Below are 57,671 nucleotides of genomic sequence, written 5' to 3' on the forward strand. Positions count from 1 at the left end.
TGAAATTCAATGCTACACTTATAAACACATCAAGAGGGGCGATTATTAATGAAAGAGAAATGATAAAGGTCTTAACAGATAGATCTGATATTTTTGCTGTTTTAGATGTCACATATCCAGAGCCACCCGAAGTGAACTCTCCACTCTTCCAATTAGAGAATGTTATTTTAACGCCTCATATTGCAGGGTCCTTGTTTGATGAATGTCAACGAATGGGAGAGTTTATGTTAGAGGAGTTAAAAAGGTATATAAATAACGAACCCTTGAAGTGGGAAATTACGAAAGATAAGGCTTCAATCATGGGCTAGAAAAAAACTAAAATGAAACGGGGAATGTTCATTGAGTAAGCAAATTGATCAGGCTGGAAGTGTTGATCGTCGCTATTGGATAGGCACAATGAAAAAAATAGCAGATCCAGTACTCCTTACACTCTCTCAGGATAAATTGAAAGAGGCAATGCCAGTTGAAGGGCAGACGGAAGATCGAAGAAATTATAGTCACTTAGAAGCATTTGCTAGATTGGTTTGTGGGATGGCACCTTGGCTTGAGCTCGGTGAGGCAGAGGATGAGGAAGGGCAACAAAGAAAGAAGTATGCTGATTTGGTCAGAAACTGCATACGGATTGCGACCGACCCAACAGCTAAAGATTATATGAATTTCACAGAAGGGCACCAACCAATTGTGGACACCGCTTTTCTAGCGCATGCTCTAGTTCGGGCACCAGGAGAATTAATAGATAAATTAGCTCCTAAAGTAAAACAAAATGTAATTAAGGCATTTAAGTCAACTAGAAATAGAAAACCTCCCTTTAATAATTGGTTGTTATTTGCAGCCATGATTGAAACGGCTTTATATTTACTAGGTGAAGAAGATTGGGATCGAATGAGAATCGACTTTGCCCTCAAACAGCATAGTCAATGGTATTTAGGTGATGGTGTCTATAGTGATGGGCCGGAATTTCATATGGATTACTATAATAGCTATGTCATTCAACCGATGCTTGTAGACATAATTGATCAAGTATGTGATCAGTCTTCCGATTGGGAGGAAATGAAAGACGAAATCTTTAAACGTGCAACAAGATATGCAGTCATCCAGGAAAGGAGTATCTCACCTGAAGGTACGTTTCCAATAGTAGGACGATCAATTGCTTACAGGTTTGGAGCATTTCAACATTTGGCCCAAATGGCACTCCAACACAAATTAGATAAAAATCTTAAGCCGGCTCAAGTAAGATGCGCATTAACATCCGTTATTCGTAAAACCATGAATGCCCAGGACAATTTTGATGAAAATGGTTGGTTAACAATTGGTCTTTATGGTCATCAGCCAGAGCTAGCAGAGAGTTATATCTCAACAGGCAGTTTGTATTTATGTGCAACCGTATTTTTACCGCTTGGATTGCCGGAAACTGACTTATTCTGGCAAGGCCAAGAAGATTGGACTGCAAGAAAGGTATGGAATGGAAGCAGAATATCAATTGATTCTGCCCTTTCTTAAACGCCTCTAATCCAAAAGAGCAACGACAGTTAATTAATCCCTATAAAAACGCAAGGAAGAACAAATGATTTATCTAGAAATCAATTATAATAAAACTATCTTAAGAGGAGGTTTACAAACTCTATGTGAGGCCATCGTAGTTCCTTAACATGAAGAAATGGTTAAAAAGAGCTATTAAGTTAGTGTTAGAAATGAAAGCGTTTACAAGTAATGGTGTCAGGTGCTTGTTGGTTTTTGGTTTTTGGTTGAAGCGTTAAGGCATTAACAACGTTGTTAATGCCTTAAAACAAAATTAAAAACAGTAAGTTAGTGTCAAAAATAACTGTATGGAAGGAGAATAATCATGAGTGACATCATGCCCAAAGTTAATACGAATGTTTCCTTGCCAGTTAAGAAAAAATCAAAAAATAATTATGTTTGGTATATCTTTTTACTTCCTACTTTCTTGGGGATAGCCTTATTTATGGCTTATCCTATCTTTGAATCTCTAAGGTTAAGCTTTTATAGGTCAAATGGAATGATTGAAACTTTTACAGGGCTTGATAATTTTCGAAGAGTACTAACTTCTGGTCCTTTTTGGAATTCAGTTTGGAATACTTTTTTCATTGGTATCTTTCAGATTCTTATCACAATTCCTCTTGGGTTTATTTTTGCATCGTTAATAAATACAGTATCTAGAGGGAAGAATTTCTTTAAGGTTATTTACTTCTTACCAAATGTAACTTCTATTGTGGCTGCGGCGATGATCTTCGCCTTCGTACTTCATCCTGATATGGGAATCATGAACTATTTCCTTGCAAAAATTGGATTGCCCACACCGATGTGGTTATCTGATCCATCAACTTCTAAATGGGCTGTAATACTTTTAGCTGTTTGGCACTGGATAGGGTTTGTCATTATTATTTTCCTAGCCAATTTACAATCAATATCAACAGAGATGTATGAGGCTGCGAGAATTGATGGAGCTTCAGGTTTTCAACAATGGCTTTATATTACCATCCCATGTATGAAAGGGACATTTGCTTTTCTATTAATTACTGGATGGATAGGTGCTTTGCAACGCTTTAATGAAGTTTATGTATTAGGTGGACCTAACGGTAGTCCAGCGAGATCTATTCAAACAATGGGCGCATTTATCTATGAGCGTGGATTTACTGGATTTGAATTCGGGATTGCTTCTGCAGCGACGTATATCATGTTTATGATTATATTGTTCTTCACGTTTATAAATCTGAAAATTTCGAAAATAAAGTTGTAGGTAGGAGGAGGTTTGAAATGAAGCAGACCATGACAACTAAACAATCCGAGCGCTTGATAAATGCTGTGAAATTCATAGTGTTATTAATTTTCGGAGTTTTATTAATGACGCCGTTTTTATGGATGATCAGTGTTGGCTTTGATAGAACTGCTAATATAGCAATGCCATTCCCTCCGAAACTAATTCCAGATAATTTATCTGCATTTAATTATGGGATTATCTTTGAGAATGGGAGAGTATTCAAAGCTTATTTAAACTCTGGAATTGTAACTACTAGTTCAGTAGCTATAAGTGTGTGTTCAGCTCTGCTTGGGGGTTATGCTTTTTCAAAAGGAAAGTTTAAAGGAAAAAGAATCTTGTTTTTTATGGTGCTATGTACGCTAATGATCCCTATGGAACCAAGGTTAATACCATTATATAAATTATTTAATAGTGTTGGACTTTTAAATACATTTTGGCCTTTAATTTTACCTTCACTTGTTAGTGGTTTCTTAGTTTTCCTTTGTAAACAATTTTTTGATCAGTTACCAGACACATTGCGCGAGGCAGCACAAATAGATGGGGCTAGCGAATTTAAAATTTTCTTTAGTATTTACTTACCGTTAGCAGGACCTATTGCAGCCACAATGGTAATATTATCATTTATCTGGAGCTGGAATGACTTTATGTGGCCATTAGTTGTCTTGAATAATCAAGAACTTCACACCATTCCACTTTATCTTGCTAGTTTCTCTTTAGAGAATGGTACTAGTTTAGGTGGGTTAACGATGGCACTGGCTACGGTTAGTATTTTACCTATAGTAATTGTGTATCTATTTTTACAAAGATACATTATTCAAAGTATCGCATTAAGCGGAGTAAAGGGGGAGTAATAGGTTAGTGTTGTTAGAAAAAAATAAACAAATTAATAGGGGGAATGTTCCATGTTTAAAAACAAGAGTTTAGTTTTAGCATTTAGCTTGTTTGTTTCTATTAATGATTGCTCTAGTTGGTTGTAGCTCAAGCTCAGAGAATACCTCTTCTGAAGGCGAATCTTCTAGTGAGGCACCAATTGCTGGTGGAGAGTTTGAAGGTCAAACTCTTAAAGTCCAATTAATTGGAGATTTCAACATGGATGATACAACTGATCCAATTACTGGTGAGCGCGTTAAGGGACTTAAGGTGGTCAAAGAGGAATTTGAAAACTTGTATGCAGGTACAAAGGTTGAATTCATTATTATGCCTTGGGAAGGTTATGTAGAAAAAACACAAGCGATGCTTACATCAGGTGAAGCAGATGTTTATCAAATGCCGGGAATTGTCGATTTTGCAGCACAAGGCGTATTAGAGCCATTACAACCCTACATTGACGGAGATAGTGAATTTAGTCTTGATAGATTTATTGACAATCAAGTCGATGGATGGTTGGCTTTAGGTCCGGATGATGAAGATTTAGAGATTTATGGGCTTCCATTTTTAGGAGATGCACGTTTTATCACATATGATAAACAATTATTTGATGAGTGGGGCGTAGAATATTTATCGGATTACCCTACGATGGAAGAAGTCAAGGAAAAAGCTAAACAAATGACGGGGACAAATCCTGTAACAGGTGAACAAAATTATGGTATTTGGTTTAGAGGAGATTGGTCATCAGCATTTACTCTTATTAACCTTGCTGAAGGTCAAAATGGCAAATGGGGAGAAGGTTTTGCTTGGGATGAAGTGAAATTTAACTTTGATTCGCCTGAAATGATTAATGGCTTAGAATGGTTACTAGAAATGCAAGAGTATGCACCAAGTGGACTTGTAAGTAATCAAGGGTCTGAGGCTTGGTTAACAGCGAACAACAATATTGGAATTATGCTAAACCAAGGTCCTGGTAACTTAACAAAACAAGTGTATGCTCAAGGTTTAGAAGACCGCATCGCTATTGCACAAGAATTCAAAAACGATGACGGTGTTGGTGGGTTATTTGCAGGTAGTCCAATTACAATTGCTAAAAATAGTAAAGTAAAAGATTTAGCATGGGAATGGATGAAGTTTGCTACAAGTGATTTCGTTCAACAATATATTTATGAAGAGCCTGGTGCAATGCCTTCTGTAAAATCAGCATTAGAGTGGGAAAGTGTTCAACAAACAGCTCACTTAATGGATCCAATTTTTGAAGCGATGTCTACTCCTTGGACTCCTCGTTATCCATGGGGATCTTCCCAGCCAAGATTTATTTTAACATCTGAAGTTGAAGCTGCGTTAACGGGTCAAAGAACGGCTGAGCAAGCATTAGAGCGAGCTCAAAAAGAAAGTACCGATTGGGTAGAAAGTAGGTAAGGAATAGAAGAAGGAGGCTAGTCCTCCTTTTTTTATTTTAGGAGAGAATGAGAACTTTTGTCGAATTATTCGAAAGTGAGAGTTGTTAATATATGATGAGTGTATAAAGGTTTTGAAAATTCACATATCTTATTTAAGTTGTTCCTTAGTAAAAAGGATAGGCATTAAATACTTATCGAGGTGAGATAAGATGGATGAAAATATTAAGGTGTTTTTTCGGAAGTCTGATAAACAGTGGTCACATGATGAATTCCCATACCATTCACACGACAAGTTTGAAATTTACTATTTTCACAGTGGTGACTGTAAGTATGTGATTGGAGATCGTATCTATCAATTACAGCCTGACGATATCATTATTATGAATGGGCTGACGTTACATTGTGCAAATCCAGAAATGACAGCTCCTTATGAGAGAAGTATTATCGAATTTTCGCAAGAATGGATAAAACCCTTAGTTAACGGTCTTCAGGTATCGGAATTATTAATCCCATTTTATAAATTAAGTAATTCTTTACTCCGAAATGTAGATAAAACGATTCTTTGTGAAATTGAGGAATTGATTAGGGCTTTATCTATACAAATGAGTGAACAACTACCTCAATCAAAAGATCTACGTCTGCATAATCGCTTGGTAAATGCAAAAGTATCAACATTGTTTGTTCAATTACTTTTTAAAATATATGAATTAAGTCAATCTAGATTAGCACAGGTGCCGTTATATGAATCCGAAAAGGATTATCATGTAGAGAGAGTTATCAATTGGATTGATGAATATTTCACTACTGACATTTCCTTAACAAATATTGCTGATAACTTAAATATCAGTAAGTATTATATGTCAAGGATTTTTAAAGAAATAACGGGATTTACAGTTATGCAGTATTTAATGAGTTGCCGTATGAATCGTGCTAAGTTTTTACTTGAAATGAACCCGGAAAAGTCAGTTTTAGATGTTGCTATTGAATCAGGATTTGAAAGTCCGTCTCACTTTAGTCGGTTTTTCAGGCAACAACTTAAGATGACTCCAACAGAATACCGAAAACGGCAAAACAGCGCAAGATTAGTCAAGTCAAATCGAAAATAAAGCAATCTTCCCTATGAATCAATTTATCAAAATGAGTAAACTTAAAAATGGAAGCGCTTCTATTTCCTTAAGGGAGAGTTGTCTATGGATAAAAAATTTGGAGCACAACTATACACACTACGAGAAGAATTAAAGAGGGATTATCCTGCAGTATTTAGAGAGTTAAAGAAAATGGGTTGGGCTGGGGTACAGTTGTCTGCGCTTCCAGAAGGCTATGATCCACATGAAATTTCTGCTTTACTGAGAGAGACAGGTCTTCGAACTGCTGGTATACATGTTAGTTTGGACCGTCTTACGAGAGAATTAGATAGTGTTCTAGAAGAGGTACATCTGTATAATACACGAGATATTATTTGTCCCAATCTTCCAAATGAATATAGATCTATTGAAGGTTACCGTTATATTCGTCAAGAGCTCAACGATATAGCTGATCGGGCAAAAGGCATCCGTATTAGTTACCATAATCATGCATTTGAGTTTGAAACAACGGTAAATGGCCAGTCAGCCTTGGAATATTTACTTGAACCAACATATGAAAATATGATACTAGCTGAAATAGACGTGTTCTGGGTTAAAAAAGGAGGGTATGATCCATTACAGTTCATACAGCGATATGCACATCGTATGCCAATCATCCATCTTAAAGATATGACGGCAGATGAGCATCAAACTTTCGCAGAAGTTGGTACAGGACTTATTGATTTTGAACCCATTCTTAAATGGGGAGAACGTTCAGGCGTTGAATGGTATGTGGTAGAGCAAGACCAATGTCAAGGAAACCCAATGGAGAGTTTGGAAATTAGTTTAAATAACTTAAATAGACTCTCTAAGCAATTAGCTTAAAGTCAATTAGGGGAAGTGAAAATATGAAAATTGGGTGTTGTGCAAATATTGATCAAGCAGATATTGTGCACGCAGCAGGCTATGACTTTATTGAATGTACTGTTGTTTCTCTCGTCCCTGAAAAAAGTGAAGAAGAATTCGCAGAGATTTTAGAGAAGTATCAACGAAGCCCGATACCAGTAGAAGTATGCAATGTTTTTCTGCCAGGTGATTTAAAAGTGGTGGGAGCGTCTGTTGATGCAAAGAGGATAGAAAGATATTTGAAAACGGCTTTAACACGTGTAAAGCAAATTGGAGCCGATACAATCGTGTTTGGTAGTGGTGGAGCAAGGTCAATTCCTGAGAATTTTCCAAGGGGAGAGGCAGAACAACAAATACTTACATTTCTTCATTTAGTTGCTAAATATGCTGAACCTCTCGGATTAACGATTGTAATTGAACCTTTAAATAGGAAAGAAAGTAATATCCTTAATAGCATTCCTGAAGCAGTTGAATTTGCTAAAAAAATAAATCATCATTCCATTCAAGTTTTGGCTGATTTTTACCATATGGATGAAGAGAATGAGCCGTTAGAAAATATTTATGAAATGAGAGAACATGTGAAACACATTCATGTTGCTGATACGGGGAGGTACTCTCCAGGTACAGGTCATTATCCGTATGAGACGTTTGTTCAATGTGTGAATAAAGCAAATTATCAAGGACGTATATCAATCGAATGTAGTTGGAATGAGATGGAGACTGAATTAGTCAAAGCTAGAAAATATTTAGAAAACTGTTTTGTGATCAAAGATCATAATTAGTTAATCAATATTGAACTGGAGGAAGATATATGTCAAAAGTTAGAATTGGGATTATTGGTGTAGGGACAATGGGGTCAGCTCATGCTGTTTATTTACAAGCGAATGAAATAAAGGGTGCTGAGTTAACAGCTGTACTCGAGATACAAGAGGAAAAAAAAGATTGGATAAAAGAAAATCTAAATGGAGTGATACTCTTTACAGATGAAGAATCTTTCTTTCAATCGGATGAAATAGATGCGGTTCTCATTGCAACACCACATTACGATCATCCAAGATTAGCTATTAAAGCTTTTAAATATGGTAAGCATGTGTTATGTGAGAAACCAGCAGGTGTGTATACAAAACAAGTCCGTGAAATGAATGAAGCGGCAAAAGAAAACGACCTCGTTTTTTCAATGATGTACAACCAAAGAACGAACCCTTTATATGCTAAATTACGTGATCTAATCCAGTCAGGTGAGCTTGGAGAAATCAAACGGATTAATTGGATTATTACAAACTGGTATCGCTCGCAAAGTTATTACGATTCAGGTGGTTGGAGAGCAACTTGGGAAGGGGAAGGTGGAGGTGTCCTAATTAATCAGTGCCCGCATCAATTAGATTTGTGGCAGTGGTTAACAGGAATGATGCCAACGCGAGTACGTGCTTTTTGTTATTTCGGTAAACATAGAAATATTGAAGTGGAAGATGATGTAACCGCATTTGCGGAATATGAAAACGGAGCTACAGGTGTGTTTATAACATCAACGGGTGAAGCACCAGGAACGAATCGTCTAGAGATCTCCGGTGATCGTGGAAAGATAGTCGTTGAGGATGGGAAAATGACCTTTTGGCGAAACCGCATTTCAGAGCCTGAATTTAATAAACAGTATAAAGGCGGATTTGGTAGTCCGGAATGTTGGAAATGTGAAATTCCAATTCAAGGCGAAGAAACGGGACATAAAGGAATTACGCAGAATTTTGTTGATGCTATCTTGACAGGTACATCTCTTTTAGCACCGGGTACAGAAGGGATTAATGGTTTACTTCTTTCTAATGCAATGCAATTGTCAACTTGGAGAGATGATTGGGTGAACTTCCCTCTAGATGAAGAACTTTACTTTCAAGAGTTACAAGATAGAATACAGAATTCTACAGTCAAAAAAGAGAATAAGAGTATTACATTAAATGTACAAGGGACTCATTAAAACATTTAAAGGTTGTTTAAGTTACATTAGTTACAAGAAAGAAGTGATATTAGTGTATGAGTCGAAATGATGGGATGAATTACGCACCGAAAGGGAAACCAAATAAAGTTGTCTCCGAAAATGAATTTACATTTGCAGCTATAGCTTTGGATCATGGACATATTTATGGAATGTGTAATGGTCTTGTTGAAGCCGGAGCGAGATTAAAGTGGGTATATGACCCGGATCCAAGTAAAGTAAAAAGCTTTGTGAAAGCGTTTCCGAATGTGCTAGTAGCTTCCTCAGAAGAACAAATCATGCAGGATGAAGAGGTTCGACTAATCGCAGCGGCTGCTATCCCTTCAAAACGTTGTGAACTTGGTTTAAGAGCAATGAACAACGGTAAGGATTACTTTACGGATAAAACTCCATTTACTACATTAGAGCAGCTAGAGATAGCGAGAGCCAAAACGAAGGAAACTGGGAAAAAATATATGGTTTACTATAGTGAACGTCTTCATGTGGAAAGCGCTGTTTTTGCAGGACAATTAATTGAGGAAGGTGCAATAGGAAGAGTCATTCAAGTGACAGGTTTTGGGCCTCATCGTTTATCTGCAGAGATTAGGCCAAAATGGTTTTTTGAAAAAAAATATTACGGTGGGATTCTTTGCGATATTGGCAGTCATCAAATTGAGCAGTTTTTATATTTTGCAGGTTGTAAGGATGGAAAAGTACTGCATAGTAAGGTGGCTAATTACAATGCCAAGGATTATCCAGAACTAGAAGACTACGGTGATGCAACATTAATTGGTGACAATGGTGCTACGAATTATTTTAGAGTTGACTGGCATACCCCAGATGGACTTAGTACATGGAGATGGTAGAACTTTTATTTTAGGAACGAAAGGATATATAGAGATAAGAAAATATGTAGATGTTGCCAAAGATAAAGGTGGTGACCATTTGTTTCTAGTTAATGAAGAAGGAGAACAACACTTCTCACTTAGTGGGAAGGTAGGCTATCCGTTTTTCGGAGAATTAATTCTTGATTGTCTTAATCGTACCGAGTATGCAATGACACAAGAACATGCCTTCAAAGCAGCAGAGCTATGTCTTTTAGCACAACGAGAGGCTGTAATAGTAGAGTGAAGTCAATAAAAAACAAACATAAAGAAAATTACTATGAAAGAAGTGATTGGAATGAAATTTTCCGTTTTTACTGTTATGGTACCGGAGCTCACTCCTAAGGATATTCTTATTACTTTAAAGGAACAAGGCTATGATGGGGTCGAATGGAGATGTAAGGAAACCTCAGGAGAATTGCGACAACAACCAGTGAGCTTCTGGGGAAATAATTTATGTACGATCTCTCCTAACAGCACAGAAGCTCAACTGGCAGAACTAAGATCACAAATTGAACAATTTAACATAGAAACTGTAAGTGTGAATCCTTATCTGGATTGTAGTAATTTAGACGATACTGAAAATGTATTAAAAATCGCCTCACAGCTAGGGGCGTCAATGATTCGAGTCGGTGTTCCGAGATATGACAGAAGCGTTAACTATCAAGACTTATTTAAACAAGCTAGAAATTATCTACATGAAGTAGAAGAAATGTGCAAGCAATATAAAATTAAGGGGTTAGTCGAAACGCATCATGTGACAATTGCCCCAAGCGCTTCGCTGGCGCATCGTTTAGTTGATCAATTAGATCCAAAATATATAGGGGTTTTATTTGATCCAGGTAATATGATATTTGAAGGCTATGAAAATCACAAAATGGGATTAGAGTTACTAGGCCCATATTTGGCTCATGTTCACATGAAGAATGCATCTTGGAAAACAAAAGGTCAGAGAGAGGATGGAAGTGCAATTTGGGAGCCAGCATGGGACTTAGTTGAAAATGGTGTTGTCAATTGGAAGCAAGTATTAAGCGATTTAAAATCTGTAGGTTATGATGGTTATATTGGTATGGAGGATTTCAGTGGTGTATTTACGAATGAGGAAGCATTAAGACACAATATTTCGTTCATCAAACACCTATTAGATGATTAAAAGAATAAACGATGAAAGAGCTGTGAGTTAGAATGCTCAACAGCTCTTTTTAATTTGGGTACTTATGTGTTTGCCGATACTGATTAGGAGACATGTTTAACGATTTTTTAAAAACTCTATAAAAAGTTGATAATGTCTCATAGCCAACTTCAAAACAAATTGTCACAATTTCTTTATCAGATTCGACTAGTAATTTTTGCGCGTGCTGAACTCGAACATCTGATAGATATTGCATAGGAGTAAGGTGATATTGCTCTTTAAAAATAGCATTTAAGTAACGACTGCTAAGCCCCATGCGAGAAGAGATGATGCTTAATGTTAATGGCTCATAATATTGCGTCTCAATGACCTGTTTTATCCGTTCAGCACGTATGCTATTGGTATCAATATACTGAGTGAATTCTTGTGATCTAGCTATTATAAGGAGAAGCTGTAGTAAATAAATTTTAAGAGCAGAACTTTTAATAATAGAATTATTAGATTGCTCGAAAAGCATCTTCCGTAGTAATTGTCTTAGTTCGCTGCTAACAATTGAGTTTGGTTTTAAAGAAGAGGATATTTGAAAGAAAGCATTTATTAAATCAAGCTGAATGGTTGTATCAAGAGACTTTTTGTCAAAGGCAAGCACGAGCATTGTTAAGCTAGAATTGGAAATAATAGAGTGCTTCGAAAAAGGAGCGATAATCATTGTATTATCTTGGGTTACAGAGTGAGAGATCCCATCGATGATGATGTGCCCTTGCCCTTCAATAATATAAAGAATTTGATGAATAGGATGATGATGTTCATGTACCACGTCCTTGTCTTTATGTTTACTTTCAAAAAGGTATGTACCGTATTTGGGTAAATCAATATTGCGGAGCACCATTAACAACCCTTCTCTCTTTTATATATTTACTTCGCTTTTGTAAAAAATCATAGCGGGTTTTAAAAGTCATTGCAACAGATAACTAGTTCCTAAATTGAGAATATATTTCCTAGAATAATAAGACAGACAAAAGCGAGTTTGATTAAAATGAAGTTAGAATTAGAAATCATCCAATCAGGAAGGGGTTTGAAAAATGGCAGTAAAGAAAATAGGCATTATCATGAATGGTGTAACTGGTCGCATGGGAACAAATCAACATCTTATTCGTTCTATTATCGCAATTCGAAATCAAGGAGGAATAACGCTACCTAACAATGATATTATCATGCCGGATCCGATACTTGTGGGACGAAATGAGAAAAAGCTTCAAGCACTCGCTGAACAACATGAACTTACCAATTGGAGTACGGATCTAGAAGCTTGTTTGGATGACTCTTATTACGAAATTTACTTTGACGCACAAACTACAGATAGAAGAGCGGAAAGTATAAAGAGAGCCATTCAAGCCGGGAAGCACATTTATTGTGAAAAACCTACTGCTACTAACTTAGAAGGTGCCTTAGAAATAGCTCTGTTGGCTAAAGAGGCAGGAGTGAAAAACGGAGTTGTTCAAGATAAGCTATTTCTTCCAGGTTTACTCAAGTTAAAACGAGTAATAGATTCAGGATTTTTCGGGAGAATTCTGTCTGTAAGAATGGAGTTCGGTTATTGGGTGTTTGAGGGGGATTGGCAACCTGGACAACGACCGTCTTGGAACTACCGTAAAGAAGATAGTGGCGGTATGATCGTTGATATGTTTGCTCACTGGCGCTATGTGTTGGATAACCTATTTGGAAATGTAAGCGCTGTTTCTTGTTTAGGAACAACTCATATTCCAGAGAGGGTAGATGAAGAAGGGAACACCTACAAATGTACAGCTGATGATGCTGCGTATGCAACCTTTGAGTTGGAGGGGGGATTATCGCTCAGTGTAACTCTTCTTGGGCGGTTCGAGTGAATAGAGAAGATTTACTCACCATTCAAGTTGATGGAACAGAAGGGAGTGCCGTGGCTGGATTACGTAATTGTAAAACACAACACCGAGTAAATACACCAAAGCCCACATGGAACCCTGATATTGAAAATCCATTCGTTTTCGAGGAACAGTGGGATAAAGTACCTGATAACCAAATTTTTGATAACGGTTTCAAAATTCAGTGGGAAGCGTTTCTAAAACATGTCGTTATTGATCAACCGTTCCCATGGGATTTACTTGAAGGGGCTAAAGGAACGCAGCTTTCAGATCTTGGATTACAGTCTTGGGAAGAACGTAGATGGGTTGATGTACCTAAATTAAACATATAGGGGGGCTTTATGGGACAGATATTAAATTTACCTCGACAAGATGGATCTTTATATCAATATCAGTTTCAGGATATGAATCCAATAGAGGTTCCAGTTGGCCAATTTCAAAGTAGGGTAGCGTTCGCCGCTGCTCATGTCGTCTGTGATCCTTTAGGAACCAATGATCCACTCAAAAACGCAACGATTGATTGGGAAAGTACACTAGCTTATCGACGGCATTTATGGTCACTTGGATTTTCCGTAGCTGAAGCAATGGATACGGCTCAGAGAGGCATGGGACTAAGTTGGCAACAAGCTAAGGAATTAATTAAACGATCAGTAAAAGAGGCAAGAGCTGTTGATGGTCAAATCGCATGTGGTGCTGGTACGGATCACCAAACCCCTAGAACAGATATCACTTTGGAGGAAGTGGAGGCTGCTTACGAAGAACAATGTGAGTTTGTAGAATCGCAAGGTGGGCAAATTATTTTAATGGCTAGTAGAGCACTAGCAGCTTGTGCTAAAGGACCAGAAGATTATAGAAGAGTTTATGGGAAAATTCTCAATCAAGTCTCACAGCCTGTTATATTACATTGGCTAGGTGACATGTTTGATCCTGCTTTAGAAGGTTACTGGGGTCATAAAGATGTAGATGAGGCAATGAATGTTTGTCTTAGTATTATTGCTGATAATGCTGATAAAATTGATGGAATTAAGATTTCTCTCCTTGATGCGGATAAGGAAATAAAAATGCGTAGACTCCTGCCGAATGGTGTAAAGATGTATACTGGTGATGATTATAATTATCCAACGTTAATTCAAGGAGACGAACAAGGGTATAGTCATGCGCTACTTGGGATTTTTGATGCGATAGCGCCAGCGGCTGCAGCTGCGCTTCATGCTCTTGATAAAGGGGAGATGAACCGTTATAACTCTCTGCTAGAGAAAACGGTTCCTTTATCGCGACACATCTTTCAAGAACCAACGTTTGCTTATAAAACAGGCATTGTTTTTATGGCTTATTTAAATGGTCACCAATCTCATTTTCGGATGATTGGAGGTACTGAATCAGCACGTTCCATCGTGCACTTATCTGAACTCTTCGTTATGGCAAACGAAGCAGGCTTGTTAGTGGATCCGGAAATGGCTATCAGACGTATGAAATTGGCATTGGAATTATCAGGGATAACCTCTTAATTTAACTCAGTAATTTGACCTTAATCATCAAGAGAGGAGTGTTTAAAATGAATCATTTCAACTCAATTGACCGCCTCAGTTTGAATCAAATTACTACGGAAAAGTGGAGTTTGAAAGAGGCAGTAGATGGCTGTTTACGGGCCGATGTTCCTTGGATGGCTCTATGGAGGCATAAAATTTCTGAAATTGGACTTAGAGAAAGTAAAAATATTATCAAAGGTTCTGGGATTAAAATTTCAAGCGTGTGTCGTGGTGGGATGTTTCCAGCAACAACTGCTAAGTTACGGCAAGTGGCTATAGATGATAACAAACGTGCTGTCGATGAAGCAGCAGAACTAGGCGCAGAAGTACTTGTTCTTGTATGTGGACCTTCAGCCGGGAAAGATATTAGCGAAGGCCGAAAAATGGTAGAAGAGGGTATTGAAGAACTTGTACCATATGCAGAGGAGAGAGGAATAAAATTAGGAATTGAGCCACTTCACCCTATGTATGCAGCTGAACGTTCTGTCATCGTATCTTTAAGTGAAGCTGTCACCTTGTCGGAAAAATTTCAGGCTAAACAAGTTGGTGTAGTGGTAGATGTTTTTCATGTATGGTGGGATCATGATTTATATAACCAGATTAATAGAGCTAAAGGCCGTATTTTAGGCTTTCATATTTCTGATTGGATTGTTCCGACACCAGACATGCTTATGGGTAGAGGAATGATGGGAGATGGAGTCATTGAGTTGCGTCGGATTCGACAAGCGGTTGAAAAAGCAGGCTATGGCGGTCCAATCGAAGTCGAGATCTTTAATCAAAAAATTTGGGATACACCTGGTGATGAAGTTCTTGCATTAATGAAAGAGCGTTATCTAGAACATGTTTAAGTCTATTTAGATTCTAAGAGGTGACGTCATGATTGATGTCGTTTTAGTGGGCATAGAAGGCTATGCTTCAAGCCATTTTGAAGCTTTTCTTAAAAGAGCAAAACAAGGAAAAGTAAGAATTGTTGGAGTAGTAAATCCGTATAGTCCAAAAAAAGAGACATTGAACAAATTGCAGGAGTTTAATATTCCTCACTTTAAAACGTTAGAATCGTTTTATCAAAATGGTAGAGCAGATTTAGTAAACATTGCTTCACCGATTCAATTCCATTGTGAACAAACATGCTTGGCCTTAAGTAATGGAAGTCATGTTCTATGTGAAAAGCCTTTGGCTGCTACAACGGTGGAAGTTATGGAAATGATGAATTACCGTGACAAGACTAATTTAAAAGTGGGCATTGGCTATCAATGGATTTATTCAAGTGCGTTTCAACAATTAAAAATGGATTTCGTAAATGGAAAATTTGGAAAACCAAAACGTCTAAAATCAATAGTGTTATGGCCTCGTCCTGAAAAGTATTTTCATCGAAGCTGGGCTGGTAAAATTAAAGATGACACAGGAAGATGGGTATTAGATAGTGTAACTGCTAATGCAACCGCTCATTTTTTACAAAACATGTTTTATATCATTGGAAAATCAATGAATGAAAGTCAACTTCCTCTTAAACTAGTAGCGGAATCATATAGGGCTAATCATATTGAGAACTATGATACTTCGGCTATTAGAACTATAACAGACGAAGGTGTTGAAATTCTATTCCTTGCTTCACATGCTATTCAAAAAAACGAAGTGTTTGGACCTGAATTTGAATATGAATTTGAGAACGCAGTAGTAAAGTTTACAAGCGTTGCGGGGGAAGATCAAAATCTAATAAAAGCATATTATTCAGATGGAACGGTAGATAATTATGGCTCCCCGTTTGCAGATGACTTTTTAAAAATTGATCATATGTTAGCTGCAATTAACGTTAAAAATAAAACCGTGGATTGTAGTATAGAAGTGGCAAGCTCTCATACATTATGTATTTCAGGAATACAACAGTCTGTGCCATCTCCAGTCAACTTTCCAAAAGAAAAGGTACATTTTGATTCAATCGAGCAAATAGTGTGGGTTGATCAGCTAAGTGACGTGTTAAAACATTCCTATAAGAAATGGAAAATGCCTCATGAATTGAAAGTGAATTGGGCAATTAGCGGTGAGGTGGTTTCTTTAGAAAGAAATGAGCTTTATCGTATTTTAAAAAATGAGTCTACTTGAAAATTAACACACCTAACAATTCTCAGAACAATACAGTGACCTGTCTCATTGCGAAACGGGTCACTGTTTTTGTTAACTTTCATTTCTAAATTTTGAGTTCCTACAAATTGTGACGCAGAAATCAAATTCGCTCCCAATTAAACCCAGTTATATGTAAAATTTCTCTGGCTAAAATCATATGTCCAGTTGTTGTTGGGTGGACTCGGTCCCAGGCTAACGTGGCAGGATATAAATCTTTTAATACTTCATTGAAAGCTGACTGAGTATCAACAAAAACACACTTATTAGTACTAGCAAGTCTTCGAACAATATCACCGTACCTGTCCATTGTTCGTCGCATAAGGTCTTCTTCATTCAATTCTAAATAAAAAGGAGTCATTAAAATGATGCCTTTTACATTTGGTTTTGTATCAACAATTAGTTTCTCAAGAGTTTTCTCATATTCATCTATGTAAACATGGTTTTCAGGTCCAAACTCTAACATTTTCTCAGTGTAAAAGGGATAACGTTAATATTAATTACCTTAATAATACGGATATCCGAACACTTCAAAATTTTATATTTTACAAAATGATAAATAAATAACTACCACTATTTAACACTATGTATAGTGTATTAGCCTATGATTCCAAGTAAAATAAACTCAAACTTCAGATATACGGAGGAGGTATAAAGTAAGAGATAGCTAAATTATTACGGATATCCCAAAGAGTGGAAGCGCTTACTAATTGAACTGTTGAACCTAGACAACGAATAAAAACTTTCTAATTTACTAGATTGGTTTAGGAGGAATGGTTTATGACTGATAAAGTAAAAATTGGCCTTGTTCAGAGTAGGAGTAGAAGGGCCTTGGAATATGGGAGAGTTTTATGGACAATCCTATTTAGTCGATCCGAGAGGGAGCTTTGTCTCTATTGGCAGTCGTGATAAAGATGAAGTGATTATTGGTGAGATGAATAAAAAACTTATACGTGAAGTAAGAGATACATGGCAATTTTACAGGGATCGGCGTCCCGAAACGTATGAAGAAATGACATCACTACTTCCATAAATAAAATGATTTGGATTTTACATAGAGGAAGTTGTTCTATTTATCTATGTGAAATCCTATTTATTTAAAAATATGATCTATGAAGAAAAGGAGGCTTTTCTATTGACTAAAAATAGCTTGCAAAATATATCACTAGTCGATTTAAAGAAGAATTTTCAGGAAGCTCATCTAGGGCTATCTAACCAAGAGGCACTGGAAGAAGCTAACCGTTGTTTGTACTGTTATGATGCTCCCTGTATCACCGCTTGTCCTACGGGAATAGATATACCGACCTTTATCAAGAAAATTGCAACAGGAAACCTAAAAGGGTCTGCTAAAACGATCATGACTTCTAATCCCGTTGGTGCAAGCTGTGCTAGAGTGTGTCCAACTGAAGAACTTTGTGAGGGTGCCTGTGTACTCAACCATTCTACCAAACCAATTATGATAGGAAACTTACAAAGATATGCAACTGATTGGGCAATAAAAAATGAACAAGTTTTATTTAAAGCTGGTCAAAAGAACGGTAAAACAGTAGCTATTGTGGGCGGGGGGCCTGCAGGCTTATCTGCGGCTCGTGAATTAGCTTTATTTGGTTATCAAGTAACCATTTTTGAGGCAGAAAAAGAAGCAGGTGGTTTAAATACGTATGGAATTGTTTCTTTTAGGTTACCTCAATCCATTTCTTTTTGGGAAGTAGAACAAGTTAAAAAACTAGATGTAAAGATTCAAACGAACACAAAAGTAGGCATAGATATAGCTGTGACAGAGCTAACGGAAAATTTTGATGCTGTGATTCTTGCTGTTGGGATGTCAAGTGTTCCAAATCTCGGGATTGATGGAGAAGAATTAGAAGGGGTATATGACGCGATTGATTTTGTGAAATCAACCAAGTCAGGTGAAATACCACATCACTTAGTTGGAAAGCGTGCTGTTGTTATTGGGGCAGGGAATACAGCTATTGATGGCGCAACATGTTCTGTTCGACTCGGAGCAGAAAATGTAAAAATATTATATCGAAGAACGGAAGCAGAAATGACCGCGTATGATTTTGAATATGAATTTGCAAAGCAGGACGGCGTGGAATTCCGTTGGTTAACTGCACCTAAGCGAATTATCGGAGATGAAAATGGAAAAGTAAAGGCTATTGAATGCATTAAAATGAAGTTGACAGAGTCAACCGACGACGGTCGTAGACGCCCTGTACCGGTAGAAGGGTCCGAATTCACGTTACAGGTAGATGCAGTAATTAAAGCTATTGGACAATCAAGATATATCCAACTTATTGAGCAGTTTGGTTTGGAACATGAAGGCGGAGTTGTGAAAATCAATCAAGATACGTTCCAAACATCTAATGAAAAAATTTACGCATGTGGTGATGTTATTTTTGGTAAAGGACAAGGAGAGGCAATGGTTGTCTCTGCAGCACAGCAGGGAAAAGATACAGCTTATGCAATTCACAGACAAATGTTTAAAAACCAAACAGAAACGGCGTAATCAATATTTTTTCTTATAAGGAGGAATCTTATGGCAGACTTACGAATAAATCTTGCAGGCATTAAATCTCCTAATCCATTTTGGTTAGCTTCAGCACCACCTACTAATTCTGGTTATCAAGTTCAAAGAGCGTTTGAAGCAGGTTGGGGTGGAGCAGTTTGGAAGACTTTGGGTGACCCCATATTAAATGTATCGTCACGTTTTGCTGCTGTTGGCTTTAACGGTCAAAAGGTAGCTGGTTTTAATAACATTGAGTTAATTACTGACAGACCTCTTGAAGTCAATCTAAAAGAAATCTATGAAACTAAAAAGAGGTTTCCGGACCATGCCATTATCGCCTCTTTAATGGTTGAACCGAAACAAGAGAAGTGGCACGAAATTGTTAAGCGAGTTGAGGATGTCGGGGTTGATGGTCTTGAGCTAAACTTTGGGTGTCCTCATGGTATGGCTGAAAGAGGAATGGGGGCGGCTTCAGGGCAAGTTCCAGATTTAGTTGAAAAACAAACCTATTGGGCAAAAGAAGTAGCTCAAACGCCTGTTATTGTAAAGTTAACGCCGAATATTACAGATATTACCGTTACTGCAGAAGCTGCCGTCCAAGGTGGAGCAGATGCCATAAGCATGATTAATACAATTAATAGTCTTGCAGGGGTTGATATTCATACGTGGAATACGATTCCTCACGTTGCTGGAAAGGGAGCTCATGGTGGGTATTGTGGACCAGCAGTAAAGCCGATCGCTCTTAATATGGTAGCTGAATGTGCCCGTAATCCTAGAATTAATGTTCCGATTTCTGGAATTGGTGGGATTTCGAATTGGCAGGACACAGTAGAATATTTATTGATGGGAGCTACTGGTGTTCAAATCTGTACGGCGGCTATGCACCACGGATTCCGTATAGTGGAAGACATGATTGATGGTCTATCCAACTATCTAGATGAAAAAGGAATCGAATCAATTGACGGAATAATCGGAAAATCAGTGTCGCGTTATTCAGATTGGGGAAATTTAGATTTAAATTATAAAGTCGTAGCCAGAATTAATACAGACGTTTGTATCAATTGCAATAAATGTCACATCGCTTGCGAAGATACGTCTCACCAATGTATTGACATGCTTAAGGACGATAAAGGTAAAGGTTACTTAAAAGTTGATGAAGATAATTGTGTAGGATGTAATCTCTGTTCAATCGTCTGTCCGGTTGATGGAGCGATTAATATGGTTGAATTACCTCATGAACAACCACCGATGACATGGAATGAACGTCAAGCGGCTATTCAGGCAGTTCAGAGTTGTGAAGTAGATATAGGAAAGTGATAGGAGGAGTTTTTATGAAAAAAGTTATCAAAAATGGAGTTATTGTAACTGCAACAGATACGTACCAAGCAGATTTATTAATTGAAAATGGCAAGATTTCTAGCATTGGCCAGAATTTTAATGAAACTGGGGCAGAAGTGGTTGATGCCAATGGATGCTATGTATTTCCTGGAGGGATAGATCCACATACCCACTTGGAAATGCCTTTTGGTGGAACTGTTTCCAAGGATGATTTTGAAACTGGAACAATTGCGGCAGCGTTTGGTGGGACAACAACAGTAATTGATTTTTGCTTAACTAATAAAGGTGAACCTTTAAAACATGCGCTTCAAACATGGCATGCTAAGTCCAAGGATAAAGCGGTTATTGATTATGGGTTTCATTTAATGATTGGTGAGATGAATGAAGATGTTCTAGAAGAACTTCCAACCATTATTAATGAAGAGGGGATCACATCTTTTAAAGTATTTATGGCTTATAAAAATGTTTTTCAAGCTGATGATGGCACTTTATTTAAAACATTACTTGCAGCTAAAGAGCTTGGCGGTTTAGTAATGGTTCATGCTGAAAATGGCGATGTAATTGACTATTTAGTCAAGCAAGCTTTGGCAGAAGGGAAAACGGATCCTATTTATCATGCTCTTACAAGACCACCTGAGGTAGAAGGCGAAGCAACTGGTAGAGCAGCAGAATTAACAGGCTTAGCGAATTCTCAATTGTATGTTGTACATGTTTCTTGTGCGGAGGCAGCAAAGAAAATTGCAGAAGCAAGAAGAAGAGGGTTTGATGTGTGGGGAGAAACGTGCCCACAATATCTTGTTCTAGATAAGAGTTATTTAGAGAAGCCTGATTTTGAAGGAGCCAAATATGTCTGGTCTCCTCCACTTAGAGATAAATGGCATCAAGATGAATTATGGAATGCTCTTAGAACAGGAGACTTACAAACTTTAGGATCTGATCAATGCTCCTTTGATTTTAAAGGGCAAAAAGATTTAGGAAAGGGAGATTTCAGTAAAATTCCTAACGGTGGTCCGATAATTGAAGATAGAGTAAGCATTCTTTATTCTGAGGGGGTAAAAAAAGGAAGAATCACATTAAATCAATTTGTTGATATTACCTCAACTAGAATTGCAAAATTGTTTGGTTTATATCCAAAAAAGGGGACAATTGCAGTTGGAACCGATGCTGATATTGTCATATTTGACCCGAATGTAGAAAGAACGATTTCGGCTGAAACCCATCACATGGCAGCGGATTACAATCCCTTTGAAGGCATGAAAGTGACAGGAGAGCCTGTATCTGTGTTGTCACGTGGTGAATTTGTTATTCAAAATAAACAATTTGTAGGAAAACTTGGCCAAGGAAAGTATTTAAAAAGAGCAAAATACAATCTTAGTCAAACTGAACCAACGAAAAGCGATGAGTTGACGATTTAATGAGGAGATGATTGCTTGATTAGATATAGTTAATTTAATATCAGCACAAGCAATTGTCTTTACCCAAATCCAAACCCAAACGCCAACTACTGTTTAAGTGGATATGAAAAAATTTAAGGGTAAAGGGTGATACGATGAAGGAAAAACAAAATCATTTAAAATCTCCAGATTTATTACCGATTCCGCATAGTGGAAAGAAGATTGGAACGTTTGGGTTTGCATTTATTTGGGTTGGAATGGCCGTCGTCTTAGCAGCTTTTGCAATTGGGGGCTCAGGTGTCCAGAGTCTCTCACTCGGTTGGGTTATTTTAGCAACGATTATAGGGTCGATAGCTATTGGGCTTTTTATGACAATGACTGGAGACATTGGGGTTGAACATGGACTCTCGTTTCCAGTTTACTTAAGAGCTCCATTTGGAACAATGGGTACTCATATACCATCGGTCATAAGGGGATTTGTAGCTTCCTGTTGGTTTGGGATTAACACCTATTTTGGTTCAACAGCTATGAATGGTATTTTGTTTGTTTTATTTGGTTTTGATAATTGGTTTGTCTGTTTTCTAGTATTTGCTACACTTCAAATCGTTAATACATCACTAGGAATTAAAGCGGTAGAGCGCTTTGCTGATTTGGCAGCACCTATAATTATTATTATATCTGGATGGATGTACATGACTTTATCAGATCAAGCTTTATCACAAGGCCGCGATGTATGGGCTTGGATAGAGAGTCCAGTGACAGGTGGAGCTGCTGTTACAGCATTTATAGTAGTGATTATGAGTAATATGGGATTTTGGGGCACCTTAGCGGCCGACATGCCGTCTATTTCCCGCTTTATTAAAGCACCGAAACATGAGAGAAGTTGGATTAAGCGAAATAAATCACAAATCGTTGGTAGTTTGATTGCTTTACCAATAACTCAAACATTCATGGTAGTAATTGGTGCGGTTTCTTATATTGCAGTTTCTAATTACGACCCGGTTGTTGCTCTTCAGCAGGCTGCGAGTGGCTTAGTGCTTGGTGTTTTATTACTTATGATTGTATTTGCACAATGGTCTACTAACATCTCTGCAAATTTAATTCCGGCTGCGACAATTTTTTCAAACGTGGGAGGCCCTAAAGTTCCATTTTGGGCAGGGGTTGTTGCTGCGGGCTTAGTTGGTACTCTCGTTCAACCTTGGAGTTTATTTGATATTATCATTCCAGCCTTATTAATTGTTGGTGGTATCTTATCTGCCATTGTAGGTATATTAATAGCCGACTATTACCTTATTCGTAAACGTCGTGTTAATGTTCCAGACTTATATAACAAAGAAGGTCAATATAAGTATATGAATGGCTTTAATTTAGCTGGTTTTATTGCTTTTATCTTAGGAGGCACGGCATCTTATTTTCTAGCAAACTATTCGTTCGTTGTTGGATTTGTAGTAGGGTTATGCTCCTATTATTACCTAGCGAAATATTGGTGGTTTGAAAAATATAAACAGGCTGAACTAGAGGATCCGAATGATCAGAAATACTTAGGTATAACAGTAGGTAGAGATTGGGTAATACCTGAAGAAGATGATGCAATGATTGAGCAAAGATCGTCAAGAGAAGTGAAATAGCTAGTAGGAAGGGGTTCTGTATGTCTGATTATCAGGATTTCATTGCAGAAAGAGAGCAAATAGATTTTCTAATCGAACAAGGATACCAAATCAAGTCAGTAACTGAAAATTTGAGCGGTGCATTCGTTGATTTTGAATTAGTGACACCTGATCCGAATGGTTATAAAGAGCCAATTGAACGTTTGCATCTTTTAACTGCTGATGCTAGAAAGTATTTTAGCTCGCTGATTATTGCCCAGAAGAAATTAAGTTAAGTTAATCTTTCCAAAGAAGGTGTTATATATCATATTAGATTATATAGATTTCGCATTAAGATGTAACAAAGTTCATAGGAACTTTTGTTACATCTTTTTTTGGAAAAATTAGTTACAAGTACAAGATTCATATTATAATGAATATAGATTAATATATGTTTGCCGATAAGACAGTAAAGGAAGTGAATGAATGCAATCAATCACCATTACTGAAATATTAAAGCGGAAGCATTTTGAAAAAGCAGAAGTAGTTGCTGGTACAAGTGGCCTACATAAAAATGTAAAATGGGTCCATGTCGTTGAAGTAATCGCGATTAAGAAGTTGTTGAATGGTCACGAGCTAATTCTAACAACTGGTTTGGGCTGGAAAGAAAATAAAGCATTATTCAAATCATTTTTAACTCAATTAATAGAAAGCAATGCAACAGGGTTATGCATTGAAGTTAGTTCGCACACCTCTTTTATTCCTCAAGATATAATAGATCTTGCAAATGAACATCAATTTCCAATTATCCTCTTTCATGAAGAGGTGCCGTTTGTACAAATTACGCAGGATATCCATTCACTCTTAATTAACCATCAATACAGATTGATCTCAGATCTAGAAAACTACTCTCAGAACCTAAACAAAAAATTACTCGAAGTTAATAATCATAAAGAAATTCTTGTCTTTTTTCAGACTTTTCTAAATGTACAAGTGGTTGCTTTCTTTGATGAAGAAACGATCCTTTTACCAGAGCTCCCAACTAAAGAAAGGTGGAACTTAATAGAAAAGATTAAAAATAACCAACAAAGTAGTTTTAAGTATATGGCAAGCCAATCTGTTCAGGTTCTAGAAAATCACTTTGCAGAACTTGTTATTTTAACAGAAGATCGAGAAATAAATGAATTTGATCTTTTAATACTCGACCGGACGACTACTGCTCTTGCTCAACATTTCTTAAGAGATTTATACGTAGAAGAAAAAAGAAGACTTGAGGAAACAGAATGGATGATAGATTGGCTTGATGGGCTTCATAATAACGTTGAAATTAAAGAACACCTTTCATATTTAGAACCAGGATTAAAATTAAACGGGGGAGTGGTTTGTGCGTGTAAATGGCAATCAACAGATCACTCAACAGCAACCACTTTAGATAAAACGTATTTTAAGCTTCTTTTCCGAACCATTTTTGAACAACAAGGCTTTTATGTTTTTTCTATCGAGGTAAAGCATCATATCATTTTCATTCTAGGGAATCAGAGGCCTTTAAAATCATGGAAACAAAGAGTGGAAGAAGCGTTTAAACGATTTGAAAAAGTTGACTATAATCAGAAGTTAAAAGCAGCAAATATCTCTTTTGGCATCGGAAAGTTTGTTAAGCAGTTGAATGAGATACATAGTAGTTATAAGTCTGCAAAAGAAACATTGTTGTTTCAGAAAATGCTAACCAAAGATGGACAAAGCTATTTTTATGAAGATTTACACATGTACCGGATCATGTCCTTGTTAAATAAACACAGTGATTTACAAGAAATCGTTCTAGAATATTTACAACCTGTTATTGACTATGACAACAAATTCAATGGCAAGTTAGTTGAAACTTTGAAAACGTATTTAGCTTGTAATGGTTCAAAACAAGAAACAGCCAAAAAGTTATTTGTAGTAAGACAGACGATGTACCATCGAATAGAAAAACTTGAAACACTTCTCGGGAAAGATTTTATGAGCTCGGAGAAACGCTTGGCAATTGAGTTCATGCTATTAGCTTATGAGTATCTAAATACAACTGAACGATACACGAAAGCATTACCAGATCTGTGAAAGGTTGTTCCAAGGTTTTAAAAACTTTGGGGCAACCTTTTTTTAGTCTGAAAATAAGTTGATTTGTAGATTAAACGTTAAGACTGTTCATTTTGTGGAAAAAAAAGACTTAGTTATTTGACAAAACGTCTAATGATAGCTGTTTAGGAACAAGAGATAATACTTATAAGAGATAAGTAATTTAAGAGAAATGGGAGGCTAAATCATGACCGTAATAAAAAGACAAACGAATGTGTTGAAAAATTATATTAATGGACAATGGGTAAATGCAAACAGTGGAGAAACATTAGATGTCATCAATCCTGCTACGAATGAGGTACTCGCTAGTGTTCCAGTTTCATCGACCACTGATGTAGATCAAGCCGTGAAAGCGGCAACAGAAGCTTTTCAAACTTGGAAGAACACACCAGTACCAAAGCGAGCGAGAATATTGTTCAAATTTCATACATTACTATCAGATCACCATGATGAACTTGCGAAGCTGATTGTGCTAGAAAATGGTAAAGCATTTAAAGAAGCACACGGTGAAGTACAAAGAGGAATAGAGTGTGTAGAATTTGCTGCTGGAGCACCGACGTTAATGATGGGTGAAACATTATCTGGCATAGCAGAAGAAATAGATTCAGAGATGTTCCGTTACCCATTAGGGGTTATCGGTGGAATCACACCTTTTAACTTCCCAATGATGGTTCCATTATGGATGTTCCCGTTAGCGATTGCATGTGGTAATACATTTGTCTTAAAACCATCTGAGCGAACACCAATGTTAGCAAATAAACTTGTTGAATTGTTTACTCAAGCCGGAGCTCCGGCAGGTGTTTTAAATGTTGTTCATGGAGCACATGATGTAGTAAACGGCTTACTCGATCACGAAGATATAAAAGCGATCTCGTTTGTTGGCTCTCAGCCAGTAGCGAAATATGTATATGAGCGTGCTGCTGCAAATGGGAAACGTGTGCAAGCGCTATCAGGAGCAAAAAACCACCATATTGTGATGCCAGACGCTGACATTTCAAAAGCAGTTACGCACATTATTGCCTCTGCATACGGAAGTGCAGGACAACGTTGTATGGCTTGTAGTGCGGTTGTTGTGATTGGAGATGGCGATCAATTTGTGGAAGAGTTGAAATCAAGAGCTGATGAGTTAGTTATCGGAAGTGGTTTAGAAGATGACGTTCTTCTCACTCCTGTTATTCGCGACTCACATCGTACCAAAGTTTTAGAGTATATCATTAAAGGTCAAGAAGAAGGAGCGGCACTTATTCGAGATGGTCGTAAAGAGATGGATGAAATGACCACTGGAAATTTTCTTGGTCCGACCATTTTTGATTATGTAACACCTGATATGACGATTGCAAAAGAAGAAATTTTTGCTCCTGTCGTTAGCTTACTTAGAGCAGACAGTTTAGATGAAGGATTAGATTACATTAGAAAATCCAGATATGGCAATGGTGCAACCATTTACACGAAAGATGCAAAAGCAATCCGTAAGTTTCGAGAAGAAGCAGATGCAGGAATGTTAGGGGTTAATGTAGGGGTTCCTGCGACAATGGCCTTCTTCCCGTTTTCTGGTTGGAAAGATTCTTTCTACGGTGATCTCCATGTAAACGGTAAAGATGGTGTTAACTTTTTCACTCGTAAAAAAATGATTACATCAAGGTATGATTTTTAATTTTAATTTATATGATGTAGAAGCTAGAGAGGAGGAGCAACAATGGTTAAAATAAACCAAACGAATGAAGCTTTAGAAAAAGACGACAAATATATTTGGCACTCGATGAAGCCTTATAATCCTGATGCGACAATGGTTATTACAAAAGCTGAAGGCTCCTGGATAACAGATAATGAAGGCAATAAGTATTTAGATGCAATGTCTGGCCTTTGGTGTGTCAATATCGGTTATGGACGTACTGAATTAGCAGATGCTGCTTATGAACAGTTAAAGGATTTGGCGTATTATCCATTAACCCAAAGTCACTTACCTGCCATAAAATTAGGTGAGAAGTTAAATGAAATTCTTGGGGAAGAGTATGTAATTTTCTTTTCTAACAGTGGATCAGAAGCTAATGAGACAGCTTTTAAAATTGTACGTCAATATCATCAACAAAAAGGTGATCATCAGCGTTATAAATTTATTTCTAGATACCGTGCTTATCACGGTAATTCGATGGGGGCACTTGCAGCAACAGGGCAAGCGGAGAGGAAATATAAATATGAGCCACTAGCTCCTGGTTTTATTCATGTTACTCCTCCGGATTCATATCGGTCTAATGACTTACCAGAATGTGATCCTACCGAGTTGGAATCGGTCAAAGAAATCGACCGTGTCATGACGTGGGAGATGAGTGAAACGGTCGCAGGAGTAATCATGGAACCGATTATTACTGGTGGGGGAGTGATTATGCCTCCTGATGGTTATTTAACCGGGGTCAAAGAAGTTTGCGAAAAACACGGTGCTCTGCTAATTGTAGATGAAGTAATTTGTGGATTTGGAAGAACGGGTGAACCTTTTGGGTTCATGAATTACGGGGTGAAACCAGATATTATCACAATGGCTAAAGGAATCACAAGTGGTTACCTTCCTTTATCAGCAACAGCAGTGAGAAAAGAGATTTATGATTCATTTAAGGGCTCTGAACAATACGATTATCTAAGACATGTGAATACATTTGGTGGGAATCCTGCTTCATGCGCATTAGCTTTAAAAAACCTAGAAATGATGGAAAAAGAAAATTTATATGAGCGTTCCAAACAATTAGGTGCTTGGTTAAAAAGTGATTTGATTAACGTGTTACAACATCATCCTTATGTCGGGGATGTAAGAGGGAAGGGTCTTCTAATAGGGATCGAACTTGTTACTGATAAAGAAACGAAAGAACCCATTGATGTGAGCATTGTAAATAAAGTAATTGCTTCGTGTAAGAAAAGAGGAGTTATTATTGGGAAGAACGGTGCAACAGTTGCTGGTTACAATAATGTGCTAACAATCGCTCCACCGTTAAATATAGAAGAGGAAGATCTTACTTTACTAGTACAGACCTTAAAAGAGGCCTTAAATGAAATTAAATAAAGAACAAGATAAGAGGTCAGCAATCATGTCGATTGCTGACCTCTTTATGTGTGATTATACATTTAGGATTTTTACTCATGCTTCCTATATGTCCCTGGACTAACTCCATATTTTTTTTTAAACACTTTATGAAAATAAGAATATCCACCAAATCCACAGTTTTCAGCAATTTGATCTAATGTCATTAATGTATACTTCATCTGATTAATGGCTGATGATAATCTGATATCATGAGCATATTCAATCATCGTTTTCCCAACACTATTTTTGAACAGGTGGGCTGCACGTGAGATACTTAGTCCTGAATGCTTGGCTACTTCTTCAATTTTAAATGCAGTTAAAGCATGTTCTTCAATATAACGCATCATTCTGGTTACAACATAAGGCCTTTCACTATATGTAGAAGCTGTTTCGGTTACCGCACGTTCCAACGATAAGCAAAGTGCCTGAAGTAAGAAGCCGGTTAATTCCTTATTCTGTTCCGTATAAGGGCGTCGTTCCTCAATAATTATATGTCGCCATAATGATAGGATTTTATCATCAATATCAATTCTAGAAATGCTAGGTTTAATGGAACTTTGCCACCACTGATCAAGCCATTCACCTCGACAGAATAAGTAATAATCTCCACTCATCTGTCCTTCTTCAATTCGAAGCTCATAAGAGTCTCCGGGTTTAATTAAAAGAAGATCTCCTTTTTCAATGAAGAGTTTTCTTTTGTTTACATTCACTTCGCAAGATCCTTCTGTTTGAAGACGAAAAAGATAATCATTTAATCCAGATTGATGGAAAGAATAAAATTGTTCTGTATGATAGGAATAATTACACAAGCCAATATTAATCATTTGAAAGTTCTCCTGTCTTTTAAAAAAAGCAAAATAGTAGAGGTTTTTATTATATCATGTATGGTTAACATCGGATGAATCAGATATGATTCAGTAATTACCTTTAAAGCCGATAGGGGATTAGATTAATGAAACATCATTATATTTATTTTATAGGACTGATTCTTGTATCTATTATCTGGGGAGCTAACTTCGGAATATCACGTTGGGCCATGGATGTATTCACTCCAGAAGTGTTTGTGTTTATTCGTTTTTTCTTTGCGTTTCCAATTCTATTTGTCCTTCTTTATAAGTTAGAAGGAGGAATAAAAGTGGAAAGAAATGATTTAATTAAGCTAGCGGTCATAGGTTTTCTAGGGGTGAGTATATTAGAATTACTTGTTATGTACTCAATCAAATTTACGACTCTTGCCAATGCATCTTTATTAAATGTAGCTCCTTGGCCTATTTTTGTCGCACTCTTTGCTCCTTTATTTACTAAAGAAGTGATGACGAAGAGAATTCTCTTTGGAGGGTCGATGGCTTTTGTTGGTGTTGCTTTAATTATTTTAGGGGGAAATCAGGCATTTGACCTTTCTTCTCAATATATGCTTGGAAACCTTTTAGCTTTATTAGTGAGTTTAATTGGAGCATTATTTAATTTAGCTTGCATACCTTTAATGAAGAAGTATTCTGCATTACGTGTAACAACCTGGTATATATTCTTTGGTTCTATCTTTTTATTTCCATTTACGATCGGAGGATGGAGTGCAATCGAATGGTCCAATCTAACTCTACCAGTTTGGGGAGCCATTTTTTACAATGTTATTTTATGTACAATTACTGCGTTTTTAGTATGGAATTTAGCAATGAGACGGGTTGGTGCAACTAAATCTAACTTTTATCGTTATGTCGTGCCAGCAGCGGCAGCAGTTACGGGCGCTTTGTTTTTTGGTGAAACGATTCTATTCACTCAAATTATCGGAGCTTTCATCATTATGTCCGGACTTGTATTTATTGGCTATGAACGAAAAAACGATCTCAACAAAAAGTATGATCGTTCTAAGTTAGCTTAAATATTCGACGCAAGAAAAGAGTACTTTTTTAGAAAAAAGTAAAATAATTGATGTCCTAACACTTTCATTGATGTTCAAAAGGTCTAAACTTATCTATGATAGATAGAGAATGTCAGTAAGAATAAAAATAATTGAATATGAATGTGACATGATAAGAGTATGATCATTTGTATTCATATTTTTCTTATTCATAAAAATACTAGTTGAAGAAAAGAGGGTCTATGATGACAACCATTAAAGTAGCTGTACAAATGTACACTTTGCGTGACGAAACAGAAAAAGATTTTGCTGGTACTTTAAAAAAAGTAGCAGAACTAGGTTTTGAAGGTGTGGAATTTGCTGGTTACGGTGGATTAACAGCAGAGGAAGTAAGAACGCTTTTAGACGAGCTTGGATTAGAGGCAGCAGCTAGCCATGTTCCACTAGATCAATTACAAAATAATTTAGCAAAAGTTATTGAAGATCAGAAAGCTTTAGGAAGTAAATATGTCGTTTGTCCTTTCTTAATGCCTGACCAACGAACTGAAGAAGACTATCAAAAATTAATTCCTTTTCTTGAAAAAGCTGGTGAGCAATGTAAACAAGAGGGTATCACTCTTTGCTACCACAATCATGATTTTGAACTTGAGCGTTTGAATGATGGAAGAATGGCACTTGAGGCCATTTTTGAAGATACAAGTGCAAGTAATGTTCAGACAGAGTTAGATGTGTATTGGTTAACAAAAGCGGGAGAAAATCCAGTTGAGTGGATTAAGCGTTATCAAAACAGAGCCCCGCTTGTACATTTAAAGGATATGACTACAGATGAAGAGAAGTTTTTTGCAGAGCTAGGTACTGGTGGGGTTGATATTGAGAGCGTTATCGCTATCGGTGAAGAAGCTGGTGTCAAATGGTGGGTAGTGGAGCAAGACGTGAGTCGTCGTACACCACTTGAAAGTATTGAAATCAGTATGAACTTCTTAAAAACAAAACTTCCGCAGTTTAGCTAATTTTAGTTTAACAAGCGCAATGGGTTAGTAGGCTCATTGCGCTTTTTGTTGTCTAAATTATCGAAAAATAAGTTGAAAGATTCAATAAATTAAGAATGTTTGTGAATAAACCTAACAAATAAGCTGTATTTAAAATGTATCTTTGTGATAATGAACGAAACAAATACATATGAGGTGGTTGAAAAATGAAATTATCTGAATTAAAGAAAAGTGGTCACGCACCTTCGTTGTTGTCGTCATTTTTATATTTTGATATTAGTTTTATGATATGGGTATTGTTGGGTGCTTTAGGCGTTTATATAACCGCAGATTTTGGATTAACTCCTTCTCAAGTTGGATTAATTGTAGCTATTCCGATATTGGCTGGCTCTTTTTTTAGAATAATTATGGGTATTTTAACTGATCGGTTTGGTCCGAAAAAAACAGCGATTGGTGGGATGCTGGTAACAATGATCCCATTATTATGGGGATGGTTATTTGGGTTTACTGTAGCTGAACTTTTTTTAATCGGAATTTTACTTGGTGTTGCTGGAGCGAGCTTCTCAGCTGCCCTTCCTATGGCGAGTCGTTGGTACCCTCCCCATCTACAAGGTTTAGCAATGGGGATAGCTGGGGCTGGTAACAGTGGAACATTACTTGCAACGCTATTTGGGCCAAGAATCGCAGAACATATTGGCTGGAACGGAGTGTTTGGCGTTGCACTTATTCCGTTAACACTTGTTTTATTTTCTTACATCTTTTTAGCAAAAGAGCCTCCTAATCAACCAGCTCCAAAACCTATAAAAGAATATTTCTCTGTTTTTAAAGAAAAGGACACATGGTACTTTTGTATACTTTATAGTGTTACCTTCGGTGGATTTGTTGGTCTAGCTAGTTTTTTAAGTTATTTCTTTTCTACTCAATACGGAGTGTCCGGGGTTAGAGCTGGTGATTTTGTTACGTTAGTTGTGGCTGCAGGCAGTTTCTTAAGACCTGTTGGAGGTTTAATTGCAGATAAAATCGGTGGAGTAAAGTTATTACAGATCTTATTTATTGGAGTAGCAATATGTATGTTTGCTGTCAGTTTACTTCCTCCTTTAGCGATGGTTACTGTAGCTTTATTTGTTGGTATGGGATGCTTAGGAATGGGGAATGGTGCTATCTTTCAATTAGTACCACAACGTTTTCAAAAGGAAATAGGAATGGTGACAGGTGTAGTTGGAGCGGCGGGAGGGATTGGAGGATTCTTCCTTCCCAATATACTTGGATCACTGAAAGATCTAACAGGAACATACGCAGCTGGCTTTATAACCTTCTCATTAATAGCATTAGTCGCACTTGGCATACTCGTAGTTGCTCAAATTGGTTGGAGAAAACAATGGAAGTTATCAGGAAAATCAGTTCGAATTTAATAGTTGTTTTTAAAGGAACCGTAGTCAAGTTGCTACGGTTTTATTTAAGGAGAAGAAACTAAAATCAAGAAAGTAATCTGAGACTGCCTTCTAAAACGAAAATTTAGAGTATAATAGAAAAGCCTGTTTTCTAAGGTGAAAAGAGAGAATGTAAAATAGGGGAGAATCATGAAAAAACTAATTGTTTTAAACCTGTTCCTGTTGGCTGTCCTTTTTTTAGTTGCTTGTACAAACGATCCTTCAACAGACGAAAATAAAGAGGACATCTTAATAGAAACAAGTAGTGCAGTAGAAACTGACGAAGTTGAGGTTGATGAGCAGGAGCATAAGGAAGAATCGCCAGAAGAATCAAATGGAACTTTTATACAAGCAACAGTTGTTAGAGTGGTTGACGGTGATACAGTTATAGTGAAGTTACCTAATAACACAGAAGAAAGAGTAAGATTGTTATTAATAGATACACCTGAGTCTGTTCACCCAACAAAACCCGTTCAACCATTTGGTCTTGAAGCAAGTGAATTTGCAAAAGAATTGATGTATCCAGGGAAAACGGTAGAGTTGGAACTAGATATTATTGAAAGAGATAGATATGGTCGATTACTTGCGTATGTCTGGATAGGAGAGAGATGCTAAATGAACTATTACTAGAAAATGGACTGGCGCGTGTTGCTTATATTTTCGCTCCAAATACAAGACATGTTGATCGGTTTTATGAAATTCAGAAGAAAGCCCAACAACAAGCAATAGGCATTTGGAGTATTGAAAACTATGCAACAGAAGGTGGTTTTGCCGAGGAAGTGGACTTAGAAAAGCAAGAACCTTCTAAGCTAGCTAACGCGTGTGATGATCCTAAGATTAAAGGGAATCATAGCTCTAGTGGAGACTTAATTTACCATATTCCTGGTGGACAGTATTACGAGAAAACAAATCCAGAAGAAATGTTCTGTACTGAAGAAGAAGCAAAGGAAGCAGGCTATCGCAAGTCAATGAGATAAGTAATTTTTAGGGAACTTGTGTTTTAAGACACTGGTTCTCTTTTTTGTATGGAATAGAATAGGTAAAGATCTTTTCTATTGACGTGGATTTTTATGAATACTTCAAGTAAAGTAAGGGGGAAAGGGAGGAATTAGTATGTCTAATATCCGTATGACTGGGTCTTTTCAATGGATGAAAACATTGAATAAATCAACAATATTAAATACTATCCGTCTGCATAGTCCTATTTCAAGAGCTGAGATAGCTAAGAAGACTAAATTAACCCCTCCAACGGTAACGAATATAGTAGCGGAATTAATAGAAGCCAATTTAGTTAGAGAAAGTGAGATTGGTGTTTCAAAAGGTGGGAGAAAGCCCATCTTATTAACAATTAATGACCAAGATTCTTTTATCGTAGGAGTAGATGTGGGGGGGCATCTTATAAGGACAATTGTGACTGATATAAATGCTAAAATCTTAACAAAATTTGAGATTGCTTTACCTATGGAACTAACTATAGAAACATTTATTGAAAAATTGATCCAAGCAATTGATGCTGCCATAAATAAATCAAAAGCACCAAAGGATAAAATTCTTGGAATAGGAGTGGGAATGCACGGAATTGTTGACTATGAGAAAGGGGTTTCCATATTTGCCCCTAATTTTCAATTAACAAACATTCCGATAAAAAGCTGTTTAGAGAAACATTTTCAGATAACTACTTTTGTTGAGAATGATGTAAGAGCGTTTGCGTTAGGCGAAACTTGGTACGGAAATGGACAAGGAACCGAACATCTAATATGTATTAACATTGGTGTAGGTATTGGAGCGGGGATTATATTAAACAGTGAATTATTTCATGGAAATAATGGGATAGCTGGGGAATTTGGCCATATGATCGTTGATATTAATGGAGAAAAATGCTCATGTGGTAGTTATGGATGCCTGCAAACGGTTGCTGGAGGAAGTGCATTAAGAGAAAGAGCTCTTAAAGAAATAAAAGGAGGAAGGCAATCGTTAATTTATGACCGAGCACAAGGACAAATCGAACGGATTGATGGTGCCTTTATTTTTAATTGTGCCAAAAGTGGGGATGAACTAGCTCTCGAAATTTTGGCTGAAACAGGCACCTATATTGGAATTGGTGTTCTGAACCTGATTAACGTCATTAATCCTGCACGAATTATCGTTGGAGGAGGCGTGGCAAAAGCTGGGGAATTTGTGTTAGAACCTTTACGTAAAATCGTAAAGCAACGTGCTTTAACATCTGGAGCGAGAGAAACAGAAATCATTCATTCGAAATTAGGTGATGATGCTACCGTGATTGGTGCGGTAACGTTAGTGTTGAAAGATTTATTCAGTCCACGTGTAAATGGTGAGTAGCTACTACTAGCAATTTTCTTTTTTTTATTGTGGAAGGGATTTCAAAACAAGAAAAACGTGTTATAATCTTAGTTAATTAAATTAATTAATAAAGTTGCATTGATCATATTAATAAATTGAGGTGTGAACAAATGGGTGAAAATCAAAAATTAATGTCATTGTTTGATCAGTTTTATCCTACATCAACCAAAAAAGATAAGCGTTTATTCTTTGCTCCAGGACGAGTGAATTTAATTGGAGAACATACAGATTATAATGGAGGCTATGTATTCCCAGCTGCTCTTACAATTGGAACTTATATGGTTGTTCGAGAAAGAGAGGATGAAGTTTTTCATTTAGCTAGCTTGAATTTTGATCAAAAAATAACTTTCTCTTTACATGAATTGGTTTTTAAAGAGGAAGATGATTGGGGCAACTATCCTAAAGGAATTATAAAAGAACTCGTAAAAGAAGGTGTTTCTTTAAAAGGGGCTGATATTTTATACGAAGGCACAATTCCCAATGGTGCTGGTCTTTCTTCATCGGCTTCGATCGGTATGGTAACAGCCTATGCGCTATCAAAATTAGCTAATGCTAAATTGTCACGAGTGGATTTGGCTAAATTATGTCAACGTATGGAAAATCATTTTATCGGGGTAAATAGCGGAATTATGGATCAATATGCAGTAGGTTTGTGCAAAGAAAAACATGCTATTTATCTAAATACGATGACGATGCATGCAGAGGATGTTCCACTAGAGCTACACGGTCATAAAATTGTGATAACAAATACGAACAAGAGAAGGGGTCTTGCTGACTCGAAATATAATGAACGTAGAGCTCAATGTGAGGAAGCGTTAAAAAGAATTCAGCGGGAAAAAACTAGTATACAAACACTAAGTGATTTATCTGTTGCAGACTTACCTTCTATCGAAAGGCTAATAGATGATGAATTGCTTTATCGTCGTGCCAAGCATGTTGTGACTGAAAATAAAAGAACAAGTGATGCAAAAAAAGCGCTACAAGCTGGTGATTTACTCTTGTTTGGGCAGTTAATGATCGGTTCTCATCTCTCACTAAAAGAAGATTACGAAGTGACTGGAAAAGAGCTCGATGCCTTATTTGAAGCACAAAGACGTGTAGAAGGATGTGTCGGAACTCGAATGACAGGAGCCGGATTTGGTGGATGTACGGTTAGTGTTGTAAAGGAAGAAGCCGTAGAATTATTTAAGGAATCTGTAGAAGTGGAGTATGAACAGGAAACTGGATTAACACCAACTTTCTATATTTGTGAAGCAGGTAATGGTGTTCATGAGGTCCAAGGGGAGGTATAAAAGATGAGCATTTTAATTACAGGTGGTGCAGGCTATATAGGCAGTCACACAGTTCTTTATTTCCGTGATCAGGGTGAAGATGTTATTGTCTTAGACAATCTTGAGAAAGGTCATGAACAAGCTCTACTGGGGACAACTTTCTATAAAGGATCCATTCAGGATGAGGCACTGTTAAGTCAAATATTTAAAAAGCATACAATTGAGGCAGTTATTCATTTTGCTGCTTCCTCATTAGTCGGAGAAAGTGTTGCAAAGCCATTAGATTATTATGAAAATAATGTTTTAGGGACTCAGAAGCTCGTAAAGCAAATGATTAATCATGATGTGAAACAAATTGTGTTTTCGTCTACAGCTGCAACATACGGAGAACCAAAAAATATACCGATTCAAGAAACGGATCCGACAAATCCTACTAGTCCATATGGGGAAACGAAACTTGCAATCGAAAAATTATTTCAATGGTGTGATGAGGCATATGGTCTGAAATCAATCTGTTTACGTTACTTTAATGCAGCCGGTGCAGACCCACAAGGACGGATCGGTGAAGATCATACACCAGAATCTCATCTTATCCCAATAGTCTTACAAGTAGCTCTTGGTCAACGAAAAAATGTACAAATCTTTGGTGATGACTATCAGACAAAGGACGGGAGTTGTGTACGTGATTATATTCATGTGATTGACCTAGCTGCCGCTCATTTTTTAGCATTACAAAAATTGCGTCAAGATCCTAAAACGGCTATCTACAACTTAGGAAACGGCAAAGGGTTTACTGTAAAAGAAGTTATTGAAACGTGTAGAGTTGTTACTAGTCATCCTATTCCAACAGTTGTATCAGATAGAAGAGCTGGAGACCCAGCGACACTTATTGCATCTGCGGAGTTAGCCGCAAGTGAATTAGGGTGGAAACCTAATTATCCTGAATTAGAGACGATCGTTCAACATGCTTGGAAATGGCATGAATCTAATCCTACTGGATACAACAAAAAATAAGTCAAAATCATCCATACAAACGGGGTCTAACTGAAAGGGTGTCAAACATGAGTGTAAACATTCATGAACAAATTGAACGTCTTCTACAGTATGGTCTACAAAAAGATCTCATTGCCAAATGGGACATTGATTATTGCCGTAACCAGCTGATTCAAACACTTAATCTAACAGAAGCTGAGCCTGTAGAAATCAAGAAAGAACAACTTGATTCACCAGTTACAATTTTGGCGGAGATGATCACATGGGCTGTGAATACTAAGCTAATTCAAGAAAATACTGTTACTTATCAAGATCTCTTTGATACTCAAATAATGGGATGCTTAACAGCAAGGCCATCAGAAGTTATTAGCACTTTCTATGATAGTTATCAGAATACTAGTCCAGAAGCTGCGACAAAGGCCTTTTATGCTTTTTCTAAAGACGTTCATTATATTCGCACGGACAGAATCGCTAAAAATGAACATTGGTTCTCTTCAACTGAATATGGAGACTTAGAAATTACGGTAAATCTTTCTAAACCTGAAAAAGACCCAAAAGCTATCGCTGCAGCAAAAGAATTTGCGTCAAGTTCTTATCCTACATGTTTATTATGTAAAGAAAATGTAGGGTTTGCTGGGAGAGTCAATCATCCTGCTAGGCAAAATTTAAGAATCATACCTATGACTTTAATGCAAGAACAATGGTTTCTTCAGTTCTCTCCTTATGTTTACTACAATGAACATGCAATCGTATTTAAGGGAGAACATGAACCGATGCAAATATCTAAAAAGACGTTTGCGAGATTGCTTGAATTTGTTGAGCAGTTTCCGCATTATTTTCTCGGATCGAATGCAGATCTGCCAATCGTAGGTGGTTCTATCTTAACACATGATCATTTTCAAGGGGGAAGTCATGATTTCCCAATGGCGAAAGCAAGAGTGGAGCAGGCTTTTCCATTGAATAAATTTCCTGGAATTAAAGCTGGTATCGTCAAATGGCCCATGTCTGTTATTCGTTTGCAAGGTGAATCAAGAGAACAACTCGTTAAGGCAGCAGATTATATTCTGCACAGTTGGAAGAAATACGAAGATCGTTCTGCGGAAATTCATGCTTTTACAGGCGAAGAACCTCATAATACAATTACTCCGATTGCAAGACGTCGAGGTGGATTATTTGAAATTGATTTAGTCTTAAGAAATAATCGAACAACTGCCGAGCATCCAGATGGACTATTTCATCCTCATGCACAAGTTCACCATATCAAAAAAGAGAATATTGGATTAATTGAAGTAATGGGCCTTGCTGTTTTACCTGGTCGACTAAAAGAGGAACTACAAGAGTTGGCTGAAGTGCTTCTTACTAATAACGTGGAGGAAGAGTTAAAAACGAGAAAGAACATTGTCAAACATTTTGAATGGGCACTTAACATAAAGGCCAAACATTCAAACATATCTAACGAAAATGTTCTATCCATTCTACAGGAAGAAGTTGGCTTCATTTTTGCGACCATCTTGGAGCATGCTGGAGTATTTAAACGAAATGAAGAAGGAATCAAAGCGTTTAATCGCTTTGTTCAGTCATTAAATTAATAGAGTAAAAAGAGAGTTATAACTATAATTGCTTATAGTATATAACTCTTTTTTGTGATTGATTCAGTTCATATAATTTGATAATAGATAGCATAAATAAAAAATAACAATAATAGCCATTAAACCAATAACTCCAGACCAAGTCCAATTTGGAATATCTTGGTTTCTTGATTTGTTTTTCATACTATCGCCCTCTTTGTCACAAGGTGTGCAAATCGTTCAAGAATGAACGATTTGCACATATATGAAGATGATAGGGCGCTCCTATCTCTTCTTTATTAATATGGCTAAGATGTTAATATTTATGTACATACAAGTTATTTGGAATATAGAGATTGTGATGAATATCACAGAAAAGAATGACAAAAATGAGTATTCTATAAATAGAAACAGAAAACCTGTTTCATTAAGGTGTAGGAGGAGATCTAGATGAGGTTTAACATTCGCGGTGAAAATCTACAAGTCACTGATGCACTCAAAGATTACATTATGAAAAAGGTTGAGAAGTTAGAAAGATACTTTGATGGTCCGATTACAACAGAAGTACAAGTGAAATTAAAAGTATACGATAAAAATACAAAAGTAGAAGTGACCATTCCATTAAAATCTTTATTACTCCGAGCTGAAGAACAAAATGAAAATATGTATGCTGCAATTGATTTAATTGTTGATAAATTAGAGCGTCAAGTTCGTAAATATAAAACAAAAGTAAATCGCAAACCCCGTCAAGTGAAAGCAGTTAAAAGGGATATGTCAAACGTTCTCTTAATGGAGCCTGAGGTAGAGTCCTTCCAAGATGAAGAAGAAGTAGATCATATTGTTAGAACCAAGAGATTTAATTTAAAACCAATGGATGCAGAAGAGGCTATTTTACAAATGAACTTACTAGGTCATCAATTCTTTATTTTTACAGACGCTGAAACAACGTCAACCAACATTGTGTATCAACGTGCTGATGGAAAATATGGATTAATTGAAACGAATTGAATCGAAGCTACTAGAAAAAAGCGTTACCATTTATTTGGTAACGCTTTTGGTCTTAAACTACTCTTTTAGCGACTAATAAACATTTGGGTCCAATAATGACCAGTCTGCTGATAACCTACTCCAATATGGGTATATTCAGCATTTAAAATATTGGCGCGATGCCCCTCACTATTCATCCAAGCTTGAACGACCTCTTGGGGTGAGCGTTGTCCTTGGGCAATGTTTTCTCCGGCAGAGTTATAGGAAACGTTAAAGTCACGCATCATGTCAAATGGTGAACCATAAGTCGGGCTAGTATGGGAAAAATAATTATTTTGTTGCATATCATTTGATTTTTCTCTTGCTACGTGACTTAAAGAAGCATCAGCTTGTAAATCAGGCAAACCATTGTTTCTTCTTTCAACATTCGTTAATTCAATGACTTGTGATTCAAGGTCTGTGATCCCCTGAGTTGGTTGTTGTTCTGTTTCTGTTCTAGCTTCTTCTTGTGGTGTTTCAGTTTGCTGTTCTGGTGCCGTTTGCCTAGGTGGCTCGGCAACCTCAGGTTGTTGTTGCTGAGGAGTTTCTGCTCTAGGTGCCCCTTGACCTGGTTGTTGTGTTGGAGTGCCAGCTCTAAGTTTCTGCGCAATCTCCTCAGGCGTTAATTGGGTTACACCTTCAGGTAATAGTCTTGAAATTTCTTCTGGAGAAAATTGTTCAATACCTCTAGGTAAATGATTAACAATTTCAGGTGGAAGCAATCGTTCAATTTCATTACGTGTTAGCTGAGCTGATTGCACAACTTCAAAATCATACTTGGCATGTTGAACTTGAATAGGTTTAGTATGTGGAAATTCTTCACTCGATACTGCAGTGTAATCACTAGAGATTTGTCCTTCCCCAACATTCATACCTTCCATTGCATTATCATTGTTACAACCAGTTATAAACAATATAACTAAACTCAAGGTAAAAAACAGGATTTGCTTTTTTGACATTGTCATGCTCCTTTATAAAGATTTATTTTTTTTTATTATTTTCTTTTTTACAATAAAAATTCACAGAAGAGATTAGAAAGGTCATGCACTTGTTTCGGTAGAAATGAATAAAGTTGTATAGGTATAAAACGAGTTAAAGGAGCTGAGTACGTGCAAATTCATGTTGTAGAACAAGGGGAATCGTTATGGAATATTGCTCAGACATATGGGATTTCATCTCAAGCTATTGTTGAAGCTAATCAACTTCCTAATCCAGATCGTTTAGTGGTCGGGCAAGCAATTGTTATACCAATTACAGGTAGATTTCACTGGGTGGAAGCAGGTGAGAATCTAAAAACATTAAGTGAACGTTACCAGTTATCACAACAAAGTATTTTGAATGCAAATAACTTACGAAATATAAATACTTTACCTGCAGGCTACAAGGTCTACATTCCTAATGCAAATAGACAGAAACCTGCTGTAGATGTTGGAGCTTATGTAGATTTAGGGATTACTGGGGCTGAATCACCTCAATACGTTGATCAAGTTGGAGAATTCCTTACGTATGTTCAAATTTTCAGTTACGAATTAAATGCAGATGGTTCGCTTACTCCCATAAATGAAGAAGCAATCATAAACGCTGCTTACAATAATCAAGTCGTACCTCTAATGGTCATTGCCAATTTAGAAGAAGGAGCTTTTAATACAGAGCTAGTCACTACGGTGCTTCAAAACGAGCAGTTACAAAATCGACTTCTAGATGAAGCGATTGCTATCATGGAGGAGAAAGGATATCTTGGGTTAGATTTTGACTTGGAGTATTTAGGAGCAGAGAATCGCGAGCAGTACAATCAGCTGATGAGAAAAGCGAGAATACGGTTAGATGAGCGCGGCTATTTTTTATCTAGTGCACTTGCACCAATTGTCGAGCCAGGAATGACGGGAGTTTTATATGAAGGTCATGACTATGCAACTCATGGTGAAATTGCTGATTTTGTTTTCTTGATGACATATGAATGGGGCTGGACGGGTGGTCCGCCAATGGCTGTATCGCCAATAAATCAAGTGCGAAGAGTAATTGAATATGCTGCTTCTGTTATGCCAAATGATAAGATTATGATGGGAATAGGATTATATGGTTATGATTGGACTTTGCCCTTTGTTGCAGGAGAAACAAGAGCGAGGGCAATTGATCATCAGGAAGCTATTCGCTTAGCCGTAACTTACAATGCAATTATCGAGTATGATGAAGCTGCTCAGTCTCCTCATTTCAATTACATTGATGAAGATGGGTTAGAACATGAAGTCTGGTTTGAAGACGCTAGAAGTATTCAAGCGAAATTTGATCTCGTAAAAGAATTAGGTTTAAGAGGATTCTATTATTGGGTGTTAGGGTGGATTTTCCACAAAACTGGTTATTAATAGATGCTAATTTTGAAGTTAATAAACGAGTGTAACGAAAACATTTTTTTATAAGGAAGTATTAACACCTTAGATAACAGGAGCCATTTTATGTATGTGTTCTTATTATTTAGGGTGTTAAAATTATCACTAACCAATCGAAAGTTCTTACACTGATTATTGTTAACTTATTAATTTTTAAGGTTTACGCAATTGGGTAAATATTGTAAACTGAAAATATTAAATAGTTAACAAAAATTGAAGTGGGGGAATAGTGATGAATCGTTGGATGGAGATTGCGGACCGAGCTTTAAATGGAGAAGAATTAACAGATAAAGAGGCATTATCAATTTTAACTTGTCCGGATGATGAGATATTGGTATTAATGCATTCTGCTTTTCAAGTTCGAAAACACTATTACGGTCGTAAAGTGAAGCTAAATATGATAATGAATGCCAAGTCAGGTTTTTGCCCAGAAAACTGTGGTTATTGCTCACAATCCTCTATTTCTGATGCACCTATTGACTCTTACCGTTTTGTTAGTAAAGAAACCATTTTAGCTGGGGCCAAACGGGCAAGTGAGTTAAATGTCGGAACCTACTGTATTGTGGCTAGTGGAAGAGGCCCTACTAATAAAGAGATTAGTCATGTGGTAGACGCAGTAAAAGAAATTAAAAGTACATATGGATTAAAAATCTGTGCTTGTCTTGGTTTGTTAAAACCCGAACAAGCCTCTCGTTTGAAAGAAGCAGGTGTCGATCGTTACAATCACAATGTAAATACTTCTGAAACACATCATGATTCTATTACAACTTCTCATAGTTACACAGACAGAGTGAATACAGTGGAGACGGTGAAAGCATCAGGAATTTCTCCTTGTTCAGGTGTTATTGTTGGAATGAAAGAGACAAAAGAAGATGTCATCAGTATGGCCAGGCAATTAAAGCTTCTCGATGCTGATTCAATCCCAGTCAATTTTCTTCATGCTATTGATGGTACTCCGTTAGAGGGCGTCAATGAATTGACACCTATGTACTGTTTAAAAGTATTGGCATTGTTCCGTTTTATAAATCCATCAAAAGAAATTAGAATTTCTGGAGGACGCGAAGTAAACTTAAGGTCTTTACAACCTTTAGGCCTTTATGCAGCCAATTCAATTTTTGTAGGTGATTATTTAACAACTGCAGGACAAGCAGAGACGATGGATCATAGGATGTTGATGGACCTTGGTTTTGAAGTGGAGACGGTAGAAGAAATGAAGGAGTCATTGAAGAATCCCTGTTAATACGAGTAAACTGCCAAACAAAGAGGTATCTCAAGGTTTGAAGCCGGATGAGATACCTCCTTTCTTTATGCTATTTTGTTTCATTTGAGAATTGAGCAAGGAAAAATCCAAACTCATTCAAATTAAGGGTAGTTGATAAGGTCTCTTTTTGGTTTTTCCACAAATTGAGAGCAACTCTATTTCGGTACTCTTCAGGTAAAAGAAATTCTTTTTCAAAATTGTTATGGTTAATTAAAACAATAATCTCGCCATTTCTGTCTTTTTTTCTGTAGAAAATAACATTTTCATCGTCTGGAGTTTCGAGAAAAAGAAAATTCTCGTTAGTCCGTAATAAATTATGCTGTTTTCGTAAAGCAATTAGTTTAGTTGTAAAAGAAAACATATTTGAATCCTGCTTAGATTCATCCCAAATCATACACTCTCGACAACCTGGATCTTGTTCACCAGTCATAGAAATTTCGTCTCCATAATAAATACACGGTGTGCCAGCCATTGTAAATTGAACGAGCATCTGCAATTTCACTTTGGCTTTGTTATTTTGACTTAAAGTGAGAATTCTTGGAGTGTCATGACTACCAAGTAAGTTAAACTGAACTTCATTAACTGTTTCAGGGTAAAGATTGACTATAGATGTTACGGAATGTATAAATTCAGTAGTAGTGATTTCATTTTTAGCAAAATACGCTGTAATAGCATTCGTTAAAGGGTAATTCATTACGGCATCAAATTGATCCCCATTAAGCCATGGCATCGAATCGTGCCAGATTTCTCCAAGTATATAAACATCAGGTTTAATTTTTTTTACGACAGACCTGAATTCACGCCAAAAATGATGATCTACTTCATTGGCGACATCTAATCGCCATCCGTCTATATCAAATTCTTCAATCCAATACTTAGCAACATTTAATAAATAGGTTTTAACATCTCTATTCTCAGTATTTAATTTTGGCATAGAAGGAACATAGGAAAAGGTATCATAGGAAGCTGGTTCTATAGTACTTACAGGGAAATTGTGTATATGAAACCAGTCTTTATAAGCAGATTTTTCATTTTTTTCAATCACGTCTTGAAATGGTGGGAAGTAGAAGCCGCTATGATTAAAAACAGCGTCTAGCATCACTTTAATTCCTCGTTCGTGACACATTTCGATGAGCTTTTTAAAAGTGGCTTTATCCCCGAATTGTGGGTCAATTTCCATATAGTCGATCGTATCGTACTTATGATTAGAGTATGCTTTAAAGATAGGAGTAAAATATAATCCTGTAATTCCTAGTTCAACTAAATAATCGAGATGATTGATGATCCCTTGAAAATCCCCACCAAAAAAATTGGAGGGAGTAGGTGGGGCGCTTCCCCAAGCTAAAGTTCCTTTTGGATCAATGGAGTCATCTCCATTTGCGAAACGTTCTGGGAAAATTTGATACCAGACTGTATTATTGACCCAGTTCGGTGGAGTAAAAACGTCAACGGCATTTAAAAAAGGAAAACAGAAATAAGAGCCGACATCAGTTGGCGTTTTTAAGAAAAATCCTTTCTCAGTGAAATATAGTATTTCTGTCTCACTTTCAAGTTGAAAACCATAACGCAGTCTACGATTTTTTGGGGTAATGGTAACTAACCAATAGTCAAAGAGCTGATCACTTCCATTAAAAACCATATGTTCTCGTTCGAAGATCCAGCTTTTACGTTTTGAATCATAGTCATAAGGATCTCCATATAACAAAGTGACCTTAATCATGTCACTTTTTTTTGTTTTGAGACGAATTTGAATTTCTCTTTCGTTAATGGCATAAGCATATTCATTTTTTGGTCGGTGATAGACAGCTTCTTTTAACATGTAAAAACTCCTTTATTCTATTTAGTTCTTGATTTTTTTGACCTGTTGTCAATCAAGATACTTTTTTTGAAGTACAGTGTCAAGCGTTTGCACAAAAAGTTGCTTTCTAGATGGAGTAGATTGGAAGATAAGTATCGTTCATAAAAAAATAAAAAAAATTAAAAAAGGTATTGTCAATAACGGAAAGGGCACGTATAATAAAACTCAACTGGTGCAACCGTTTTCACATTATAGCAAACGGATGCTTTTTTTAAAAGCATCAATGCAAACGATTGCGCCATTTGTGCAAGGTTGGTTAATTGATGACTGTTCTTTATTAAAGAGCAACTTTGAATACTGATTTTGCACGTAGAAGATAAATTATTTAGGGGGTAAGAGAAAATGTTTAAGAAAACCAAATTAATCACATTGTCACTGTCATTATCATTAGTTCTCGCTGCATGTGGAGGGGCAACTGAGGAAGAGGCTGCACCTGAAGAAACAGTTGATGAAGGAACTAGTGAAGAGATTGTTGATTTTGAAATCGTACCTGAAGAGGGTGCTGAGTTACTTTTATGGAGTGATGGTGATCAGCAACTAGAATGGGCACAGTTAATGGCCGAGAAATTCGAAGCTGAATATGGTGTTCCGGTTCAAGTAGAGGAAGTAAACCAAGAAGAAGCACCTGAGCGTTTAGCAACTGATGGTCCACAAGGTTTAGCTGGTGACGTTTTTGCTTCTACTCATGATCGTATTGGTCGTGCTATTTCCGCAGGGTTAGTTCTTGAGAACTTCTTCCCTGAAGAATATGAAGCTGAATTCATGGATGCTGCCATTACAGCAACTTCATTTGATGGAGAGCTTTTTGGTTACCCAAGTGGAATTGAAACATATGCGCTATATTATAACGCAGATTTAGTAGAGCAAGCTCCTGAAACAATGGAAGAATTATTTGAAGTAGCGAACGAATTAACTGAAGGAAACCAGTATGGTTTTATGATGGAGCCAGCTAATCTATACTTCATCTACGGGTTCCTAGGTGGATATGGTGCTTACGTATTTGGTGATGAAGGAACAAATCCTACTGAAATTGGATTAAATAATGAAGGCGCCGTACAAGGGATGGAAAATGTATTTAATCGTCTTCGTGATGAAATAACACCTGGCATGGCAGCTGAAGACATTACTTACGATGTAAGAACAGCTTTGTTTGAAGAAGGTAATCTAGCGTTTGATATTAATGGTCCTTGGGCTGTACGTGGTTATGAAGATGCAGGAGTGAACTTTGAAGTAGCGCCACTACCATTACTAGGTAATGGAGAAAATCCAACTAGTTTCTCTGGAACACGTGGTTTTTATGTTAATGCTTATACGGAATATCCAGATGCTGCGTCTCTATTAGCTCAATTTATTACGAACGAAGAGAATTTACTGCTTTCGTATGAAATTACTGGTGCATTACCTCCACGTCTAGCGTTAGTTGAGCATGAAGATATTCAAAGTAATCCAATTTCTGTTGTTTCTTAGAGCAAGCAACTCACGCTGTTCCAATGCCAAATATTCCTGAAATGCCACTTGTATGGGATCCTATGCATGCAGCATTCACAGAGATTTGGAATCAAAAAGTTGATGTTCAGGAAGCTTTAGATCGTGCAGTGAGTACGATTGAAACGGCTATCGCAGAACAACAACAATAGTTACAGCGATTAATACATGATAAAAAATCAGCGAGTGTGGTTTATAGGAATTATCCCCCTAAACCCACTTGCTGATTATCTAATTTCATTGAATTTATGTTCTGAAGGGGGAAATTATTGTGTCAACAAATAAGGAAGTTCAAATGTCCCATAAAGACAAAAGCCATAGCAAAATAGCAGCGTTGCTGTCTGTTTTCTTTATGGGACTTGGTCAATTTTATAATAAGCAATATTGGAAAGGTATCGTTTGGGTGGCGTTTGAAATCGTCGTGTTAATCTTTTTCGTTAAACCAATCGCAAATGGTTTATATGGATTAATCACACTTGGAGAAACGCCTCAAGTAAGGCAACGAGGACGCATTATTGAACAAGGAGACCATTCCATTTTATTAATGGCTGAAGGTTTAATGATGCTTATTGTTTTACTAGCTGTATTAGGGATCTGGTATTTTAGCATTCGTGACGCCTATTTGATTGGTAAATTACGTGAGCAAGGTGAGAGAATTCCTAATTTTAAAGAATCATTCCGTAACATTTGGGATAATGGGTATGCTTATATTTTAATTACTCCAACCGCTATCGCGATGTTACTATTAACCGTTTTTCCGCTTGTGTTTACAGCTTTAATTGCTTTTACAAACTTTTCTTCACCTAACTACTTACCTCCGAGAGCATTAGTAGACTGGGTTGGTTTTGAACAGTTCTTTCGATTATTTACGATGGAGTCTTGGAGAGGGACGTTTTTAGGTGTGTTCTCTTGGACGATCATTTGGGCAGTTTTATCAACATTAATTGTAGTATTTGCTGGATTATTTGTCGCAGTTGTTTTATCGCAAAAAGTAGTGAAGTATACGAAGTTTTGGAGAAATATATACATTATTCCTTGGGCTGTACCTGGTTTTGTTAGTATCTTGATCTTTAGGAATATGTACAATGGCCAGTTTGGAGTTATTAACGAAATGTTACGAACAGTTGGTTTGAATCCGATTCCGTGGCTTTCAGATCCGACTTGGGCAAAAGTAGCTGTATTACTAACTAATCTATGGTTAGGATTTCCGTTCTGGATGGCGCTATTTACAGCAGTTCTTACAACGATTAGTAAAGAGTTATATGAAGCTGCTGAAGTTGATGGGGCGACAATTGTTCAACAGTTTCGCAAAATTACCTTCCCAATTGTAATGGTAGCGGCAGTACCGCTAATGGTTTTTACCTTCGCATTTAACTTTAACCAGTTAACTTTTATTTACTTAATGACTGAAGGTGGACCGACGAACGCCAATTATAATTATGCAGGTCATACAGATATCCTTTTATCATGGATCTTTAAGATGACGCTCGATAACGGGCAATATGCCATTGCATCTGCTGTTGCTTTAGTGGTGTTCCTTGTAATTGCTGGGTTTGCGTATTTCAATTTACGCAATACCAAAGCCTTGAAAGGGGATGCGTAATATGTTTAGTACGAAAGTGAAAAGAACAATAAATTACATCATTGTATATACGATACTAGTTGCACTTGCGATTATTTGTTTGTTTCCTGTTTACTTTATCTTTATTGGATCAGTGAACCCAGGTTCTTCACTGCATTCGTCTCAAATCTTCCCAAGCCCTGCAGATTGGAATTGGGGTCATTACAAAGCATTATTCGAAAAACATGATTATGTAACTTGGTATAAAAATACGATGTTCATTGCTGTTTCCAATATGGCTATTTCAACTGTATTTGGAGTATTATCAGGTTATGCATTTTCGAAGTTTAGATTTAAAGGTAAGAAACAAGGGTTAATGGCGATTATTATCTTACAGATGTTCCCGACTATTATGGGAATGATCGCTATTTATACGTTACTTGGTGCTTTTAATCTATTGGATACGCATCTTGGTTATATTTTAGTTTTAGCTGCTGGAAGTGTAGCGTTTAATACTTGGATCGTAAAAGGATTCTTTGATGGGATTCCAAATAGTTTAATGGAAGCGGCTAGGATAGACGGTGCTTCCAATACAGATATTTTTGTCAGAGTCATGCTTCCTTTAGCGATGCCAATTATTGCCTTTATTGCGTTTAATAGTTTTGTTGGAGCTAGTATGGATTTTATTATGGCTGAAGTTATTTTAAGATCTAGCAGTAACTGGACGTTAGCGCAAGGTTTATTTACATTAGTTTCAGGTCAGGCGAATAACAATTTCACTGTCTTCGCAGCCGGAGCTGTGTTAATTTCGATTCCATTAATGGTGTTGTTCTTTGTATTCCAACGCTATATTGTGGAAGGACTAACTGCAGGAGCTGAAAAGGCTAAGTTTTATAGAATAGGTGGTATAATTGTTTAAGAAATTTAAAATCATATCTATCATTATTATGCTGCTTGGAATAGGTTTGTTTTTATATTCAGCGCTATTACTCTGGGTTGTAATGGCTTCATAAAATAACGTTTAGGGTGACGGTTAAGGTAAAAATAGCCTTACGTCACCCTTTCTTATTGAAAATAGATTGTTTATTAAGAATGTAAACGCTAAAATAGATATTAGAGGTAGGAGGTGATACCGATGGCGGTCACTATTAAAGATGTCGCTAAACGGGCAAATGTTGCTCCGTCGACGGTATCTCGAGTTATTGCGAATAGTTCTCGTATAAGTGAAAAAACAAAAGAGCGTGTTAGAAAAGCAATGGAAGAGTTAGGGTATCATCCAAACTTCAATGCTAGAAGCTTAGCAAATAAAAGCACGAAAACATTAGGGATTGTAATGCCTAATTCTGCAAAAATAGCCTTTCAAAACCCGTTCTTTCCAGAAGTTATACGAGGAATTAGTATGAAAGCATATCAAGAGGGATACGGTCTTTATTTATCAACAGGGCAAACGGAAGAAGAAATACTAGAAGAAGTTAAACATATGGTCTATGGTGGACGAGTTGATGGGATTTTGCTCTTGTATTCAAGAGTGAACGATCAGGTCATGCCATTTTTAATTGAGCAGAAATTTCCATTTGTTTTAATTGGGAGACCCCATAATATAGATGAAGAACAAGTTACTTTTGTCAATAATGATAACTTTAAAGCGGCAAAAACAGTAACTGAATACTTAATGCTCCTTGGTCATGAAAGAATTGGGTTCATAGGTGGAAATCTAGATTTTGTTGTTACGATCGACCATATGAAAGGGTATGAAAAAGCTTTAAGTAATGCAAACATTCCTGTTCGACAGGAATATATTGTTCATCACGAAGAACTTCTAGAAGGCGGGCAAGATGCTGTTATAGAATTAATGTCGCTCGGTGAAAGACCAACGGCTTTAATTGTTGCGGACGATATCATGACTTTTGGCGTTTTGAAAATGCTTGCAGATATGAACGTGCAAGTACCTAAAGATATGTCGATTGTTAGTTTTAATAATGTGATGATTTCAGAACTTTCTTCACCAACTATGACAACTGTCGATATCCACATTTATGAACTAGGCTTTGAGGCTACTAATTGTTTAATAAATAAAATTAAGTTACCTGAATTAGGAGAGCAACAAGTGATTGTGCCACATAAATTAGTGAAACGTGAATCTTGTAAATAAGGGTTATTCCAGAGGTCAAAATAGACCTTTTGGGGTATCCCTTTTTCTTCGTTTAAACTACTTTTGTATAAATGCAAATGTTTGTTCATAAAGAACTTATAGGATATAAAAATAAAAGTAAAAACAATTAAAAAACCTTAATGCAAACGATTGCGCAATTTGTTGGTATGTGGTATTTTAATGTTATAGAAGAGGGGGAGAGGAATATGCAAAAAAAATGGTGGAAAGAAGCCGTAGCTTATCAAATATATCCGCGCAGCTTTATGGACTCTAATGGAGACGGTATTGGTGATATTCAAGGGATCATTACAAAATTAGATTATTTGAAAAATCTAGGGATTGATGTTATTTGGATTTGTCCCATTTTTAGTTCGCCTAATGATGATAACGGTTACGACATTAGCGACTATAAAGGAATAATGGAAGACTTCGGAACAATGGCCGATTTTGATGAACTTTTAAAAGAAGTACATGCTCGCAATATGAAATTAATCTTAGATTTAGTTATTAATCATACATCAGATGAGCATCCATGGTTCATAGAGTCACGTTCATCAATTGATAATCCTTATAGAGACTATTACATTTGGCACGAAGGAACTAAGGAACAAGAACCAAATAATTGGGAATCTATCTTTGGTGGTTCAGCATGGGAATTTGATGAGAATACACAAGAGTACTATATGCATGTGTTTTCACGTAAACAACCTGATTTAAATTGGGAAAATCCAGCAGTTCGAAAAGATTTATATGCGATGGTAAATTGGTGGCTAGATAAAGGGATTGATGGGTTTAGGGTTGATGCTATATCACATATTAAGAAAGCTCCTGGTTTCCCTGATTTACCTAATCCAAAGAACAAAAAATATGTTTCTTCATTAGACGGTCATATGAATCAAGAAGGAATACAAGTCTTTTTAAATGAATTAAAGAAAGAAACATTTGAAAAATACGATATTATGACTGTTGGAGAAGCGAACGGAGTGAAAGTAGAACAGGCCGAACAATGGGTGGGAGAAAGCGATGGCTGTTTTAATATGATTTTTCAATTCGAGCACTTAGATTTATGGGGAAAAAGTGTAGACGGTGGCTTGGATTTACCAGCTCTGAAGAAAACTCTTTCAAAATGGCAAAATGGGCTAGATGGATTGGGTTGGAATGCATTATTCTTAGAGAACCATGATCAACCACGTTCTGTTTCAACATGGGGAAATGATCAGGAATACCGTGTTCAATCAGCTAAAGCGTTAGCAACGATGTATTTCTTAATGCAAGGAACTCCCTTTATTTATCAAGGTCAAGAAATTGGAATGACAAATGTTCAATTTCATGCAATTGAGGATTATAATGATGTAGCAATCAAGAATCTTTACCGAAATGAAATTGAAAGCGGAACCGCTCATGAAGAAATAATGAAAGTAATTTGGAAAAACGGAAGAGATAATTCAAGAACTCCAATGCAATGGACTAGCGAAGAAAAAGCTGGATTCACAAACGGCTCTCCTTGGTTAAAAGTAAATCCCAACTTCAAAGAGATTAATGTAGAACAATCTCTAGAAGATTCACAGTCTATTTATCATTTTTATAAAGAGTTAATAAAACTAAGAAAAGAAAATGAAGCGTTAATCTATGGAACATATGAGCTAATTTTAGAAGGTCACAATCAAATTTATGCTTATACTAGAACATTAGGGAACGAGAAATTTATAATCCTCTCAAACCTCTTTGCAAAAAGCACAGATTGTGAGTTACCTCTTAAATTTAATAATTGCTCTGTAGAGTTATTATTAAGTAATATGAATGAACCATTAAATGACTCAGAGACTAAGTTTGAGTTAAAACCTTATGAAGCAAGAGTATATAGAGTTAAATAAAAATAGACACAATGAAAGAAACCGTTATAAGCAACGGTTTCTTTCTGTATAAAATGGTATTTTTGCACTTTGGTGTTTATTGGTTAGTGGGTGGTATATTTTTTTTTCCACTGAGTGTAGCGGAATGAAACGAACTTCTAGAAATCTGATAAAAAGATGAAAAGAATTATACGTAACAATGCTTCGAGTTTACTAAATATGATGCCTCTCTCTATTAATAATTAGGAAACGTACACAAACAGCTTTTTTCGAATTGAATTAATGGCCGTCTTAGTGTATCGTCTATAGTATACATATCCATTATAAAACGTTTAAAAGCTAGTTCATATATGAATGAATTGAGGAGGAGAATATGTCTGCATTAAGAACTCTTGTAGGTTTATGGAAAAATCATGAGGAAACAAAAGAAAAACCGAAGTTGCCCGAATTAAAAACGCGTTACTATAAAAAAAGTCGAGAAGTAATGATTGAACAAGTTAAAAAGATTGTCAATAACAATAAATTTCCGAATTGGAAAATATCAGAGATTGACGAAGAACGAGGTGAGGTCACATTAGTTAAACAAGGGATGGGTTCATCAATTATGGTTGTCACCATCTTTAAAATTAATCCTGTAAAATCAGCAATTGATATTTACTGCGCAAAACAGGGATCATTTGGTGATTTGGGAAGTAGTTACAAAGCTATTTTACAATTTTTTAAAGCGCTTCACACAGAGGTAACACCGGAAGATTAATATCTAAAAGCTGAAACGTTGCAGAACGCTACTCACCTTAAGAAGTCAAATACTTCTATAGAAGGAAGGTAGAATCTCTCATATTGTCTCGGGGTTATTCCAAACGGGTCCTATATAGACCTTTTGGGATAACGCCTTTTTATTAGAGGTCAATATATTGCACCTTTAAGTCAATATAGTAAGTATTTATTCTTTGCAATGAGCTTTATAATTAAAATATGAAAGCGATTACAATATTGAAGGCGGTGAAAAAAGGTGAGTGAAGTGGTTAAAGTACGTGGGGAAAAAAAAGAGGTCTACTTAGAAAGATCTACCACTAAAAACAAAATAAAATTCAAAAAAATATTAACGTACTTGGCCTTTGTAGGACCTGCACTTTTATTCTTTCTAGTCATACAAATAATCCCATTTGTAATGGGGATTTATTATTCTTTTACTTCATGGAATGGAATTAGTTCTACAACGGAATGGGTAGGATTTGCTAACTACGCACGGATATTTACTAATGATGATCGGTTTTTTGACTCTTTCTTGTTTACGACAAAATTTATGTTTGCGGCAGTAGTAATTAGTAATATTATTGGTTTCTCGTTTGCTCTTTTATTAAATTCTGCTCTGAAAACAAGAAACATGCTACGAACAGCCTTTTTTATTCCTAATGTAATTGGAGGGTTGTTGCTAGGGTTTATCTGGCAATTTATTTTTGTTAGGGGTTTTGCAGCAATTGGTGATTTAACGAACCTAGCTTTTTTTCAGCAACCTTGGTTAGGAGATGCCAAAACAGCTTTTTGGGGAATTGTCATCGTATTTGCATGGCAAATAAGTGGGTATATGATGGTCATTTATATAGCGGCTCTTCAAGGAGTAGATTCTTCTTTACTAGAAGCAGCCAAAATAGATGGAGCTAGCCCAGTAACGATACTAACAAAGATTATTATACCGTTAATACTTCCAGCTTTTACAATTTGTTTCTTTTTAACGATTTCGATGGCCTTTAAAATCTTTGATTTGAACTTATCGTTAACTGGAGGAGGTCCTTTTAATTCAACGCAGTCAGTAGCTATTAATATCTATCAAGAAGCTTTTACAAATAATAACTATGGACTAGGATCAGCTAAGTCAATTTTATTCTTTCTCGTTGTTGCCATTGTAACAACTGTCCAAGTCATGATTACGAAGAAAAGGGAGGTTGAGGCGTAATGAATAATAAATATACGAGTAAAACATTTATTCTAGAAGTCTTCGCGATTCTAATTGCGATCCTCTTTCTTATTCCTTTTTACTTTGTCATTGTGAATTCTTTAAAAGGGTTTTCAGAAATATTAATAGATGCTGCAGCTTTACCTAATGAATGGTTGTTTTCTAATTATCAAAAGGTATGGGAAATATTGAATTTTCCTAGAGCGTTTTGGAATTCACTCATTATCACCGTCGTGAGCAATGTGGGTCTTGTGATTATTAGTTCCATGGCGGCCTGGAAAATGGTAAGAACACCTGGTAAATTCAGCAAAATATTGTTCGTATTTTTTGTATCTGCAATGGTAATCCCATTTCAAACAGTTATGATTCCGCTCGTAAAACTAGGGGGAATGCTTGGTATTATGAATAGCCTTCCTGGCATTATCATCATGTACTTTGGATTTGGCGTTCCATTATCACTGTTTTTATTTCATGGTTTTGTAAAGACAGTACCTATTGAAGTGGAGGAATCAGCAAGGATAGATGGGTGTTCTCAATTTGGAGTATTCTGGAGAATTGTATTTCCACTTTTAAAACCTATAACTGTAACCGTTATCATTCTAAATACTCTTTGGATTTGGAATGACTATTTGTTACCACTACTTGTATTACAAGATCCAGCACTGCGAACGATTCCTTTAGCAACTAGTTCATTTTTCGCTCAGTATACAAAACAATGGGATATGGGACTTGCAGCTTTAGTGCTCGGTATTGCACCTGTTATTTTATTCTTCTTATTTTTGCAAAAGCACATCATTAAAGGGATTGCGTCAGGATCTATTAAATAAGTTAACAACTTTGTAGTTTCTTACTACAAAATTTTATAAAATAAAAATGGATTTAGAGGAGGGCAATTGCAGATGAAACGACTATTCTTTCTTTGCATTTCAATGTTAATGTTAGCTAGTATCATTGCTTGTTCATCTAGTGATACGGGAAGTTCAACCGAGGAACCAAATTCTGATGGTGAAACTCCAGTAGAGGTAAAGGAAGAGATTGTTACGTTAAATTTCTTTCAGTTTAAAGTCGAGATTGCTGATCAACTTCAAGAAATGTTAAAAGAGTTTGAAGCAGAACATCCCCATATTAGGGTAAAGCTTGAGACAGTTGGTGGAGGTGCAGACTATGGTGCAGCTCTAAAGGCAAAATTTGCTTCTGGGGAAAAGCCAGATATTTTTAATAATGGTGGATTTAACGAACTTGGTCTTTGGAAAGAACATTTAGCTGATCTTTCAAATGAACCTTGGGTTGAACATTTGTTACCAATTGGAAAAGTACCAATGACTGATGAAGATGGTAAGCTTTATGGCATGCCTGTAAATCTAGAAGGCTATGGATTTGTTTATAATAAAGATCTATTTGAGCAAGCTGGAATAAGTGAAGCTCCAGCAACCATGTCTGATTTACAAGAAGCTGTAGAAAAGTTAGAAGCAGCTGGAATTACAGCTTTTGCCGCAGGATATGGTGAATGGTGGGTCGTTGGACAACATTTATTAAACATTCCATTTGCCCAGCAAGATGATCCTGTTGCGTTTATTGAAGGATTAAACGATGGGACAGAAACATTTATCGGAAACAAACATTTTGAAGATTTCAAACAAGTTATTGACACAGAAATTAAATACGGTAACAACAATCCACTAACGACAGATTACAATACTCAAGTCACTTTATTTGCTTCTGGTGAAACGGCAATGCTTCAACAAGGTAACTGGACTGAAAATATGATCTATCAAATTAATCCAGAGATTAACATGGCTTTCCTACCTATTCCTTTAAACGATGAGGCTGAAGCGAATCGGATCCCTGTTGGTGTTCCGAATAACTGGGCTATTAATAAAAACTCTGAAAATCTTGAAGAGGCTAAACTACTACTAGATTGGATGGTTTCTTCAGAAACTGGTAAGCGTTACATGACGGAAGAATTTGCTTTTATCCCTGCTTTTGATAATATTGAGCCTGCTGGTTTGGGTGCATTAGGGGAGTCTATTTTAGAATATTCAGTAGAAGATAAAACAATCCCTTGGACTTGGTTTAGATGGCCAGATGGCGCCAATATGGATTTCGCAGCTGCCATTCAAGAGTATGTTGCAGGGCAAATTGAGTATGATGAAGTGTTAGAGAAGTTCCAAGCAACTTGGGATAATTTAAAGAAATAAGAAGTGCAAGTAAAGGGAAAACAATAACTTTAAGAAAACAGAAAACATATCTATACGTAGATATGTTTTCTGGCTTATACTTTCCTCATGGGGAACGCTAGGAGGAATAGTATTGTTTAAAAATAGCATTAGAAATAAATTAATCGTGATATTACTTCTCATTACAGTCATCCCATTTGGGAGTTCTATCGTTGTTACCTATCTTTATACAAAAGAATCTTTAAAGGATCAATCAATTCAAGAAAATATTAATCTTTTATATCAAGGGAAAATAAACATTGAAAGCTATTTAAAGGAATTAAATAATTTTACGTTTTCTTTTTATAGTAATCCTGAGTTCATGAATTTTCTTCGGAAAAATGAAACAGACGGGTTTATTTCTAGAGGCATAGCTCCTGGCATTTTACATTCCCTACTATATAGTGAAGAAAGTGTATTTAGAGCTTCCTTGTTAATAGTAAAGCATCAAGAAATGTTAACAGCCTCAAAACGTTCTGCTATCATTTACACACAATTAATGGATCATGATGAAATTGATTATTATCAAAAAGCTCGAAATCATTCTGCTAATCTATATATTGAACCTTTAAATGAATTTAATCGCTTTACTATTCACAGAGTTTTTAGAGACGTCCCCGCTCAAGATATTTTAGCTTATGTTTCACTAGAAATTAGGCCAGATAAAATTAATCAGCTTAGTAAATATTTATACCATGAAGGCAAAGAGGAATTTTACATTTTAAACCGAGAAGGCAATTTTATTTATAACTCAGAAACTGGAGCGCATACTCAGAGTGAATCAGGTTGGAAAGAATCTCTATTACAAGGAAACGAACAAGGTGGCACAATTGTTTGGAAAGACTCGTCTTTTGATGGAGTAATCGTGTATGACA

At 36.6% G+C, this 57,671-nt stretch carries 47 protein-coding genes and 5 pseudogenes (1 of these 52 running past the window's edge); 47 read left to right on the forward strand and 5 right to left on the reverse strand.

Going from position 1 to position 57,671, the window contains the following annotated elements; all coding sequences use genetic code 11:
* The 11 genes and pseudogenes from JCM9157_RS10510 to JCM9157_RS10560 form a co-directional block, all read left to right on the forward strand.
* The coding region (locus JCM9157_RS10510) for an NAD(P)-dependent oxidoreductase (protein WP_035664545.1) at positions 1–308 on the forward strand (308 nt) is incomplete at its 5' end.
* 31 nt (positions 309–339) lie between these two features.
* A complete protein-coding gene (locus JCM9157_RS10515) occupies positions 340–1,500 on the forward strand; it encodes a DUF2264 domain-containing protein (RefSeq protein WP_268870940.1) in 1,161 nt (386 codons plus the stop codon).
* A 343-nt stretch (positions 1,501–1,843) separates the two neighbouring features.
* Positions 1,844–2,758: a carbohydrate ABC transporter permease gene (locus tag JCM9157_RS10520; RefSeq protein ID WP_035664546.1), complete on the forward strand. Its 915-nt coding sequence runs from the start codon at positions 1,844–1,846 to the stop codon at positions 2,756–2,758.
* Between the two features lie 17 nt (positions 2,759–2,775).
* Positions 2,776–3,630: a carbohydrate ABC transporter permease gene (locus tag JCM9157_RS10525; protein ID WP_148296849.1), complete on the forward strand. Its 855-nt coding sequence runs from the start codon at positions 2,776–2,778 to the stop codon at positions 3,628–3,630.
* 91 nt (positions 3,631–3,721) lie between these two features.
* Positions 3,722–5,068 (forward strand): extracellular solute-binding protein, encoded by a 1,347-nt coding sequence (locus JCM9157_RS10530; RefSeq protein WP_035664550.1) that lies wholly within the window; start codon positions 3,722–3,724, stop codon positions 5,066–5,068.
* A gap of 190 nt (positions 5,069–5,258) precedes the next feature.
* Entirely contained in the window at positions 5,259–6,155 is an 897-nt protein-coding gene (locus tag JCM9157_RS10535) for an AraC family transcriptional regulator (protein WP_035664552.1), read from the forward strand.
* An 84-nt stretch (positions 6,156–6,239) separates the two neighbouring features.
* The gene (locus JCM9157_RS10540) at positions 6,240–6,998 is read left to right on the forward strand and encodes a sugar phosphate isomerase/epimerase family protein (RefSeq protein WP_035664553.1); all 759 of its coding nucleotides are present in this window, start codon (positions 6,240–6,242) and stop codon (positions 6,996–6,998) included.
* 23 nt (positions 6,999–7,021) lie between these two features.
* Positions 7,022–7,801, forward strand: a complete 780-nt coding sequence (locus JCM9157_RS10545; RefSeq protein ID WP_035664556.1) for a sugar phosphate isomerase/epimerase family protein — start codon at positions 7,022–7,024, stop codon at positions 7,799–7,801.
* A 29-nt stretch (positions 7,802–7,830) separates the two neighbouring features.
* Positions 7,831–8,988: a Gfo/Idh/MocA family protein gene (locus JCM9157_RS10550; protein ID WP_035664559.1), complete on the forward strand. Its 1,158-nt coding sequence runs from the start codon at positions 7,831–7,833 to the stop codon at positions 8,986–8,988.
* Between the two features lie 56 nt (positions 8,989–9,044).
* Positions 9,045–10,116: pseudogene (locus tag JCM9157_RS10555) on the forward strand (Gfo/Idh/MocA family protein).
* A gap of 51 nt (positions 10,117–10,167) precedes the next feature.
* Entirely contained in the window at positions 10,168–11,022 is an 855-nt protein-coding gene (locus tag JCM9157_RS10560; RefSeq protein ID WP_035664663.1) for a sugar phosphate isomerase/epimerase family protein, read from the forward strand.
* 49 nt (positions 11,023–11,071) lie between these two features.
* Here JCM9157_RS10560 and JCM9157_RS10565 read toward each other — a convergent pair whose 3' ends face one another.
* Positions 11,072–11,890, reverse strand: a complete 819-nt coding sequence (locus JCM9157_RS10565) for a helix-turn-helix domain-containing protein (protein WP_035664562.1) — start codon at positions 11,888–11,890, stop codon at positions 11,072–11,074.
* 193 nt (positions 11,891–12,083) lie between these two features.
* On the opposite strand from JCM9157_RS10565, the pseudogene JCM9157_RS10570 reads away from it, so the two are divergent.
* The 4 genes and pseudogenes from JCM9157_RS10570 to JCM9157_RS10585 all read left to right on the forward strand — a co-directional run bounded on the left by JCM9157_RS10570 (position 12,084) and on the right by JCM9157_RS10585 (position 16,534).
* Positions 12,084–13,234: pseudogene (locus JCM9157_RS10570) on the forward strand (Gfo/Idh/MocA family protein).
* 9 nt (positions 13,235–13,243) lie between these two features.
* On the forward strand, positions 13,244–14,410 hold the full coding sequence (locus tag JCM9157_RS10575) for a dihydrodipicolinate synthase family protein (RefSeq protein WP_035664564.1): 1,167 nt from the start codon (positions 13,244–13,246) through the stop codon (positions 14,408–14,410).
* Between the two features lie 47 nt (positions 14,411–14,457).
* The gene (locus JCM9157_RS10580; protein WP_035664567.1) at positions 14,458–15,279 is read left to right on the forward strand and encodes a sugar phosphate isomerase/epimerase family protein; all 822 of its coding nucleotides are present in this window, start codon (positions 14,458–14,460) and stop codon (positions 15,277–15,279) included.
* Between the two features lie 28 nt (positions 15,280–15,307).
* Positions 15,308–16,534 carry a Gfo/Idh/MocA family protein gene (locus tag JCM9157_RS10585; protein WP_035664569.1) on the forward strand — a complete coding sequence of 409 codons (1,227 nt, stop codon included), beginning with the start codon at positions 15,308–15,310 and terminating at the stop codon, positions 16,532–16,534.
* Between the two features lie 121 nt (positions 16,535–16,655).
* On the opposite strand, the pseudogene JCM9157_RS10590 reads toward JCM9157_RS10585, so the two are convergent.
* Positions 16,656–17,015, reverse strand: a pseudogene (locus JCM9157_RS10590) (SGNH/GDSL hydrolase family protein); the annotation flags it as partial.
* Between the two features lie 339 nt (positions 17,016–17,354).
* On the opposite strand from JCM9157_RS10590, the pseudogene JCM9157_RS10595 reads away from it, so the two are divergent.
* From JCM9157_RS10595 to JCM9157_RS10635, 9 genes and pseudogenes are all read left to right on the forward strand, one after another.
* Positions 17,355–17,585: pseudogene (locus JCM9157_RS10595) on the forward strand (nitrilase-related carbon-nitrogen hydrolase); the annotation flags it as partial.
* A 102-nt stretch (positions 17,586–17,687) separates the two neighbouring features.
* Complete coding sequence (locus JCM9157_RS10600; protein WP_439644343.1) at positions 17,688–19,061, forward strand: NAD(P)-dependent oxidoreductase; 1,374 nt, start codon at positions 17,688–17,690, stop codon at positions 19,059–19,061.
* Positions 19,062–19,091: 30 nt separating this feature from the next.
* Positions 19,092–20,378: an NAD-dependent dihydropyrimidine dehydrogenase subunit PreA gene (gene preA, locus JCM9157_RS10605; RefSeq protein WP_035664571.1), complete on the forward strand. Its 1,287-nt coding sequence runs from the start codon at positions 19,092–19,094 to the stop codon at positions 20,376–20,378.
* Positions 20,379–20,392: 14 nt separating this feature from the next.
* On the forward strand, positions 20,393–21,814 hold the full coding sequence (gene hydA / locus JCM9157_RS10610; RefSeq protein ID WP_035664573.1) for a dihydropyrimidinase: 1,422 nt from the start codon (positions 20,393–20,395) through the stop codon (positions 21,812–21,814).
* A gap of 134 nt (positions 21,815–21,948) precedes the next feature.
* Entirely contained in the window at positions 21,949–23,421 is a 1,473-nt protein-coding gene (locus tag JCM9157_RS10615) for an NCS1 family transporter (RefSeq protein WP_035664575.1), read from the forward strand.
* Positions 23,422–23,441: 20 nt separating this feature from the next.
* Positions 23,442–23,675 carry a hypothetical protein gene (locus tag JCM9157_RS10620; protein WP_035664577.1) on the forward strand — a complete coding sequence of 78 codons (234 nt, stop codon included), beginning with the start codon at positions 23,442–23,444 and terminating at the stop codon, positions 23,673–23,675.
* Between the two features lie 190 nt (positions 23,676–23,865).
* Positions 23,866–25,479, forward strand: coding sequence for a PucR family transcriptional regulator (locus tag JCM9157_RS10625; protein ID WP_035664579.1), 1,614 nt, complete (start codon positions 23,866–23,868; stop codon positions 25,477–25,479).
* Positions 25,480–25,684: 205 nt separating this feature from the next.
* The gene (locus tag JCM9157_RS10630) at positions 25,685–27,151 is read left to right on the forward strand and encodes a CoA-acylating methylmalonate-semialdehyde dehydrogenase (protein ID WP_035664581.1); all 1,467 of its coding nucleotides are present in this window, start codon (positions 25,685–25,687) and stop codon (positions 27,149–27,151) included.
* Between the two features lie 42 nt (positions 27,152–27,193).
* Positions 27,194–28,549: an aspartate aminotransferase family protein gene (locus JCM9157_RS10635; protein ID WP_035664583.1), complete on the forward strand. Its 1,356-nt coding sequence runs from the start codon at positions 27,194–27,196 to the stop codon at positions 28,547–28,549.
* A gap of 71 nt (positions 28,550–28,620) precedes the next feature.
* Here the strand turns inward: JCM9157_RS10635 and JCM9157_RS10640 are convergent, their stop codons facing one another.
* Positions 28,621–29,394, reverse strand: a complete 774-nt coding sequence (locus JCM9157_RS10640) for an AraC family transcriptional regulator (RefSeq protein ID WP_035664585.1) — start codon at positions 29,392–29,394, stop codon at positions 28,621–28,623.
* Between the two features lie 128 nt (positions 29,395–29,522).
* Here JCM9157_RS10640 and JCM9157_RS10645 point away from each other — a divergent pair, with 128 nt between their 5' ends.
* The 10 genes and pseudogenes from JCM9157_RS10645 (at position 29,523) to hpf (ending at position 40,048) form a co-directional block, all read left to right on the forward strand.
* Complete coding sequence (locus JCM9157_RS10645) at positions 29,523–30,449, forward strand: DMT family transporter (protein ID WP_035664587.1); 927 nt, start codon at positions 29,523–29,525, stop codon at positions 30,447–30,449.
* 224 nt (positions 30,450–30,673) lie between these two features.
* Entirely contained in the window at positions 30,674–31,438 is a 765-nt protein-coding gene (locus tag JCM9157_RS10650) for a sugar phosphate isomerase/epimerase family protein (RefSeq protein WP_035664589.1), read from the forward strand.
* A gap of 185 nt (positions 31,439–31,623) precedes the next feature.
* Positions 31,624–32,829 (forward strand): nitrate/nitrite transporter, encoded by a 1,206-nt coding sequence (locus JCM9157_RS10655; protein WP_035664590.1) that lies wholly within the window; start codon positions 31,624–31,626, stop codon positions 32,827–32,829.
* 168 nt (positions 32,830–32,997) lie between these two features.
* A pseudogene (locus JCM9157_RS26200) lies at positions 32,998–33,527 on the forward strand (thermonuclease family protein); the annotation flags it as partial.
* A 99-nt stretch (positions 33,528–33,626) separates the two neighbouring features.
* Positions 33,627–33,824, forward strand: coding sequence for a sunset domain-containing protein (locus tag JCM9157_RS26205; protein WP_439644344.1), 198 nt, complete (start codon positions 33,627–33,629; stop codon positions 33,822–33,824).
* Positions 33,825–33,960: 136 nt separating this feature from the next.
* On the forward strand, positions 33,961–35,187 hold the full coding sequence (locus JCM9157_RS10665) for an ROK family transcriptional regulator (RefSeq protein ID WP_052013086.1): 1,227 nt from the start codon (positions 33,961–33,963) through the stop codon (positions 35,185–35,187).
* Positions 35,188–35,318: 131 nt separating this feature from the next.
* Positions 35,319–36,500 carry a galactokinase gene (locus JCM9157_RS10670; protein WP_035664591.1) on the forward strand — a complete coding sequence of 394 codons (1,182 nt, stop codon included), beginning with the start codon at positions 35,319–35,321 and terminating at the stop codon, positions 36,498–36,500.
* A gap of 3 nt (positions 36,501–36,503) precedes the next feature.
* A complete protein-coding gene (galE, locus tag JCM9157_RS10675) occupies positions 36,504–37,493 on the forward strand; it encodes a UDP-glucose 4-epimerase GalE (protein WP_035664592.1) in 990 nt (329 codons plus the stop codon).
* Between the two features lie 47 nt (positions 37,494–37,540).
* Positions 37,541–39,061, forward strand: coding sequence for a UDP-glucose--hexose-1-phosphate uridylyltransferase (galT, locus tag JCM9157_RS10680; RefSeq protein ID WP_035664595.1), 1,521 nt, complete (start codon positions 37,541–37,543; stop codon positions 39,059–39,061).
* A 429-nt stretch (positions 39,062–39,490) separates the two neighbouring features.
* Entirely contained in the window at positions 39,491–40,048 is a 558-nt protein-coding gene (hpf, locus tag JCM9157_RS10685) for a ribosome hibernation-promoting factor, HPF/YfiA family (protein WP_035664598.1), read from the forward strand.
* 65 nt (positions 40,049–40,113) lie between these two features.
* On the opposite strand, the gene JCM9157_RS10690 is transcribed toward hpf, so the two are convergent.
* A complete protein-coding gene (locus tag JCM9157_RS10690; RefSeq protein ID WP_035664600.1) occupies positions 40,114–41,025 on the reverse strand; it encodes a CAP domain-containing protein in 912 nt (303 codons plus the stop codon).
* A gap of 150 nt (positions 41,026–41,175) precedes the next feature.
* Between JCM9157_RS10690 and JCM9157_RS10695 the strand changes: the two genes are divergently transcribed.
* Entirely contained in the window at positions 41,176–42,429 is a 1,254-nt protein-coding gene (locus tag JCM9157_RS10695) for a glycosyl hydrolase family 18 protein (protein WP_369384726.1), read from the forward strand.
* A gap of 256 nt (positions 42,430–42,685) precedes the next feature.
* Positions 42,686–43,693 (forward strand): biotin synthase BioB, encoded by a 1,008-nt coding sequence (gene bioB, locus JCM9157_RS10700; protein ID WP_035664601.1) that lies wholly within the window; start codon positions 42,686–42,688, stop codon positions 43,691–43,693.
* Between the two features lie 70 nt (positions 43,694–43,763).
* Here the strand turns inward: bioB and JCM9157_RS10705 are convergent, their stop codons facing one another.
* Complete coding sequence (locus JCM9157_RS10705; protein WP_035664602.1) at positions 43,764–45,533, reverse strand: glycoside hydrolase family 13 protein; 1,770 nt, start codon at positions 45,531–45,533, stop codon at positions 43,764–43,766.
* A 381-nt stretch (positions 45,534–45,914) separates the two neighbouring features.
* Between JCM9157_RS10705 and JCM9157_RS10710 the strand changes: the two genes are divergently transcribed.
* From JCM9157_RS10710 to JCM9157_RS10755, 11 genes are all read left to right on the forward strand, one after another.
* Positions 45,915–47,039: a sugar ABC transporter substrate-binding protein gene (locus JCM9157_RS10710; protein WP_052013087.1), complete on the forward strand. Its 1,125-nt coding sequence runs from the start codon at positions 45,915–45,917 to the stop codon at positions 47,037–47,039.
* Positions 47,040–47,062: 23 nt separating this feature from the next.
* Positions 47,063–47,209, forward strand: coding sequence for a hypothetical protein (locus JCM9157_RS25300; RefSeq protein WP_235714907.1), 147 nt, complete (start codon positions 47,063–47,065; stop codon positions 47,207–47,209).
* Between the two features lie 119 nt (positions 47,210–47,328).
* On the forward strand, positions 47,329–48,660 hold the full coding sequence (locus tag JCM9157_RS10715; RefSeq protein WP_235714914.1) for a sugar ABC transporter permease: 1,332 nt from the start codon (positions 47,329–47,331) through the stop codon (positions 48,658–48,660).
* Position 48,661: 1 nt separating this feature from the next.
* The gene (locus tag JCM9157_RS10720; RefSeq protein WP_235714917.1) at positions 48,662–49,537 is read left to right on the forward strand and encodes a sugar ABC transporter permease; all 876 of its coding nucleotides are present in this window, start codon (positions 48,662–48,664) and stop codon (positions 49,535–49,537) included.
* Positions 49,538–49,753: 216 nt separating this feature from the next.
* Positions 49,754–50,770: a LacI family DNA-binding transcriptional regulator gene (locus JCM9157_RS10725; protein ID WP_035664604.1), complete on the forward strand. Its 1,017-nt coding sequence runs from the start codon at positions 49,754–49,756 to the stop codon at positions 50,768–50,770.
* A gap of 206 nt (positions 50,771–50,976) precedes the next feature.
* Positions 50,977–52,644, forward strand: a complete 1,668-nt coding sequence (locus JCM9157_RS10730; RefSeq protein WP_035664605.1) for a glycoside hydrolase family 13 protein — start codon at positions 50,977–50,979, stop codon at positions 52,642–52,644.
* A 352-nt stretch (positions 52,645–52,996) separates the two neighbouring features.
* Positions 52,997–53,380, forward strand: coding sequence for a hypothetical protein (locus JCM9157_RS10735; protein WP_035664606.1), 384 nt, complete (start codon positions 52,997–52,999; stop codon positions 53,378–53,380).
* Between the two features lie 327 nt (positions 53,381–53,707).
* Positions 53,708–54,580 (forward strand): carbohydrate ABC transporter permease, encoded by an 873-nt coding sequence (locus JCM9157_RS10740; RefSeq protein ID WP_035664678.1) that lies wholly within the window; start codon positions 53,708–53,710, stop codon positions 54,578–54,580.
* On the forward strand, positions 54,580–55,407 hold the full coding sequence (locus JCM9157_RS10745) for a carbohydrate ABC transporter permease (protein ID WP_035664607.1): 828 nt from the start codon (positions 54,580–54,582) through the stop codon (positions 55,405–55,407). Before JCM9157_RS10740 ends, JCM9157_RS10745 begins: the two co-directional genes overlap by 1 nt.
* Before the next feature lie 72 nt (positions 55,408–55,479).
* Positions 55,480–56,778, forward strand: coding sequence for an ABC transporter substrate-binding protein (locus JCM9157_RS10750; RefSeq protein WP_035664610.1), 1,299 nt, complete (start codon positions 55,480–55,482; stop codon positions 56,776–56,778).
* 112 nt (positions 56,779–56,890) lie between these two features.
* A protein-coding gene (locus tag JCM9157_RS10755) for a sensor histidine kinase (protein WP_035664611.1) crosses the window boundary here: on the forward strand, positions 56,891–57,671 show its 5' portion. The gene runs 989 nt beyond the window's last position; 781 of the gene's 1,770 nt are visible here — the first part of the coding sequence; the start codon lies at positions 56,891–56,893; the stop codon falls past the right edge of the window.

This window comes from Halalkalibacter akibai JCM 9157 (genome assembly GCF_000513135.1).
Taxonomy (GTDB): Bacteria; Bacillota; Bacilli; order Bacillales; family Bacillaceae_D; genus Halalkalibacter; species Halalkalibacter akibai.

Bases quoted from the DNA above. Each gene is read 5' to 3' on its own strand.
- JCM9157_RS10520 (WP_035664546.1), top strand. From the start codon at position 1,844: ATGAGTGACATCATGCCCAAAGTTAATACGAATGTTTCCTTGCCAGTT.
- JCM9157_RS10525 (WP_148296849.1), top strand. From the start codon at position 2,776: ATGAAGCAGACCATGACAACTAAACAATCCGAGCGCTTGATAAATGCT.
- JCM9157_RS10535 (WP_035664552.1), top strand. From the start codon at position 5,259: ATGGATGAAAATATTAAGGTGTTTTTTCGGAAGTCTGATAAACAGTGG.
- JCM9157_RS10540 (WP_035664553.1), top strand. From the start codon at position 6,240: ATGGATAAAAAATTTGGAGCACAACTATACACACTACGAGAAGAATTA.
- JCM9157_RS10545 (WP_035664556.1), top strand. From the start codon at position 7,022: ATGAAAATTGGGTGTTGTGCAAATATTGATCAAGCAGATATTGTGCAC.
- JCM9157_RS10550 (WP_035664559.1), top strand. From the start codon at position 7,831: ATGTCAAAAGTTAGAATTGGGATTATTGGTGTAGGGACAATGGGGTCA.
- JCM9157_RS10560 (WP_035664663.1), top strand. From the start codon at position 10,168: ATGAAATTTTCCGTTTTTACTGTTATGGTACCGGAGCTCACTCCTAAG.
- JCM9157_RS10565 (WP_035664562.1), bottom strand. From the start codon at position 11,890: ATGGTGCTCCGCAATATTGATTTACCCAAATACGGTACATACCTTTTT.
- JCM9157_RS10575 (WP_035664564.1), top strand. From the start codon at position 13,244: ATGGGACAGATATTAAATTTACCTCGACAAGATGGATCTTTATATCAA.
- JCM9157_RS10580 (WP_035664567.1), top strand. From the start codon at position 14,458: ATGAATCATTTCAACTCAATTGACCGCCTCAGTTTGAATCAAATTACT.
- JCM9157_RS10585 (WP_035664569.1), top strand. From the start codon at position 15,308: ATGATTGATGTCGTTTTAGTGGGCATAGAAGGCTATGCTTCAAGCCAT.
- preA (WP_035664571.1), top strand. From the start codon at position 19,092: ATGGCAGACTTACGAATAAATCTTGCAGGCATTAAATCTCCTAATCCA.
- hydA (WP_035664573.1), top strand. From the start codon at position 20,393: ATGAAAAAAGTTATCAAAAATGGAGTTATTGTAACTGCAACAGATACG.
- JCM9157_RS10615 (WP_035664575.1), top strand. From the start codon at position 21,949: ATGAAGGAAAAACAAAATCATTTAAAATCTCCAGATTTATTACCGATT.
- JCM9157_RS10620 (WP_035664577.1), top strand. From the start codon at position 23,442: ATGTCTGATTATCAGGATTTCATTGCAGAAAGAGAGCAAATAGATTTT.
- JCM9157_RS10625 (WP_035664579.1), top strand. From the start codon at position 23,866: ATGCAATCAATCACCATTACTGAAATATTAAAGCGGAAGCATTTTGAA.
- JCM9157_RS10630 (WP_035664581.1), top strand. From the start codon at position 25,685: ATGACCGTAATAAAAAGACAAACGAATGTGTTGAAAAATTATATTAAT.
- JCM9157_RS10635 (WP_035664583.1), top strand. From the start codon at position 27,194: ATGGTTAAAATAAACCAAACGAATGAAGCTTTAGAAAAAGACGACAAA.
- JCM9157_RS10640 (WP_035664585.1), bottom strand. From the start codon at position 29,394: ATGATTAATATTGGCTTGTGTAATTATTCCTATCATACAGAACAATTT.
- JCM9157_RS10645 (WP_035664587.1), top strand. From the start codon at position 29,523: ATGAAACATCATTATATTTATTTTATAGGACTGATTCTTGTATCTATT.
- JCM9157_RS10650 (WP_035664589.1), top strand. From the start codon at position 30,674: ATGACAACCATTAAAGTAGCTGTACAAATGTACACTTTGCGTGACGAA.
- JCM9157_RS10655 (WP_035664590.1), top strand. From the start codon at position 31,624: ATGAAATTATCTGAATTAAAGAAAAGTGGTCACGCACCTTCGTTGTTG.
- JCM9157_RS10665 (WP_052013086.1), top strand. From the start codon at position 33,961: ATGTCTAATATCCGTATGACTGGGTCTTTTCAATGGATGAAAACATTG.
- JCM9157_RS10670 (WP_035664591.1), top strand. From the start codon at position 35,319: ATGGGTGAAAATCAAAAATTAATGTCATTGTTTGATCAGTTTTATCCT.
- galE (WP_035664592.1), top strand. From the start codon at position 36,504: ATGAGCATTTTAATTACAGGTGGTGCAGGCTATATAGGCAGTCACACA.
- galT (WP_035664595.1), top strand. From the start codon at position 37,541: ATGAGTGTAAACATTCATGAACAAATTGAACGTCTTCTACAGTATGGT.
- hpf (WP_035664598.1), top strand. From the start codon at position 39,491: ATGAGGTTTAACATTCGCGGTGAAAATCTACAAGTCACTGATGCACTC.
- JCM9157_RS10690 (WP_035664600.1), bottom strand. From the start codon at position 41,025: ATGTCAAAAAAGCAAATCCTGTTTTTTACCTTGAGTTTAGTTATATTG.
- bioB (WP_035664601.1), top strand. From the start codon at position 42,686: ATGAATCGTTGGATGGAGATTGCGGACCGAGCTTTAAATGGAGAAGAA.
- JCM9157_RS10705 (WP_035664602.1), bottom strand. From the start codon at position 45,533: ATGTTAAAAGAAGCTGTCTATCACCGACCAAAAAATGAATATGCTTAT.
- JCM9157_RS10710 (WP_052013087.1), top strand. From the start codon at position 45,915: ATGTTTAAGAAAACCAAATTAATCACATTGTCACTGTCATTATCATTA.
- JCM9157_RS25300 (WP_235714907.1), top strand. From the start codon at position 47,063: ATGCCAAATATTCCTGAAATGCCACTTGTATGGGATCCTATGCATGCA.
- JCM9157_RS10720 (WP_235714917.1), top strand. From the start codon at position 48,662: ATGTTTAGTACGAAAGTGAAAAGAACAATAAATTACATCATTGTATAT.
- JCM9157_RS10725 (WP_035664604.1), top strand. From the start codon at position 49,754: ATGGCGGTCACTATTAAAGATGTCGCTAAACGGGCAAATGTTGCTCCG.
- JCM9157_RS10730 (WP_035664605.1), top strand. From the start codon at position 50,977: ATGCAAAAAAAATGGTGGAAAGAAGCCGTAGCTTATCAAATATATCCG.
- JCM9157_RS10735 (WP_035664606.1), top strand. From the start codon at position 52,997: ATGTCTGCATTAAGAACTCTTGTAGGTTTATGGAAAAATCATGAGGAA.
- JCM9157_RS10745 (WP_035664607.1), top strand. From the start codon at position 54,580: ATGAATAATAAATATACGAGTAAAACATTTATTCTAGAAGTCTTCGCG.
- JCM9157_RS10750 (WP_035664610.1), top strand. From the start codon at position 55,480: ATGAAACGACTATTCTTTCTTTGCATTTCAATGTTAATGTTAGCTAGT.